This is a genomic window from Microbacterium ureisolvens (genome assembly GCF_019511645.1).
Classification (GTDB): domain Bacteria; phylum Actinomycetota; class Actinomycetes; order Actinomycetales; family Microbacteriaceae; genus Microbacterium; species Microbacterium ureisolvens_A.
The window spans coordinates 170,770-227,141 of the sequence record NZ_JAEUAX010000006.1; the positions used below are offsets into that span (position 1 = coordinate 170,770).

General features: G+C 66.4%; 54 protein-coding genes and 2 tRNA genes (1 of these 56 running past the window's edge). 24 read left to right on the plus strand and 32 right to left on the minus strand.

The features are described from left to right. Positions 1-52: 52 nt before the first annotated feature. The 13 genes from JNB61_RS12650 to JNB61_RS12710 form a co-directional block, all read right to left on the minus strand. Positions 53-643 (minus strand): fasciclin domain-containing protein, encoded by a 591-nt coding sequence (locus tag JNB61_RS12650; protein ID WP_220339837.1) that lies wholly within the window; start codon positions 641-643, stop codon positions 53-55. Positions 644-811: 168 nt separating this feature from the next. Then, positions 812-1,555, minus strand: a complete 744-nt coding sequence (locus JNB61_RS12655; protein ID WP_220339838.1) for an anti-sigma factor — start codon at positions 1,553-1,555, stop codon at positions 812-814. Beyond that, positions 1,542-2,093: an RNA polymerase sigma factor gene (locus tag JNB61_RS12660; RefSeq protein WP_220288394.1), complete on the minus strand. Its 552-nt coding sequence runs from the start codon at positions 2,091-2,093 to the stop codon at positions 1,542-1,544. Before JNB61_RS12660 ends, JNB61_RS12655 begins: the two co-directional genes overlap by 14 nt. Positions 2,094-2,130: 37 nt before the next feature. Beyond that, positions 2,131-2,760, minus strand: coding sequence for a class F sortase (locus JNB61_RS12665; RefSeq protein ID WP_220288393.1), 630 nt, complete (start codon positions 2,758-2,760; stop codon positions 2,131-2,133). A gap of 11 nt (positions 2,761-2,771) precedes the next feature. Next, the gene (locus JNB61_RS12670) at positions 2,772-3,596 is read right to left on the minus strand and encodes a DUF4397 domain-containing protein (protein ID WP_220339839.1); all 825 of its coding nucleotides are present in this window, start codon (positions 3,594-3,596) and stop codon (positions 2,772-2,774) included. A 179-nt stretch (positions 3,597-3,775) separates the two neighbouring features. Then, complete coding sequence (locus JNB61_RS12675) at positions 3,776-5,269, minus strand: glycoside hydrolase family 32 protein (protein ID WP_223214812.1); 1,494 nt, start codon at positions 5,267-5,269, stop codon at positions 3,776-3,778. Beyond that, on the minus strand, positions 5,266-6,765 hold the full coding sequence (locus JNB61_RS12680; protein WP_220339840.1) for a glycoside hydrolase family 32 protein: 1,500 nt from the start codon (positions 6,763-6,765) through the stop codon (positions 5,266-5,268). The genes JNB61_RS12675 and JNB61_RS12680 overlap by 4 nt, the downstream gene beginning before the upstream one ends. Beyond that, positions 6,762-7,796: an ATP-binding cassette domain-containing protein gene (locus tag JNB61_RS12685; protein ID WP_220339841.1), complete on the minus strand. Its 1,035-nt coding sequence runs from the start codon at positions 7,794-7,796 to the stop codon at positions 6,762-6,764. The genes JNB61_RS12680 and JNB61_RS12685 overlap by 4 nt, the downstream gene beginning before the upstream one ends. Further along, the gene (locus JNB61_RS12690) at positions 7,793-8,710 is read right to left on the minus strand and encodes an ABC transporter ATP-binding protein (RefSeq protein ID WP_220339842.1); all 918 of its coding nucleotides are present in this window, start codon (positions 8,708-8,710) and stop codon (positions 7,793-7,795) included. The genes JNB61_RS12685 and JNB61_RS12690 overlap by 4 nt, the downstream gene beginning before the upstream one ends. Beyond that, positions 8,707-9,690, minus strand: coding sequence for an ABC transporter permease (locus JNB61_RS12695; protein ID WP_220339843.1), 984 nt, complete (start codon positions 9,688-9,690; stop codon positions 8,707-8,709). The genes JNB61_RS12690 and JNB61_RS12695 overlap by 4 nt, the downstream gene beginning before the upstream one ends. A gap of 41 nt (positions 9,691-9,731) precedes the next feature. Then, on the minus strand, positions 9,732-10,709 hold the full coding sequence (locus JNB61_RS12700; RefSeq protein WP_220339844.1) for an ABC transporter permease: 978 nt from the start codon (positions 10,707-10,709) through the stop codon (positions 9,732-9,734). Positions 10,710-10,771: 62 nt separating this feature from the next. Then, a complete protein-coding gene (locus JNB61_RS12705) occupies positions 10,772-12,442 on the minus strand; it encodes an ABC transporter substrate-binding protein (RefSeq protein ID WP_220288387.1) in 1,671 nt (556 codons plus the stop codon). Positions 12,443-12,507: 65 nt separating this feature from the next. Next, positions 12,508-13,524 carry a LacI family DNA-binding transcriptional regulator gene (locus JNB61_RS12710; protein WP_220288386.1) on the minus strand — a complete coding sequence of 339 codons (1,017 nt, stop codon included), beginning with the start codon at positions 13,522-13,524 and terminating at the stop codon, positions 12,508-12,510. Positions 13,525-13,696: 172 nt separating this feature from the next. On the opposite strand from JNB61_RS12710, the gene JNB61_RS12715 reads away from it, so the two are divergent. Further along, positions 13,697-14,002: a hypothetical protein gene (locus JNB61_RS12715; RefSeq protein WP_308291261.1), complete on the plus strand. Its 306-nt coding sequence runs from the start codon at positions 13,697-13,699 to the stop codon at positions 14,000-14,002. Between the two features lie 71 nt (positions 14,003-14,073). On the opposite strand, the gene JNB61_RS12720 is transcribed toward JNB61_RS12715, so the two are convergent. After that, positions 14,074-15,063 (minus strand): NADP-dependent oxidoreductase, encoded by a 990-nt coding sequence (locus tag JNB61_RS12720; protein WP_220339845.1) that lies wholly within the window; start codon positions 15,061-15,063, stop codon positions 14,074-14,076. A gap of 227 nt (positions 15,064-15,290) precedes the next feature. On the opposite strand from JNB61_RS12720, the gene JNB61_RS12725 reads away from it, so the two are divergent. The 6 genes from JNB61_RS12725 (at position 15,291) to JNB61_RS12750 (ending at position 19,598) form a co-directional block, all read left to right on the plus strand. Continuing rightward, positions 15,291-16,295, plus strand: coding sequence for a methyltransferase domain-containing protein (locus tag JNB61_RS12725; RefSeq protein WP_220339846.1), 1,005 nt, complete (start codon positions 15,291-15,293; stop codon positions 16,293-16,295). Positions 16,296-16,498: 203 nt separating this feature from the next. Beyond that, on the plus strand, positions 16,499-16,906 hold the full coding sequence (locus JNB61_RS12730) for a DUF4383 domain-containing protein (RefSeq protein ID WP_220288383.1): 408 nt from the start codon (positions 16,499-16,501) through the stop codon (positions 16,904-16,906). Further along, positions 16,903-17,433, plus strand: coding sequence for a hypothetical protein (locus JNB61_RS12735; protein WP_220288382.1), 531 nt, complete (start codon positions 16,903-16,905; stop codon positions 17,431-17,433). The genes JNB61_RS12730 and JNB61_RS12735 overlap by 4 nt, the downstream gene beginning before the upstream one ends. Before the next feature lie 113 nt (positions 17,434-17,546). Beyond that, positions 17,547-17,619 (plus strand) — tRNA-Met (locus tag JNB61_RS12740). Positions 17,620-17,803: 184 nt separating this feature from the next. Continuing rightward, complete coding sequence (locus tag JNB61_RS12745; protein ID WP_220339847.1) at positions 17,804-18,763, plus strand: hypothetical protein; 960 nt, start codon at positions 17,804-17,806, stop codon at positions 18,761-18,763. After that, positions 18,756-19,598: a zeta toxin family protein gene (locus JNB61_RS12750; RefSeq protein WP_220339848.1), complete on the plus strand. Its 843-nt coding sequence runs from the start codon at positions 18,756-18,758 to the stop codon at positions 19,596-19,598. Before JNB61_RS12745 ends, JNB61_RS12750 begins: the two co-directional genes overlap by 8 nt. An 82-nt stretch (positions 19,599-19,680) precedes the next feature. Here the strand turns inward: JNB61_RS12750 and JNB61_RS12755 are convergent, their stop codons facing one another. The 3 genes from JNB61_RS12755 to JNB61_RS20500 form a co-directional block, all read right to left on the minus strand. Continuing rightward, positions 19,681-20,967 carry a hypothetical protein gene (locus JNB61_RS12755; protein ID WP_220339849.1) on the minus strand — a complete coding sequence of 429 codons (1,287 nt, stop codon included), beginning with the start codon at positions 20,965-20,967 and terminating at the stop codon, positions 19,681-19,683. Between the two features lie 484 nt (positions 20,968-21,451). Next, a complete protein-coding gene (locus JNB61_RS12760) occupies positions 21,452-22,600 on the minus strand; it encodes a tyrosine-type recombinase/integrase (protein WP_220339850.1) in 1,149 nt (382 codons plus the stop codon). Beyond that, a complete protein-coding gene (locus JNB61_RS20500; protein ID WP_220339851.1) occupies positions 22,587-23,294 on the minus strand; it encodes a DUF6214 family protein in 708 nt (235 codons plus the stop codon). Before JNB61_RS20500 ends, JNB61_RS12760 begins: the two co-directional genes overlap by 14 nt. Positions 23,295-23,657: 363 nt before the next feature. Between JNB61_RS20500 and JNB61_RS12770 the strand changes: the two genes are divergently transcribed. Next, complete coding sequence (locus JNB61_RS12770) at positions 23,658-24,665, plus strand: nuclease-related domain-containing protein (RefSeq protein ID WP_223214813.1); 1,008 nt, start codon at positions 23,658-23,660, stop codon at positions 24,663-24,665. A 47-nt stretch (positions 24,666-24,712) separates the two neighbouring features. Here the strand turns inward: JNB61_RS12770 and JNB61_RS12775 are convergent, their stop codons facing one another. Beyond that, complete coding sequence (locus JNB61_RS12775) at positions 24,713-25,237, minus strand: DUF1643 domain-containing protein (protein ID WP_220339852.1); 525 nt, start codon at positions 25,235-25,237, stop codon at positions 24,713-24,715. 36 nt (positions 25,238-25,273) lie between these two features. Next, complete coding sequence (locus JNB61_RS20505) at positions 25,274-26,005, minus strand: NYN domain-containing protein (protein ID WP_220339853.1); 732 nt, start codon at positions 26,003-26,005, stop codon at positions 25,274-25,276. 79 nt (positions 26,006-26,084) lie between these two features. On the opposite strand from JNB61_RS20505, the gene JNB61_RS12785 reads away from it, so the two are divergent. Beyond that, on the plus strand, positions 26,085-26,621 hold the full coding sequence (locus JNB61_RS12785; protein WP_220339854.1) for a DUF6998 domain-containing protein: 537 nt from the start codon (positions 26,085-26,087) through the stop codon (positions 26,619-26,621). Here the strand turns inward: JNB61_RS12785 and JNB61_RS12790 are convergent. After that, the gene (locus tag JNB61_RS12790; RefSeq protein WP_220339855.1) at positions 26,614-29,367 is read right to left on the minus strand and encodes an AAA family ATPase; all 2,754 of its coding nucleotides are present in this window, start codon (positions 29,365-29,367) and stop codon (positions 26,614-26,616) included. The two genes, JNB61_RS12785 and JNB61_RS12790, sit on opposite strands and share 8 nt — an antisense overlap. Before the next feature lie 622 nt (positions 29,368-29,989). Between JNB61_RS12790 and JNB61_RS12795 the strand changes: the two genes are divergently transcribed. The 4 genes from JNB61_RS12795 to JNB61_RS12810 all read left to right on the plus strand — a co-directional run bounded on the left by JNB61_RS12795 (position 29,990) and on the right by JNB61_RS12810 (position 31,970). Beyond that, on the plus strand, positions 29,990-30,370 hold the full coding sequence (locus JNB61_RS12795; protein ID WP_220339856.1) for a helix-turn-helix domain-containing protein: 381 nt from the start codon (positions 29,990-29,992) through the stop codon (positions 30,368-30,370). Positions 30,371-30,383: 13 nt separating this feature from the next. After that, a tRNA-Arg gene (locus tag JNB61_RS12800) sits at positions 30,384-30,458 on the plus strand. 167 nt (positions 30,459-30,625) lie between these two features. Next, a complete protein-coding gene (locus tag JNB61_RS12805; RefSeq protein WP_220339857.1) occupies positions 30,626-31,426 on the plus strand; it encodes a hypothetical protein in 801 nt (266 codons plus the stop codon). Between the two features lie 145 nt (positions 31,427-31,571). After that, entirely contained in the window at positions 31,572-31,970 is a 399-nt protein-coding gene (locus JNB61_RS12810) for a hypothetical protein (protein ID WP_220339858.1), read from the plus strand. A gap of 101 nt (positions 31,971-32,071) precedes the next feature. On the opposite strand, the gene JNB61_RS12815 is transcribed toward JNB61_RS12810, so the two are convergent. From JNB61_RS12815 to JNB61_RS12825, 3 genes are all read right to left on the minus strand, one after another. After that, the gene (locus tag JNB61_RS12815) at positions 32,072-32,590 is read right to left on the minus strand and encodes a hypothetical protein (RefSeq protein WP_220339859.1); all 519 of its coding nucleotides are present in this window, start codon (positions 32,588-32,590) and stop codon (positions 32,072-32,074) included. Positions 32,591-32,833: 243 nt separating this feature from the next. After that, complete coding sequence (locus JNB61_RS12820) at positions 32,834-35,365, minus strand: DEAD/DEAH box helicase (protein WP_220339860.1); 2,532 nt, start codon at positions 35,363-35,365, stop codon at positions 32,834-32,836. Continuing rightward, positions 35,362-36,984, minus strand: a complete 1,623-nt coding sequence (locus tag JNB61_RS12825) for a site-specific DNA-methyltransferase (protein ID WP_220339861.1) — start codon at positions 36,982-36,984, stop codon at positions 35,362-35,364. The genes JNB61_RS12820 and JNB61_RS12825 overlap by 4 nt, the downstream gene beginning before the upstream one ends. A 141-nt stretch (positions 36,985-37,125) precedes the next feature. Between JNB61_RS12825 and JNB61_RS12830 the strand changes: the two genes are divergently transcribed. Both JNB61_RS12830 and JNB61_RS12835 read left to right on the plus strand, forming a co-directional pair. Next, a complete protein-coding gene (locus JNB61_RS12830) occupies positions 37,126-38,277 on the plus strand; it encodes a DUF262 domain-containing protein (protein WP_220339862.1) in 1,152 nt (383 codons plus the stop codon). After that, positions 38,277-38,777: a HEPN domain-containing protein gene (locus JNB61_RS12835; RefSeq protein ID WP_220339863.1), complete on the plus strand. Its 501-nt coding sequence runs from the start codon at positions 38,277-38,279 to the stop codon at positions 38,775-38,777. The genes JNB61_RS12830 and JNB61_RS12835 overlap by 1 nt, the downstream gene beginning before the upstream one ends. A gap of 246 nt (positions 38,778-39,023) precedes the next feature. Here the strand turns inward: JNB61_RS12835 and JNB61_RS20510 are convergent, their stop codons facing one another. Continuing rightward, a complete protein-coding gene (locus JNB61_RS20510; protein WP_220339864.1) occupies positions 39,024-40,022 on the minus strand; it encodes an HNH endonuclease in 999 nt (332 codons plus the stop codon). 188 nt (positions 40,023-40,210) lie between these two features. Here JNB61_RS20510 and JNB61_RS12845 point away from each other — a divergent pair, with 188 nt between their 5' ends. Continuing rightward, entirely contained in the window at positions 40,211-40,423 is a 213-nt protein-coding gene (locus tag JNB61_RS12845; RefSeq protein WP_308291262.1) for a hypothetical protein, read from the plus strand. Between the two features lie 87 nt (positions 40,424-40,510). Here the strand turns inward: JNB61_RS12845 and JNB61_RS12850 are convergent, their stop codons facing one another. Beyond that, entirely contained in the window at positions 40,511-41,494 is a 984-nt protein-coding gene (locus JNB61_RS12850; protein ID WP_220339865.1) for an exonuclease domain-containing protein, read from the minus strand. Positions 41,495-41,717: 223 nt separating this feature from the next. Between JNB61_RS12850 and JNB61_RS20515 the strand changes: the two genes are divergently transcribed. From JNB61_RS20515 to JNB61_RS12890, 8 genes are all read left to right on the plus strand, one after another. Then, positions 41,718-42,377: an HNH endonuclease gene (locus JNB61_RS20515; RefSeq protein ID WP_220339866.1), complete on the plus strand. Its 660-nt coding sequence runs from the start codon at positions 41,718-41,720 to the stop codon at positions 42,375-42,377. A 212-nt stretch (positions 42,378-42,589) separates the two neighbouring features. After that, the gene (locus tag JNB61_RS12860) at positions 42,590-43,294 is read left to right on the plus strand and encodes a GNAT family N-acetyltransferase (RefSeq protein WP_220339867.1); all 705 of its coding nucleotides are present in this window, start codon (positions 42,590-42,592) and stop codon (positions 43,292-43,294) included. Positions 43,295-43,661: 367 nt separating this feature from the next. Continuing rightward, entirely contained in the window at positions 43,662-44,630 is a 969-nt protein-coding gene (locus JNB61_RS12865; protein ID WP_220339868.1) for a hypothetical protein, read from the plus strand. A gap of 14 nt (positions 44,631-44,644) precedes the next feature. Continuing rightward, a complete protein-coding gene (locus JNB61_RS12870) occupies positions 44,645-45,028 on the plus strand; it encodes a (deoxy)nucleoside triphosphate pyrophosphohydrolase (protein ID WP_308291263.1) in 384 nt (127 codons plus the stop codon). A gap of 427 nt (positions 45,029-45,455) precedes the next feature. Continuing rightward, positions 45,456-46,565: an IS110 family transposase gene (locus JNB61_RS12875; protein ID WP_220339870.1), complete on the plus strand. Its 1,110-nt coding sequence runs from the start codon at positions 45,456-45,458 to the stop codon at positions 46,563-46,565. 1,036 nt (positions 46,566-47,601) lie between these two features. After that, a complete protein-coding gene (locus JNB61_RS12880) occupies positions 47,602-48,228 on the plus strand; it encodes a GNAT family N-acetyltransferase (protein WP_220339871.1) in 627 nt (208 codons plus the stop codon). Positions 48,229-48,610: 382 nt separating this feature from the next. Next, positions 48,611-49,084 carry a nuclear transport factor 2 family protein gene (locus JNB61_RS12885; protein WP_220339872.1) on the plus strand — a complete coding sequence of 158 codons (474 nt, stop codon included), beginning with the start codon at positions 48,611-48,613 and terminating at the stop codon, positions 49,082-49,084. A 96-nt stretch (positions 49,085-49,180) separates the two neighbouring features. After that, positions 49,181-49,828 (plus strand): TetR-like C-terminal domain-containing protein, encoded by a 648-nt coding sequence (locus JNB61_RS12890; protein WP_220339873.1) that lies wholly within the window; start codon positions 49,181-49,183, stop codon positions 49,826-49,828. Here the strand turns inward: JNB61_RS12890 and JNB61_RS12895 are convergent. The 7 genes from JNB61_RS12895 to JNB61_RS12925 all read right to left on the minus strand — a co-directional run. Beyond that, the gene (locus tag JNB61_RS12895) at positions 49,778-50,398 is read right to left on the minus strand and encodes a YitT family protein (RefSeq protein WP_220339874.1); all 621 of its coding nucleotides are present in this window, start codon (positions 50,396-50,398) and stop codon (positions 49,778-49,780) included. The genes JNB61_RS12890 and JNB61_RS12895 overlap by 51 nt on opposite strands. Beyond that, positions 50,395-51,465, minus strand: a complete 1,071-nt coding sequence (locus JNB61_RS12900) for a histidinol-phosphate transaminase (RefSeq protein WP_220339875.1) — start codon at positions 51,463-51,465, stop codon at positions 50,395-50,397. Before JNB61_RS12900 ends, JNB61_RS12895 begins: the two co-directional genes overlap by 4 nt. Continuing rightward, positions 51,462-52,502, minus strand: coding sequence for a Glu/Leu/Phe/Val dehydrogenase dimerization domain-containing protein (locus JNB61_RS12905; protein WP_220339876.1), 1,041 nt, complete (start codon positions 52,500-52,502; stop codon positions 51,462-51,464). The genes JNB61_RS12900 and JNB61_RS12905 overlap by 4 nt, the downstream gene beginning before the upstream one ends. Before the next feature lie 117 nt (positions 52,503-52,619). Further along, a complete protein-coding gene (locus JNB61_RS12910) occupies positions 52,620-54,062 on the minus strand; it encodes an APC family permease (RefSeq protein WP_220339877.1) in 1,443 nt (480 codons plus the stop codon). Then, the gene (locus JNB61_RS12915) at positions 54,059-54,469 is read right to left on the minus strand and encodes a hypothetical protein (protein WP_220339878.1); all 411 of its coding nucleotides are present in this window, start codon (positions 54,467-54,469) and stop codon (positions 54,059-54,061) included. Before JNB61_RS12915 ends, JNB61_RS12910 begins: the two co-directional genes overlap by 4 nt. Positions 54,470-54,582: 113 nt before the next feature. Then, the gene (locus tag JNB61_RS12920) at positions 54,583-55,278 is read right to left on the minus strand and encodes a GntR family transcriptional regulator (protein ID WP_220339879.1); all 696 of its coding nucleotides are present in this window, start codon (positions 55,276-55,278) and stop codon (positions 54,583-54,585) included. Between the two features lie 82 nt (positions 55,279-55,360). Next, positions 55,361-56,372, minus strand: the 3' portion of a protein-coding gene (locus tag JNB61_RS12925; RefSeq protein WP_220339880.1) for a gamma-glutamyltransferase family protein. Its footprint extends 785 nt past the window's final position; 1,012 of the gene's 1,797 nt are visible here — the last part of the coding sequence; its start codon lies beyond the right edge, outside the window; the stop codon is at positions 55,361-55,363.

Genomic DNA, 56,372 nt, shown 5'->3' on the forward strand with positions numbered 1-56,372 from the left:
GTGGTGGGCCACGCCCGGTCAGCGAGGCCCACCACGGCGCGGCCGCCGTTCGTCAGGGCGCCGGAACCAGCACGCGGTCGATCGTGTGGATCACGCCGTTGGTGGCGGGGATGTTGATCGCCCAGACCACCAGCCTCGGGTCGGCGAGGGCGGGCGTCTCGTCGCGCAGCTTGATTCCGCGCGGCTCGACCACGCCTGCGTTGGCCATCGTCAGCGAGCCCGCGGTGATGATCTGCACGAAGCCGAGCTTCTGCCCCGCGACGACGTGGTACAGCAGGACGTTCGCGATCTGCTCGCCGGTGAACGTCGAGGTGATGGCCGCCAGCGCGTCAGCCTCGCTGGCCGGCGCTGTGCCGGTGAGGTCGGTCACGAGCCGCAGGAACGCGCGGTCGTTCGGCGCGAACAGCGTGTAGGTCTTGCTCGTATCGGCGAGCGGGCCATTCAGGCCGGTGGCGAGCACCGCCTGGACGAGGATGTCGTAGTCCCACGGGTTGTCATCGGGGGTTCCGCCGCCGGAGGCGGCGACCGCGACGTCGACGACCGTGCCCGTGGGGGTGGAGCCGCCGTGGGCTTGTGCGGGCGTGGCCGTGAGGACGAGCGCCAGCGCGGCGACGGCCGCGACGGCCAGGCGAGACTTCTTCATGGTTCCGATCTCCTTCGATGCGATGCCCGGCACGGTCCGAACGGAGGGTGCCATAGGGGTATTCGCCCGGAGACGAGGAGTTGGATGCGGCGGCCGAGAGTTCGTGCTCAACTCCGACATGGCGAGCTCAGGACGGAGCACGCCCGCGCGCCCGAGCCGCGCAGGAGGTCAGCTGAAGTCGAGCTGCCCGCGGACGATGGAGTCGCCGGAGTGGGCGGGGTTGCCGTCGAGCGGCTCCTGCGAGACGTCGACGAGCACGTAGTCGCGCAGGTCGACGTCTTCCGGCACCACGAACGTCCCCTTCTTCCCGTCGAGCTCGCCGAGGCTCACCAGGTCGGAGGCATCCGCGGTGATGAGCCAGACCTCGCGGAACCCGTCGCTCTCGTCGACGTCGTCGAGGCTCACCGTGAGCGTGCGCTCGCCGTCCGAGAGTTCGGTGACCCGGGCGGTGCCGGCCGCGCCGGGGTGAGCCGGGAAGGCATCGAGGGTCGCCGACGCGATCTCGACCGGCTGCGTCGTTCGAACGAGGTTCCACACGCCGGCGATCGCCAGCACCACGGCGATGCTCGCGGCCAGGGCGAACAGCATCCGTCCCCTCCGCGGCTTGCGGCGCGGTTCCGGCTGATTCTCCGGGGCAGCCGGCGGAGAGACCACGGGAGCATCGGGAGGGATCCGGGATGCCGCGACCTCCGGCTGCGACCGGACCTCGTCGAGGATGCGATCCCAGACCCGCTCCGGCGGCGTCTCGAGCTCACCCAGGCTCACGGTGGAGCGGCCGACCGCGACCGTGTGCTCGAACTCTGCCAGCTCGAGCGAGCAGACGTCGCACGTCGCGAGATGGGCGGTCTCCGCATCCGTCGGTGCCTCTCCGACGGCGACCAGCGCCAGGCGCTCGGGGTCAAGATGCGACATGGGGCACCTCCAATCGGTCGCGCAGGCGGGTGAGACTTCGGCGGATGTGACTCTTCACGGTACCCAGCGGCATGTCGAGACGCGTCGCGATCTGCTGATGGGTGAGGTCGTCGTAGAACGCGAGGCGCACCACGCGCTGCGCGTCGGGCTCGAGGCGGTCGATCTCGTCGGCGAGCAGCAGCCGGTCGCCGAGGTCGATATCGGACGACACCGGCTCATCGGTGACGGCGAAGCGCTGCAGCTTCTCCTGCAGCTCGCGCACACGCCGGCGCGCGTCGAGGGTGTCGGCGATGCGACGGCGGGTGATCGTGACGAGCCAGGTCGACAGCCGGCCCTTGGCCGGGTCGTATGAGGCGCGCGAGGTCCAGGCCGAGACGAACGTCTTCTGCGTCACGTCCTCGGCATCCCCTCTGTCGCCGAGCACCCGCAGGGCGAGGGTGAACACGATCGGCGACCAGCGGCGGTAGATCTGCTCGAGGGCGCGCTCGTCGCCGGCGGCGAACCGGCCGCACAGCTCGCGCTCTTCCTCGTCGTCCACGCTGATTCCCCTCTGTTCGTCCGGCACCGTTGCCGGCTCACGTGGTCGGGGTCGCGATCGCGACCACGTTATCGGCGTAGCGGCCTGTGCGGGAGTCGAACTCCCCGCCGCACGTGATCAACACGAGATTGCGCGCCCCCGATCGGGCGAACAAGTCGTTGACCGGCAGGTCGGCCTTCGGGTAGTAGGTGACGCTCTGCACCGCGTAGCGGCGCGTATCCCCCGCGGCATCCGTCACTTCCACCACCTCCCCGACTGCGAGATCGCGCAGCCGGCTGAACGGGCCGATCGGGTACTCGGGCGAGTCGACATGGGCCGAGATCACGACATTGCCGTCGGATGCGGCGGGGTCGGCGCCGAAGCGGTACCACCCTCCGATCGCAGGGTCGGCCGGCAGCTCCATGAAGCCGCCGGTCTCCACGCCGACGGGCACCACGGGCATGTCGACGTCGATGGGGGCGGCGACCACCCTGACAGGCGGCACCGGCCGCCGTGCGGGAGACGGGGTGGCCGCCGCGATCGGCACCTCGACGGCGGGCGTGGGGAGCGCCGTCGCCGTCGCAGAAGGTGCCGGCGCCGACGGGGCGGCCCCTGGGGGCGAGCCGCACGCCGTCAGCGCGAGGGCGATCGCAAGGGAAGCTCCGACCCCTGCGACCGCCCTGGCCATCTTGCAGCCCTTCAGCGCTGTGCCCGGCTGCGCGCCACGACGAGACCGGATGCTGCCACCGCTGCGGCGACCGCGATCCCGCCGAGCACCCACATCGACTGCAGGAGCTGGTCGCGCTCCGCGAGCTGGCCGCCGGTGCCGGAGTTCACGCCGTCGGGAGCGGAGTGCAGGCCGGTGACCGTCTGCACGGCGAGCTTCAGGTTCTTCTTGTCGAGGCTCCCCCACGCGTAGACGACGGTGAGCGCGCCCTCCTGCACGTCGACGGGTGCGGGTCCGATGAGGGGCTCGGTCGTCCCCGCTGCGGCTACTGACGCCTCGATGGTTCCCGGGGCGAGGTTCAGCGTCGCCTCGTCGGGATTGGCGAGGCCTTGGATCACGGCCGTTCCGCCCGCGAGCACGTCGACCGGGGGCGCCGCTGCGTCGTGCCGAACCGTGAGTCGCCCCTGCCCCGCCGCGGTCGGCGACGTGTCGTTGACATACGGGGTGACCGTCGGCGAGCCCGACGCGTTGAGGTGTGCGACGGCCGTGTAGTTCTTGCCTGCTTCGAGCGTCAGCGTCACCGGGCCGAGCACCGGCGCGCTGGCGTCCGTGGCGTCGGTCGCCGTGAGTGCGACCTCGTAGGCGCCCGCGGGCAGATCAAGGGGCCCCGCCAGGTCGCCCGGCTGGAAGTCGTCGATGGTGAGCTCGCCGTTGACGTAGACGTCGACAGGAGTGTCGGGGATGCCGTGCAGCACCGAGAGCACGGCGTTGCCGGACGTGGCTGCCGTTGCGGGGGCGCCCAGGCTGAGGGCGGCGACGATGCCGGCGGCGAGTCCCGCGAGAACCTTCTTTCGCATGGTGTTCCTCCTTCTGCGGGCGGCTCTGTCGCCGCCGTGTGAAGAGTGATTCCGGCGGGAATGGGAGTTCGGATGCAGAGCGAGGAGATTTCTCGACCGCCGCGGTCATCGCCGTGGTGGGCGTCGGTCGCGAGTCTCGGGCGTGTGCCTCGCCGCTCACGAGCACGCCATCGCCCGCGTCAGGCTCGCGGTGTCGGTGGAACGGAGAGTTCGCTGATCGTCACATCACGGAAGACCGCAGTCGCGCCGCGCGCGAAGAGTCGGATCCCGTCATCTCCGGGGGCCGGAAAGACGCGGTGCGACTGCACGCTCCGGCCGTTGTCCACGAACAGCTCGACGCTCGTCCGATCGACCAGGAGACGGATCCCCACGCGCCCGGTTGACGGGTCGAACGCCGCTTGTGTGCGGCCCCGCGTGGGGTTGACGGTCAGCGTTCGGTCCAGATAGGCGTGCGGACCGGACAGGTTGAGCCCGGCGGCGACGAAGCGCGACCCGCCGACGGCGCGACACACCTCGAAGCCGATGTCGCCGGTGTGGTCTGCGGCCTCGGTATTCCACTGGATCTCGCAGCTCAGGTCGTACGCGGACGCGCGGATGCCGAGATCGAGGTCGCCGTCGACCTCCACATCACCGAGGCGGTGCGTGCGAGTGGCGTATCCCGTCAGCGCAGCGGTGGGAGTGGCGGCGAGGGCGTATCCGTCGTACTCGCGCACCAGCCGGAGGTCTCGGACGATCATGTCGTCGCCGTTGTAGCCGTCGGTCACGAGGGTAGGGGTGTTGTGAGGGTAGTCCCAGAAGTTCGCCCAGCCGATGACGTGGCGAAGGGAGGCGTCTTCCTCGCCGGAAGCGTCGTGGTGGGGGTAGGTGACGGCGCCGTAGAAATCGAAGCCCCAGTCGAGCCAACGGGGCTCATGCGCATCGGGAAGGAATCGACTGCCGTCGAAGGCGCCCGTCCAGTAGGCGTAGGTGGCGGGAAGGCCGCGGTGTTTCGCGTTGGCGCTGACCCCCAGAACCCAGCGCGACGATCCGTCGTCGGCGGTCATCTCGAAGATGTCCGGGCACTCGAGCAGTCCCAGGTCGCCGCGGGCGTACTCGCCGACCCGCGTCCACGTGGCGAGATCGGGCGACGCGTAGAAGCCGAGGCGGTCGCCCTCGGCAAGGGCCATGAACCACCGGTCGCGGCTGCTGTCCCAGATCACCTTCGGGTCGCGGAACTCGGTGCGCTCCGGGTCGGCCAGCACGGGGTCGTTCGCGCCGGGCCGGAAGGATCGGCCGCCGTCGGTGGAGTACCAGATGTACTGCGCCTGGCCTCCCTCCGGCACCTGGTCGACCCGGGCCTGCGTGACCACGGCGACCACGGCTCCGCGTCCGAAGCCGGCGGTGTCCTCGGTGTCGATGACGAGCGATCCCGACCAGCAGTCACCGTTGCCGTTGGTGAACTTCTCGACGGCGACGCCGTGATCGACGAAGCTCACGTGGTCCCGGGTGGTGGCCCGGCGCCATGAGGTGCCGATGCCGCCGGCGAGGTAGTCCGCGTTGTACAGGTAGTAGTAGTGATATTCACCGTCGACGAAGATCGGCCGCTGCGGGTCGTTCTTCCAGTTGTCGGGCACGCTGAAATGAAACTCGGGCCGCATGGTGCGCACCGCCGGCTGCCCTGGGCCGATGCTCATGCGCCGGCCGCCGCCGCCGCGTCCCGTGCGACCGTGTGCATGGACCAGACGCGCAGCTGCGCCGGGACGCCATCCCCGGACAGGCGGATGCCGAGGGCGTCCGGGCGGGTCGGGTACACGCGCGTCGTCAGCGGGACTCCGCCTGCGAAGACTTCGAGCGCCGAATGATCCACGAGGATCCGCACGTCCAGGCGGCCGTCGGCTTGGACGGGCACCTCCCCCGCGCGCGGGCTCGCGTCGACCGCGGGGTCCAGGCTCGACCGCGTGCGGTCGAGCGTCAGCTCGGCGCGATCGCCGTGTCGCTGCAGGTGCAGGTGCGTTCGCTCGGCGTCGTCGTCGGTGGCCCGCAGGGCGATCGTGACGGCACCGCCGTGGGGAAGCGTCAGCCGCAGCTCGAGATCGAGCTCGTCCCCACGGACGACTTCCACCGATTCCGCGCTCAGCACCGACGAGAAGGACACCAGCTGCTCGTCGCGCAGTGCGTCGACCTCGGGAGCCGGCGCCTGGCGGAGGGACCCATCGGGAGCGGCCGTCACCACGCGCGGCAGCGACATGACCCCCGACCACCCCGCCGCGACGGCGGCACTGTCGGGTCGCCCTTCCTGCAACCACCCGAACATGAGGCGCCGGCCCGACTCGTCGCGCATCGACTGGGGCGCGTAGAAATAGCGTCCGCCCAGATCGAGGCGATGCAGCGCCGCGGGGACGAAGCGGTCGCCCTCGTACCGGCCGGACCAGTAGAGCGGGTGGTGGGTGACACCGTCGTCCCACGCCGAGAACACGAGGATGTCGCGGTGCGCGCCGTCCTCCCCGCCCACCCGGAACAGGTCGACGCACTCCCACATGGTGCCGGTCCAGTCGGGAGCGCCCGCCTCGCCCGCCGCGCTGTCGCCGACCAGCAACGGCCCGACGTACGCCCATTCGCGCAGGTCGGTGGACTCGTACAGGAACGCCGTTCCCCCCTGGCCGCGGATGCCGGAGCCGATCAGCTGGCGCCAGGCGTCGCCTTCGCGCCACACGCAGTGGTCACGGAAGGCCGTGACCTCGACGTCTGCGGGCGGCGCCGCGATCACCGGGTTCTCGGCAATCTTGGTCCACTCGACGAGATCCGGCGAACCTGTCGCCACGCACGGCAGCTCCCTCTCACCGTGCCGACCGGAGTACACGATCGTGGGGGTGTCGCCGTCGTACACGAGCACGCCGGACCAGCACCCGTCGACGTCGGGGCCGTCGCTCGGGGTCAGCGCGATGGGCAGGTCGCGCCAGTGCACCAGGTCGGTGCTGACGGCGTGCCCCCAGTGGATGCGGTGGTGGAGGGGCTCGTATGGGTTGAACTGGTAGAAGAGGTGGTACTCGCCGTCACGCTGGGTGAGGCCGTTGGGGTCGTTGAGCCATCCCGCCGGCGCGGTGAAGTGGTAGACGGGACGGTGCGGGTCGGCGGCGGCGCGCGCGATCAGCTCGGCCGGGACGAGCGTGGACGTGGATGTCGCGGTCATGCGGCAGGGCTCTCTTCGAGGTCGTCGGACGGTTCCAGGGCGGTGCCGGGCGCATCGGAGGGTGGAGCGTAGAGCCCGCACCGCACCCAGTGCTCGGGCCGCTCACTGACGTGATGGAAGACCGGCTTCGCGTCGGAGCACGACTCGGCGGCGGTATGGGCCAGCGCGCAGGAAGACGGCGCCAGCACCTGCCGGCGGAGGCGAGCGCGTTCGACCGGGTCGAACGGCCGCGTGCGATGGGGGTCGGGCACGGCGGAGATCAGCAGCCGCGTGTACGGGTGCTGCGGGTTCGCGAGCAGCTCCATCGCGTCGCCGCCCTCGACGAACTCGCCCGCGAACATGACGACGATGCGGTCGGCGAGGTAGCGCGCCGAGGCGAGATCGTGCGTGATGTAGAGCATCGAGATGCCCTGCTCCTCGCAGAGCGTTCTCATGAGGTTCAGCACCCCGATGCGCACCGACACGTCGAGCATCGACGTGGGCTCATCAGCCAGGATCAGCCGCGGGTTCACGGCGAGCGCGCGGGCGATGGCGATGCGCTGGCGCTGTCCGCCGGAGAGCTCGTGGGGGTAGCGCTCCAGCATCTCGGCGGGAAGACCCACCTTCTGCATCAGTCGCTGCTTGGCCTGCTCCATGGCGGCGCGTCCGGACGCGGCGCCGTGGATGCGCAGCGGACGCTCGAGGAAGTGGCCCACACGGTGCACCGGGTTCAGTGAGCCGAAGGGGTCTTGGAAGATCATCTGCACGGCCGAGCGGTACTCCCGGGTCGCTCGTCGCTTCGAGGTCGCCATGACGTCTTCGCCCTCGAAGAGGAAGGTGCCCGCCGACGGCTGCTCCAGTCGCGCGAGGCACCGGGCGAGGGTGGACTTGCCGCTCCCGGACTCGCCGACCAGCGCGACGATCTCACCGTGCGCGATGTCGAGGTCGACGCCGCCGAGGGCGCGCACCCGCTTGCGGGAGAGCGTCCCCCCGATGGTGAAGGTCTTCTCGAGTCCGCGTGTCGAGAGCACGGGGGTGTCGTGTGGGGTCATGAGATCGTCTCCGTCATGAGGGATGCGCCGTCGCTCGGCGCGACCCAGTGCGTGGGGCCGACCTGTTGCAGGTCGGGGATTTCGCGGAATCGCACGCCCTCGCCGAGTCCTTGCAGGCGTGCCCGCGGACCCGACATGGGTGGGAACGCGTTCATCAGAGCGCGCGTGTACGGATGCTGCGGCGCGGCGAAGATCTCTCCGGCTCGCGCGGTCTCGACGAACCGCCCCGCGTGCATCACGGCCATGCGATCCGACAGCTCCACCATGAGCGACATGTCGTGGGTGATGAAGAGGATCGCGAACCCGAGTTCGTGCTGCAGGTCTTTGATCTGCGCCATGATCTCCTGCTGCACCACCACGTCGAGCGCCGTGGTCGGCTCGTCCATGATGAGCAGCGGAGGTCTGAGCGCCGTCGCCATCGCGATGACGACGCGCTGCCGCATCCCGCCCGACAGCTGGTGCGGGTAGGAACGAAGCCGCTCGCGGGGAATGCCGACGAGGTCGAGCAACTCTCCGGCGCGGGCGAGCGCGGTCTTGCGGGAGGCGCCTTCGTGCGTGGTGAAGATGTCGGCGATCTGGTCCCCGATGGTCATCACCGGATTGAGCGAGTTCATCGCGCTCTGGAACACCATCGCCACCTGGCGCCAGCGGAACTCCCGCAGCTCTTCGGCGGTGAGCGCCAGCACGTCGGTGCCCGAGAAGCGGATCGAGCCGCCGGAGATGAGTGCCGGGTCGCGCAGCAGCCGGAGGATCGCATTGGCGATCGTGGACTTGCCGCAGCCGGACTCGCCGGCCAGTCCGAACACCTCGCGCTCGGCGATCGAGAACGACACGCGATCGACGGCGCGCACCGTCCTCGCTTCGGTGACGTACTCGACCGAGAGGTCGTCGACTTCGAGGAGAGGTGCGGTCATCGTGCCGCCTCCTTCCCCGTGCGGGCGGCGACGCGCGTCGGTGCGTCGGGGGTGGTGCGGCGGCGCGGCCGGCGCAGGCGCGGGTTCGTCGTCTCGTCGACGCCGTAGTTGACCAGCGCCAGGGCGAAGGCTACGAGCGCGATGCACACCCCGGGCGGGACGAAGACCCACCAGGCGCCCGTCAAGAGGGCGCCGTCGTTGCTTGCCCAGTACAGGTTCGTCCCCCAGCTGACGGTGCTGATGTCGCCGAGTCCGAGGAACTCCAGACCCGCCTGGGCGCCGATGCCGAAGATGACGCACGCGAGGAACGTGCTCATGACGATCGACGCCATGTTGGGCAGCATCTCGCGGAACATGATGCGCAGCCCGCCCTCCCCGGTGACCTGCGCGGCCGAGACGAAGTCCTTGCCGCGGATCGACATCGCCTGCGAGCGCAGCACGCGGGCGGAGCCGGCCCAGCCCGTGATGACGAGCACCAGGATGACGGTGCCGAGGCCCTGCGGCAGGAACGCGGCGAGGATGACGAGCAGCGGCAGCCCGGGAAGCAACAGGAACACGTTGGTCACGAGCGACAGCAGGTTGTCGATCGTGCGGCCGAGGTATGCCGACGCCAATCCGACGAGGAGGCCGACGAAGGTGGCGGCGATGCCGACCGTGAATCCGACGAACAGCGATGAGCGGGCGCCCCAGACGTTGAGGGCGAAGACGTCCTGCCCCTTCGCAGTGGTGCCGAGCCAGTGCTCGGCGGACGGGGGCTGGGAGCCGATGCCCTGGATCAGGGTGGGGTCGCCCGGAGCGATGACCGGGGCGAAGATCGCCATGAGCGCGAAGAGCACCAGGATGACGACGCCCGAGAGGGACTTCCCGTTGCCGAGGAGGCCCCGGAGGAGCCCTCCCCCGCCGCGTCGGCGGCGGGGAGGCGGGGCGGCGACGACCTCACCGTCGGGACCGGGAGGCGAGCCGAGATCGAGTTCGGCCATGACGCGAGGATCTTGCGCGAGTGACATGTCGCACCCTCCGTTCAGCTCACGCGTACGCGCGGATCGAGGCGCACGTACACGATGTCGACGAGGAAGTTGGCGATCAGCACGGCCGTGGTGATCGTGAGGAAGAGTCCCTGCATGAGGGGGTAATCGAGGTTCTGCACCGCGGCGAGCAGCGTGTAGCCGACGCCCGGGTAGGCGAAGACGACCTCGGTGAGCAGCGCGCCGCCGACCACGAAGCCGAGCGACATGCCGAACGCGGTGACGGACGGCAGCAGCGCGTTGCGGGCCGCGTACTGCATCATGACGCGGTTCGGGCGCAGGCCCTTCGCCTCGGCCATGACGATGTAGTCCTCGGCGTTCGTGGCGATCATCGTGTTGCGCATGCCGAGCATCCAGCCGCCGATCGAGACGAGCACGATCGACGTCGCGGGCAGGATCAGGTGATACGCGACGTCGCCGACGAAGGCCAGCGAGAACTCGGGCACGGTGCCCACCTCGTACGCGTGCCTCAGCGGGAACGCCTGGAGCGTGACCCCGAAGAGGTACAGCAGCCCCATCGCGAGCCAGAAGTAGGGGAACGAGCCGATGAAGATCAGCACCGGAGGCACGACGGAGTCGAGGATGCCGCCACGGCGCCAGGCCGCCAGGATGCCGAGCACGTTGCCGATGACGACAGCGACGATCAGCGACACGAAGCCGAGCAGCAGCGTCCAGCCGAGCACGCTCGAGATCACGTCGATCACCGGTGTCGGGAACCGCGAGATCGAGAATCCCAGGTTTCCGGAGAAGATCTGGCCGAGGTAGCGCAGGTACTGCTCCCACAGCGGGGCGTCGCTCAGGCCGAACGTCTCGCGCAGCGCCTCGATCTGCTCGGGGCGGATCTGCCCCTGCAGCCGCGCGACCATACGCGAGACGGGGTCTCCGGGCATGAACCGCGGAAGGAAGAAGTTGAGGGTGATCGATACCCAGAACGCGACGAGGTAGAAACCGAGCCGTCGCAGTATGTAGCCCATGATGAGTCTCCACGGTCGTCCTGCTGCACCGCACGGGCGGCGCAGCAGGACGACACGATGTGTCAGTCGGCGACGACCGGTTCGAGGCTGGTCAGGATCAGCACGGCGGTGCGCGAGCGCACGCCACCCAGGGGTGCGTACGGGTCGTCCTCCGTCGGCCAGCCCGTGAAGCGCAGGGTGCTGGCGGCGCCGAACTCCGGTCCGGGGAACAGCGTCGCCACCGGGGCCACCTCGGCGAACAGAGCCTGAAGATCGTTCATGATCGACTGCTGCTCGGCCTCGTCGGAGCTCGCGGCGAACTGCGCGAGCAGCGCGTCGGCCTCCGGGTTGCCGTAGCGGTGATAGTTGTCGAACGACTGCTCACCGACCGGCTTGACCGTCTCGGTCGACATCACACCGCGGTAGAACTGGTACGGCGTGGGGGCATTGGCGCTCCACACGATGCCCGAGTCGAAGGTGCCGTTCTCATACGAGGCGACGACATCGCCCCAGTCCTTCGCCGCGACCGTGACAGTCACGCCCAGCTCGGCGAGGTTCTGCGAGATGACGTTGCCGACCGACACCCAGTCGCTCGAGGTCGAGCCGACAGAGAAGTCGAAGGCGAACGGCGTCCCATCGGGGAGCACGCGCGTGCCGTCGGCGGCGAGCGTGATGCCCGCGGCATCCAACAGCTCACCGGCACCCTCGAGGTCGCGCTCGGTCCACGTGCACGAATCGACGACGGCCTCGTCACGCCATGCATCGTATGAACCCGAGAGACCGGTGCAGTCGGCGGGGTGCGTGTAGCCCTGCATGCCGATCTCGGTGACCTGCTCGCGGTCGACCGCCATCGACAGCGCCTTGCGCACGTTCGCGTCGTCGAACGGGGCCTTGGTGGTGTTGAACTGCCAGTTGATCATCGACCCGGTCGTCGGGAACCAGTAGAACCGGTGCTCCGGGTCCTTCGCGACGTACGCCTCGTCGATGTTGGGGATGAACTGCGGAGCCCAGTCGACGTCGCCGTTGGCGGCGGCGAGGTTCGCGCCGTCGTTGCCGGCGAACGCCAGCATGCGGATGCCTTCGATCCGCTGCTTCTCGGGCTGCCAGTAGTTCGGGTTCTTGCCCAGGTCGAAGGACTGCGCCTGGAAGTTGGTGATCTCGGTGTACGGGCCGGTGCCCACGGGCTCTTCGTTTGCGAACTTGGTCGGGTCGTCGACGTCGTTCCAGATGTGCGCGGGAGCGATGACCTGCTGACCGATGTCGAGCAGCGCGGGCGAGAACGGCTCGGTGAAGTCGAACTGCACCGTGAGCGGGTCGACCGCCGTCACCGACTCGATGTAGTCGAACCCGCCGCGCACCTCGCGCTGCAGGTCGAACGAGACCACGACGTCGTCGGCGACGAGAGGCTCGCCGTCGGACCACTTCACGCCCTCGCGCAGGTGGTACGTGATGCCCATGCTGTCTGGCGCGACCTCCCACTCGGTCGCCAGCCACGGGGTGGTCGAGCCGTCGGCGGGGTTGTAGACGAGCATCGACTCGTAGATGGCCACGTGGGTCATCGGGAAGTCGGGGTTGGCGAACGGGTTGAAGTTGCGGTCGAACGTCCCCATGTCCTCACGGGGGATGGTCAACAGCTGCGAGCCGTCGAGCGAGTCGGCGGGTTCGCCTCCGCCGGCGCTGCAGCCGGAGAGAGCGAGTGCTGCCGCGGCCGCCAGGGCGGCGGCGATCAGCACCGCTTTGCGGTGAACTGTCATGATGAGGGTGTTCCTTTCTTCTTCGTTGAAGCCGAAGGGGGCTGCGCGTCGGACGAGATGTCCAGTCACACCGATGCGCGTTCGAGGAGCGGGCAGTCGACCGTCACGGTTCCCGTGCCGGTCGACTGACCCGCGATCATGCCGGCGAGGAGTTCCACGCCGAGGGCGCCCATCGTCTCGAAGGGCAGTGCAACCGTCGTGAGACCCGGCCTGAGGTAGCCCGCGATGAGCTCCTGGTTGTCGAATCCGATGACGGCGACGTCGTGGGGGATGCGCAGACCGCGTTCCTTGATCGCGTCGTACGCTCCCATCGCCATGCGGTCGTTCGCGCAGAAGATGGCGGTGGGCGGGTCGGTGAGATCGAGAAGAGCGGATGCTGCGTCATAGCCACCGTGAGCGGTTGCGTGTCCCGAGATCTCGAGGTGGGCGTCGGCGGCGATGCCCGCCTCCTGCAGCACCTCGTGATAGCCGCTGAGCCGGCCGACGGCGGCGGGGATCTCAGGATCGAGGTTGATGAACCCGATGCGGCGGTGCCCTGCGGCGAGCAGGCGCTCCGTCGCGCGGCGCCCGCCGGTGCGCTCGTCGGGAACCACGGCGGGATAGCGGCCTTCGGCGTCGAAGCAGTTGACGAGAACGGTCGGAACTTCGCGCGCGATCTCGGGCAGTTCGACCGCGCGGTGCCAGGTGGCGGCGTAGATGAGCCCCTCGACCCGCTGCTCGAGCAGCCGCTCGATCGCCGCCGTCTCGACGGCTGGGTCGGACTCGGTCGACGCGATGAGCAGGTACTTGTCATCGATCAGGGCACGGTCCTGGGCACCCTTGATGATCTCGACGGCGAACGGCGCGGTGACGATCTCGGTCACGAGTCCGTACCAGTCGCTCTGGTTCTTCGCGAGCGCACGTGCACCCGCGTTGGGGCGGTAACCCAGCTCGGCCGCGGCGGCGAGCACCCGATCACGTGTCTCTTCGGCGATGCTCACCGAGCGCCGGTCGTTGAGCACGAACGAGACGGCAGACCGCGAGACGCCGGCGTGACGGGCGACGTCCGCCATGGTCACCGCGCGCCTGGTCGTCTCTGACATGTCGTGTCCTTCGTTGGATGCGCACCGACTAACGCGCGTGAGTTGAATCTGGACACGATGCTAACGCGCGTTAACAAGCAAGCGCAAGCCCGCGCCTTCCTGCTTCGCGCACCAAGCCCGAACTTCTGTCAACCGCTTCTTCTGCAGCCCTCCTCTGGCGCACACTCGCTGTGTGGGCACGTTGCACGTCGTGACGCTGGTGATCGACCTCCCGATCACCAAGCTCGATGCGCTCGACACGGTCGCCTTCGTGGCAGACGGCGAGGTGGAGGGCGCCGGCTCCGTGAGTCCGCGCGTCTGGCTCAGTACCGACGCGTGGGCGCAGGTCGAGATCCCCAAGTTCGCGGACCCACCCCCGCTCGCGATCGACGTCTTCTCCGAGACCTCGCGCGAGGTGGCTCTTTCCCACGCCCGACGTCTGGCCGCCGCGCTCGAAGAAGTCGGGTGGACGATCCGTCCCGAGCGGCCGGTGCGTTGATGCGCCCGTACGACCGCCCGTGACCTCACTCTCTCGGCTCGTGGCGCCGTCGCCGTCGCGTGAGCCTGCGGTCACAGCGACCGATCGAGCACCTCGCGGAAGCGCAGCGTGCGCACTCGCGTGACCGGACGAGTGGCGAGGACGATCTTGCCGCGCGCGTGCAGCCTGGCCAGGTCTTCGAAGGCGTCCACGATGTCGTCGATCGGATACAGCCCCGAGACGAGCAGCCGGAACGCGCCTGCGGCGGCCAGGTCGACCACCGTCTGCAGCACCTGCGTCGCGTGCGCGGTGGAGTCTGGATCGTCTTGCAGCAGCCGAAGCTCGACGTCGCGCCGGTCGGCGCTGGAGCGGAAGCGGCCGGGCGTGACCCCGAGCGCTTCGGCGACCTCGCGGCCGTCCTTGCCGTAGTTGTCGATGTAGGCGGTGACCGATCTGCCCGCGGCGCGCTGGATCCGCTCCGCGATCCCCTCGCCGTACTTCACGGGCGTGATGCCGAGCTGCCGCAGATAGTCGAAGTTGCGCTCGCCGCACGTGCCGATCACGCGCGCGCCGCGGTATTTCGCCACCTGCGCCTCGATGCTGCCCACGCCGCCGGCGGCCGCGGAGATGACGACGGTGTCGGATGCCGCGATCCGCAGGTCGTCGAGGGTCTCGAGCGCCGTGCCTCCGGCGAGGAAGAGACCGCCCGCGACCTCCCAGGTGACGGCCGGTGGCTTGAGCACGAGCTGATGCGCCGGCACGACGACGTGGCTGGCATGGGCACCGGTTCTCGTGTGCCCGACGACGTCGGCACCGATCCGGTACGCGGTGACGCCCGGGCCGCAGCGACGGACGATCCCCGCGAAGTCGCTGCCCGACGACCGCGGCCACGGGTCGTCGTGCCAGGTGTCTTCCTTGCCGTTGCGCAGGAAGGCATCCATGTGGTTGATCGCCGTCGAGATCACCTCGACCAGCACCTCACCCGGACCGGGACTCGGCAGCGGGTATTGATGGCGTCTGAGCACGTCGGCGTCACCGTAGTGGGTGTAGCGGTAGGCGAATGCTTCCGTGGGTGCGCGCATGGCAATCCCCTCCTGCGGTCTCCGCGAGGCTCGTCATCGGGCCCCGAAGATGTATTCCGGCTGATAGGCCGTGGCGGATGCGGTGCCCGACCCGCGAGCCGACATCCACCTCTCCGGTCAACCCCTTCTCTCCCGCGCTTGCGTGCCGCAGACTCGCCGTGTGAGCACGGGCGCCTGGCCGCCGGGCTCAGCGGGTCTAGTCTGAGGCGCATGTCGGAGGGGGCCGCATGGAGCAGGAGGTCGAGTTCTTCACTGCGATGAGGGCTGTGGTGACTCCGCTGGTCACCGCGAGTGCTCTTCTGCAGGTCATCGATCGGGCCGAGCGCGCCGGTATGCTCCGAGAACTGCGCGAAGGTTCGGACACCACCCGCCTCGCAGCGGCGACGGGCTTACCGCTCGATACTGTCGTGGCATTGTGCGGCGCGCTCGTCGCCAACGGCATCGCGGAACCGGTCGCAGACGGCTTCCGGCTGACACCCGACTGGCGTGCCATCACCGGCGGCGGGGCGTTCGTCAGCCTCGCCGACATGATCGCCCAGAGCCGTGTCATCGACGCGATGCTCTCGGGACGCGAGTCCGCGTACGCGAGCCTCTCGCCCGAGGACCGCTCGACGTTCGCGCATGCGGTGTCACCCAACCCCTACTCGCCCGAGCTCGTGGAGCGCATCCGTGCCGAGATCGCCGCGTCGCCGTGGTGGTCGGGGATGACCGAAGGGGGCCGGCACCTCGAGCTCGGCTGCGGAGTCGCCGGCCGCATGCTCACCGTTCTCCAAGCGATGCCTCGTCTGCGCGCCGTCGGCGTCGAACTCGACCCTGCTCTCGCAGAGGAGGCGCGACGGCGAGCCTCGGATCTCGGCATCCGGGATCGCATCGAAATCGTCACCGGCGACGCGACGACCTACCGCACTGACGAGCCGTTCGACTTCGGGTTCTGGAGTCAGTGGTTCTTCCCGACCCCGTCCCGACAGGCGGCGCTCGCCTCACTGTTCGCCAATGTGCGCAGCGGCGGCGTCGTGCGCTCGCCGGTCTTCGGCGATCACGGCCGCATGGCCGACGACCCTCACGGCGACGAGGCCCGCCAATACAGCCTCAACCGCGTGATGCTCGATGGCTGGGGCGTGCCCGAGCGGACTCCCGAGCAGCTGAAGGCCGAGTTCGAGGATGCCGGCTTCATCGACGTCACGATCGTGTACCACGACATCAACGACGGGATCTACGCGCGCCGCCCGTAGGCGGCCGCCGGGAAGGTCAGTCCTCGATCGGCCGCCCTCACCAGACCACCCGATGAGGCAGCCACTTAGGAGTCGCCGGGCATCACGGTGAAGAACTGATGCATTCCGCTGAAGATGGCATCGCAGCATCCCATCCGAATCCGCCACCGCGCCGAAGACCTTTCACAGCACGGCAGATCGCCGCTGGGAAAGAGAGGTCTCTCATGGGCTCGTCACCGAATCGCATCGTCGCCACGGTCTTCGGCGCCGTCTACCTGCTCGTCGGTCTTCTGGGCTTCTTCGTCACCGGGCCTGTCAGCTTCATCGCGACCGAGGGCGGGCTGCTCCTGGGCATCTTCGAGGTCAATCCGCTGCACAATGTCGCGCACCTGCTGATCGGAGCGGCACTGCTCATCGCCGGCATCGCCGGCGCGCGTCCAGCCAAGATCGTGAACATCACGGTCGGCGCCGCGTACCTGCTGCTGGGTGTCGTGGGCTTCTTCCTCGTCGGCACGCCGGCGAACATCCTCGCCCTCAACGCGCCCGACCACTTCCTGCACCTCGCCAGCGCCATCGTGCTGCTCGGCGTCGGCCTGGCCGCCGAGCGGTCGCCGCGGGTCGCGACGGCGTGACCACGGTTCGGGAGTCCACGACGGGGCGCGTCAGCCGCGCCCCGTCGTGGGTGCCGGTCGCCGCGTGGGGCTTCGGGCTCGTCGCCGTCGGGTTGGGGGCGGCGGCGATCGTCGCTGTGCAGGCCGACCCGCTCTCGCGAGTGCTCGGTGCGCTTTCGGCGGCCGTAGGGCTGGGCGCTCTGCTGTGGGGCGCCACGAGTCTCTCCCTCAACCGGACGCCGACCCCGCGGGCTGCCATCGGCACCCTCTTCGTCGGGATGGGATTCGCGGTGGCGCTGCTCGCGACCGCGCCCGGACGCGCGAGCATCCTCGCGGTTGCGCTGCTGCTGGCTCTCGGTGTCACCGTTGCCTGCGGGATCGTGCAAGGGACGCGGCATCCGTCCCCGCGGTCGAGCCTGTGGGGTCTGGTCGGCGCAGCGACGCTTGTCACGATCGTCGTGGTGCCCGCGCTCGGGGTCTGCCAGGGCGCCGCGCTCCTCGACGCCGACGGCACAGTGCTCCCCGTGCTCACCCACGACGGACATTGACGGATGCCTCGAACGCAGGTTGCTGGGCTCGGGTCGCGTCACATCCCGTCATCGCCCGACACGCTCCGACACTCACATGCGATCCATGCTTGCGGCGTCTAGCGTGGGGGCATCGCGGCGATCCGGGCGGTCCCGGGCACCGGCTCATACCCGGCAGCGTTGCGGGTTCGACTCCCGCCGTCGCGTCTAACTTCTTGTTCCATTAATCCCTAATCAGGGTATAAAAATGTCTGCTACGAGAGGGCCGTCAGGCCCACTTTGCCCACACTTTGCCCACATCCGAGCTTCGTCCACCGCAACGGCGCGGAGGGTAGTCACCACCACATCCTTCGGTGTATGATTCAAAATGAATCACCAGAGGAAGGCAGTGATGTCCATCGTGATCGATGTTCAAGAACTCGCCTCCCAAGCGCTGAGCTTGCTCGACGCCGGAGACGTGCCAGCCGCGCGGGCGCTGCTCGCGGCCGCAGCGGAGTCGGCGCCGCATCACGATCACTCGCCCTCGACCGTCGCCCTGGCGCAGAGCGAGCGCCTCGCACGATCGGCGGCGACGTGCGCCATGGGGGCAGACCTCTCGATGACCTTTGTTGTCGGAGTTGACTTCGCGAACGGGGTTTGGCCCTCGGGGGCGATCATCCCGGCGCATAGCCGACTCGGCGACCAAGCCCTGCTCCGCGCCGAGTCTTGGAGCGCGTTCCTAAAAGCAGGACCTCTCGCCGAGCTTAAGTCGGTCTTCGTGAGGCATCCCGAGAATCTTCGTCCCGCGCGCAGGTGCCTGACACTCATCGCGGGAATGCCGGAGCAGATCGAGACCTGCCCGTCCGACGCGATCGGGCCGCTCTTCCGCACGGCGGATGACGTCTGGGGCGTCGACGACGGGTCGCACACCACGCGCGACTGGCTGTCGCGACTGCTATCGGTCCAGATGGCCCGCCGGGAGGGAGGAGAGCGTGCAACCCGGCGCCTTATGTACTGGGCGGCGAAAGCGGGCGTGCCACAGCGGGAGGTCGCGGACTGGATGGGCAAGCCGCAGACCTACGTCTTCCGGCAGCTGAAGGCGATAGAGCTGGACCCCTCACTTATGACGTTGACACCGCGCGAAATCTACGAGCACCATGTTGCCCGCGAAATCGACCGGCCGAGCCTCTTGGCACTCCTCGCGGCATATCCTTACGAGCCCGGCTCCATCCCCGATGAGGAGCCCTATTGGGGCTACGTCCCCGGAAGCCTAGACGAGCTCACCCAGCTGGCATCCGAAGGGCGAATCTCCCCAGAGGAGCTGGAGGTCGTTCTGGCTGGCATCGAGGCGATGGCGGGTCAGCATGAATAGGGACCCGATCGCGCAGGACGTGGCGCGGGAACTGGAGGCCCTCGCGAAGGGCGGGGCGCACGACGCCGGAGGACCGCGTGCCACCTTTCACCTGTACTCATTGACGGAGCAGGTTCGCCGCGCGGCCGAGGTCGTCCCCGCGTACCTCGAGCGGGACCCCGACGTTGGACGCGACGGCCAGGCGGCGATCGTCACAGCAGGGCCGCCGGGTGCAGGTAAGACCACGGCGCTCGAGAGCGCCGGGCTGCTGTCTGGATCATTCCGGAACATCGATGCGGATGTCGTCAAGGACATGCTGATCGAACGCGCCCTCCACGACGGGATCTTCAACGATCTCCTCTCGCGCCGCCTCGCGGACGGACGTCCCGTGCGGCCGAGAGAACTCGCGGGTCTCGTGCACCACGAGTCGACCGCGATCACCCACAATCTCACGCAACTATGCGCGCGACGAGGCGAGAACATCCTGGTGCAGGGCACCCTGGCCTGGGATCAGCAGCCGCGCGTTCTGCTCAATATGCTCGAGGAGAGCGAATACGCCAGCCTCACCATCGTCGATGTCGAGGTGAATCTCGCGCTGGCGCTTGAGCGAGCCCTCGACCGCTGGTGGCTTGGGCGCGTGGATGCGAGCGACCCGATGGGCGGACGGTTCACGCCGTCGCACGTGATAGAGGGGCTATACCTGCCCGACGGAAGCACCAAGTGTCGCACCAATGCGGAGTTCATGCTAGCGATGTCGGGACAGATCCCCGCAACGCTCCGCGTTCTCTCCACAGACGGCGACATCTCGACCGAAGTTGTCAAGATGAGGGCGGGCGGGCTCGACGCCACAGGGTAATCGAGCTACTTACTCCCTGACGCACTCCCCGCTGATCCGACGCGGCGGAAGCGCCGTAGTCCTCGCTCGCTTCTCAAGAGCATCAAGCCCGCGCTGCGCGCGCGATGAGGACTCTCTGCGCGACGAACTGCAGCACATCGATGTCGGGGTGCAGGGCATCAGCCTCACGCGTTCCCGGAAGCAGAACCTCCTCATACCCGCCACCATCCTGCTTCGAGTGCACAATCCGACATCGGATCGTATAGATGCGATCGGATAGCTGATCCCTGAGCTCCTCGCCGACCTCGTCCATCCGAACCGCCTTGACCCCGCGGATAGGCTGCTTCTTTGCGGTGAGCGCCGATAGCCGTTCCTGATCACTCTCAAGGAACTCTCGAAGGTCCGCGGGAGCCAAGCAACTTCGGATGGTAGTGCGCAGTTGATCCCGCTCCGTCTGAACCCCGCGCACTTGACCGGTGAGGTTGATCAGACGCCCAACTTGCCTATCGTCGTTCGGATCGAAGGCCGGATTCTTGAGGGTTGCCCGCACGTCATTCATCATCTGCTCGCGCGCGAAGAACGGAAAAAAGTACTCGACTGCTTGGTAGTAGGCGAGAAACTCCAGCAGAGGAAGTCCGTCCGCCTCTCGGCCATAGTGGTAAAGCTGTAAGGGCTCCATCGCGTAGGCATTACGCGGGAACCTCACTGCCGCTTGGGATGCATCTTCGCGATTATTGCGACGCGCACGCCGGCGCCGCGGGATACGAAAGCTCGCGCCGAAGACAACGTCCAGGTCGAATGACAAGCGGTTCGCGTATGTTTCAAGGTTCTCCAACGCCTCGTCGTGACTACTTGGCGGGAGCCCCTTGACTCGCAGGGATGTACTCGTCGGCAGTAGTGCGCCACCGAGGGCCGACACACTTCCCAACTCAAGCGCCACAGAGGAGTTCGGGTCCGGGATTTCCAGCTGCCATGTGATCCGGCGAAGGAAGGAGAACTCGTCGTTCTCTTCCTCGGAATCACCCACGGAAACGACGACGCCGGGGAGATTCCGAAGCCTGAAAGCTGGCCGCCCTTGCGGGGGTAGCGCTGCCTCGATCGTTCCTGACTTGTCCGTAAATGCGGCGTAGTCACCGAGAAATCGGACGCTCTCGAAGTCGCTGTCTAGCAGTACTTCGAACTCGTCATCCTCGATCGTCACGCGGCGCGTGGACCGGCCTTCCGGGAACTCCACGACCGCCACCAGCTGCTCCCAGTCCTCCCCTCGATCCATCACGCGGAACAAGACCTTAAGCCCAGCCGCATCGCAACGATCTTTGAGCTTCTGTGCGGTTTCAGTGAGCTCTGGTGCATCACCGACCGAAGCGCCCGAATGCGCCTTGTCTGCCATGAGCCGACCATACCGGCCTCCCGTCGGTTGGGCATGTTCGGAGTTCAAGCCGCGCCTCCAAGAAGCCGAAGCGAGCCGACGCTCACATGCATTCGATTTAGTCGAAGCCCGTACGGCGGCGTCAGTCAGATCGGTGGCGTTGAAGCACCGCCGGTCCGCCAAACCCACGCGCAACTCCCGATGAGGCGGAGGGTTTCAGTCGACTCACGGGCGAGCGGGCTGACGGTCCTGCCGCGGACGACCTTGACCGTGTGGTTGACCAGCGTTGCTTCCCATTGGCGGGTCGCTGAGCGAACGGGTCAGCCGCTGTCATACAGCCGCGACTGTGCAGTCGCACCTCTGCTCGCAACAGCTGCGTGTCGGGAGACCAAAATGATGACCTCATGCGGTCGCACGGCACCGCCACGCAAAACATCACATGTCAACCCGCCAAGGGGACGAGTCAGAGGCACTACCTCGTGCTCAACCTCGCGGTTCGTGCGCGTCAACTCGCTATGGCCGCGCTCCGAGCCCGATTCAATGAGGCCGACACCGTGTCGAGATCATCGTCGAAAAGGTCGGCATAAACGTCCAACGTCATTGCGGCCGACGCGTGCCCGAGCATCCGCTGCACCGCCTTCACGTTCGCACCTGAGCTGATGGCGAGCGAGGCTGCGGTGTGCCGCAGGTCGTGGATCGTCATGCGCTCCAGCCCTGCCTCCTCCAGCGCAGTCTTGAACCACGAGCGCGAGTACTCCGACGAGCGCGGCCGGCCAAAGTAGTCGTCGCCATCGCCGAACAGCAGTTGGTTGCGGGTCTTCCCATCGCACAGCCGCGCGATCGCCTCGTCGAGGAACTCCAAGTAAGGAACTGACCGCCGCTCGTGCGTCTTGGGCGTACCAACGTGAATGTCGGCGCCGACCCGCACGGCGTTCTCGTTCACCGCGAGGCGCCGGCGAACAGCATCCACATCCCGGACCCGGAGGGCGGTGAGCTCGCCCCACCGCAGGCCGGTGTACGCGGCGACATAGACGAGCGTGGCGTGCTCGCCGCACGCGGTGGCGAGGCGCTCGACCTCCTGGTGGCTGAGGTAGCGGTGCGCTTTGCGGACCTTGCGGGGCAGGTTGTCGACTCCGCGCGCGGGGTTGTTCGGGATGCGGCGATCCTTGACCGCGATGTCGAGGACGGAGGCCAGCACGCTGTAGGCGCGGATGACAGTGGTCGCCTCTTTCGGGCGAGCGCCTTGCGCTCGGGTGCGGATGTTGTCGCGGCGGTCGGTCTTTGCTGTCCCTGCCGCGAGCTGCGACACCCAGGTGCGCACGTCGCTGTGCGTGATCGCAGATACCGGGGTCTTACCCCAGCGAGGGTTCACGTAGACGCGCCAGGAATCGTCGAGCGCTTGGTAGCTCGACGGCTTCAGGCGCGATCGCTTGGCCTCCAGCCAGATCGGTCCGAGCTCGGCGACCGTGATGCGCGCCCGCGACGGGTCGATGTACTCCCCCGTCGCCTTCGACACCTCGACGCTCGCGAGGAAGAGGTCGGCGTCGCGCTTCGTGCGGAAGCCCCGCTTGTCGGTCTGCCGGTGGTCCGGCGTGCGGTAGCGCACGCGGTATCGCTTGCCGCGTGCGGTCTCGTACGCCTCAATCGTGCCCATCGGCCCCTCGCCTCCAGCTCGCTTGGTGGTCCCGCCAGCTCTTGACGGCCTCGATCTCGATAGCTCGACTGGCCGTGTACTCCTCATCGGTGCGGGGAGGAATGAACGGCATCCGCTCCCAGAGCTCTTGTGACAGGCGGCGTGCTTCCGATTCGTGATCGACGCTCGTCAGATAGCCAGCATCTCGCGCACGGGCGATCCAGTTGGTCGCTGTCCGCTGCTTGAGTTCGAGCAGCTCGGCGACTGCGAGTGCCGGATTCTCGCCCGTGATCTCGGCGACTCGATACGTGAGCGCTGCAAGGAGCAACCCGTCCGGATCCGACGGCTTGTACTCGTGTGGAAGAGCCAGCTTGCCATCACGGCGACGGAACCTTGCCTGCGAGAACGCAGCTACCCATGCCGGCAGGGCGAGTTCGATCACTGTGCGGACGATCGCATGGACGCGGACCGTGCGCCACAGGGCGCCTGTGATCTCCGCGCTGCCGTCGAAGCGGTCGAGACCGAAGAAGGCGATCTCATATCGCCCCGCGTCGCGAGAGTACTCGAGACGGCAGCGAGCCGTGACGATCTCAGCTCCGGCCAGAGCACCCACGTCGTGACTGTCGACGGGAAGTGATCCCTCGATCGTTTCAGGGATGGCGAGTCCTGGCGGGACCACCACACTCGTCCCAGAGACCTTCACGATGTCGCTCACATCCGCATCATCTCACAAGATGCGCCCCATTGACACAACTAAGCAACTCTGCGAGATTGTGCGTATCGGTGACATGTTGACGCAGGGAGGTTTGAAGATGGATGCCGCAGACGAATGGATCGCAATCCCCCAGGCCGCAGACCTCATGCATATGACGAAGCCGGCGCTCGCTCAGCTCCGGTACCGCGGCGTCGGCCCAAGATTTTACCGGCTGTCGCGCACGACGATCCTGTACAAGCGGTCTGAGGTACTCGCGTGGATGGAGAGCCGCGCTTGCATACGTACGGATGACGCACTCACGCCGAGTTAGTCATCGTCTCGACCGCGGTATGGGCGCAATTGAGTCGCTCGTGCGACCAACGCATGACGTTCAACGCCGCGCGCGACCGCAGTGGCACGAAGCTCTCTTGCCGCTTGCTGAGCGTGTGCGGCTTCGGCACTCCCCAATGGGATCGCGTCGTAGTGACTCTTGTTCCGCGCGCGGCGCAGCGATCGAACCGCCTGGCCGCAGATCGCCGGGCCCTGACCGACATACCCACCAGTACTGGTAGCTTCAGCCTCGTGACGCTGGAGCTGGGGCCCGACGACAAGCGCATGCGGCTGCGGTACGCCGGTATGTGCCGCCTCTGCGGTCAGGTGATCGCGGCCGGCGTGGAGGCGATCTACGAGCGTGGAACGAAGACCGTGCGCTGCCTCGACTGCGTGCCGATCACGACCGCTCCCGAGCCGGGCACCGCAGGCGGTTCCGCCCGCCGTGAGTACGAACGCCGACGGGACAATCGGGAGCAGCGGATCCGCACGGACCATCCCAAGCTCGGCGGACTGATTCTCGCGTTGTCAGACGCCCCGCAGAGCACGAAGGCGTGGGAAAGCGGTGCGGTGGGCGAAGAGCTCATGGCCTTGCGTCTGGCCGATCTGCCTGACACCTTCCGTGTGCTGCACGACCGCCGCATCCCCGGCACTCGCGCGAACATCGACCACATCGCGGTCGGCCCATCCGGCGTTTGGGTGATCGACGCCAAGCGTTACGTGGGCAAGCGCCCCACACTGCAGGTCGAGGGTGGCCTGTTCCGGCCTCGTGTCGAATCGCTCCGTATCGGGGGCCGAGACGGATCGAAACTGGTGCACGGCGTGCAGTCCCAGGTCGAGCGAGTCGCGGCGGCTCTCGCCGAGGAACCGCCACATATCACCGGTGTCCTCTGCTTTCTCGAAGCCGATTGGCCCCTCATCGGCGGCTCGTTCGCGGTCGAGGATGTGCAGGTCTTGTGGCCCCGCCTGCTCGTCAAGCGGATGGTTGAGGCGCCACCTCGGGTCCTCGATATCGACAGTGTCCACGAGCACATCGCGCGATCGTTCCCGAGTGCCGCTTGACGAGCGTGACATGCGGGTCTCACACGGCGGACGAACGCCCGCGACGCTCAGCTCCTGACCATGCGCAGATAATTCGCGACGTCGAAGGCCTGAAGCGGCCACTCATAACCGGCCCGTGATGGGTGGCGCGGGTGACCGCTCTTGAGCGGATCGCCAATCGACACCCACGTACTTCCAGATTTCTCGGTGACGGTGGCGATGCCAGCCAGCATGCGAGGCAGGTACGGTCGGGTCTCGATCAACGCGCCCCACGCCGCAAGCACAGTGAGCGGCCGGCCGTCGACGAACTCGGCGATGCGGCGTTCGTTCTCGGCCTGCAGTTCCGGATCATGTGCGCGATGCATCCCCTTGGGATCGGTCGAGCGTTGTGGGTAGAGGTTCAGCATCACCCAACTGTCGAACCCAGTGCGTGAGGCAAACCCCATGACCTTGCTGACCGTGAGGTCGGGGTCACCGGGCGCCGCGGTACTCGGATTGACTCCCACGCAGACGAGCGGGTTCTCGCCCGCGGTGCCCAGCACGAAGCGCGCTGAGTTGTCGGCACTGCGCTCGTAGATCCATGTCTCTGCCACTGAGTACTTTCCTTCGGTCTGAGCAAGTTCGGTCAGCTACTTCCTGCCGTTCTTCACGCGCAGCCCGCCGGTCGGGTTCGGCAAGACGGTGAACAGCCCGATCTCACGGGCGAGGTCGGATAGCTTCGCATAGCCCCAATTGCGGGAGTCGCAGTCAGGCTGGTTCTTGCGCATGAGTGAGCCCACCCCACCCAGATGCGCCCAGCCGTCTTCGTCCGAGGCGGCGGCAATGCTCGCGCGAAGATTGAATACGAGCTTCGTGTCTCCGCGAAGTTCTTTCGAAGGCACGCGCTTCCTCGGCAGCGCCGTGGTCGCGGCATCCGATTCTGGTTGATCGATGACGTCGAGATAGGTGAACCGATCACACGCGTTGCGGAAGGCTTCGGGCGTCTTCACTTCGCCAAATCCGTACACGGTGACGCCGTCCTCACGGATGCGTGAAGCAAGTCGCGTGAAGTCGCTGTCCGACGAGACGATGCAGAATGCCTGGAATCGTCCGGTGTACAACAGGTCCATCGCGTCGATGATGAGCGCACTGTCGGTCGCGTTCTTGCCGGTCGTGTTATCGAACTGCTGCATAGGCTGGATGACATGCTCGCTCGCGGCGTCCTTCCACCCACGTAGGTTCGGCTTCGTCCAGTCGCCATACACGCGCTTGACGGATGCCGTCCCATACTTCGCGATCTCGGTCAGCACGGCACCGATCCGAGCGGGCGAGACGTTGTCGGCATCGATGAGCACGGCGAGGAGGTCAGTCGGTTGCGGCACGTGATCAGCATGCCAGCCGGGAGCCGCGCTGTTCGTCCGCCACGGTCGCCGGCAAGCAGCGCCTCATAGGCTGGTCGCCATGGACGCGCCGGAGCCTCAGACACCCTTCGAGCCGGCCTACATGTCCGTGCGGGAGCTTCTCGCCTCATACGTCGCGATCCTCGATGAGCTCACGCGGCGCGGTGTCATCCGCACACGCAACTCACCGCTCGGCGATCTCGCGGAGACTCTGGCAGTGAGAGCTTATGGAGGCACGCTGGCGCCCAACTCCCAGAAGAGCTACGACGTCCTCACACGCGACAACCGCCGCATCCAGGTGAAAGCCCGGCTGGTAACCCGATTGGACAAGCGCTCGCAGAACTTCTCGGCGTTCAGATCCTGGGACTTCGACAGCGCCCTTTTCCTTCTCTTCGATACCAACACCTACGACCTCATCTGGGCCCGCGAGCTCACGCTCGAAGAGGTGCAACGCATCGGTCGGCGCGTGGAGCACACCAATTCCTCCGCGATCCTCGTTCGCGACGTCGCCGCGGTGGGCAAGGAAGTCACGTCTGTGTTCTCGTACGCATTTGACGCGATCGACGAGCCGCCGAACACCCATAGCCCGATCAGCTGAGTCCGAAACCGCCACGCATTGCCGCCGCGGTCACCGGCGCCGTCGCATCCGGGGCAGGTTCGACAGCCCGCCGCGCCGCGCGGCCGAGGTCGATCTGCGCGGCGCGGCGCGAGTCCTCGATGGTCGGCTCGGGAACGCCGCGCCGCATCGAATCGGCGAACTCGTCGCGGGCAGTCTTCGCGCTCCCCGCGACGACGAGCGCCTCGTTCCAGACCCGCCCGCGGGTGAGGCCGACGTAGAGTCCCGCGGCGTCGACGCCTGGGCCGACGATCGATGCGTCGACCGTCTCACCCTGGATCCCATGCACGGTCGACGCGTACGCGAGGTGCGCGTGCTCAGCCGCGTACGAGGCCAGGATCGACCGGCACTCGGTCGAGTCGGCGACGTTGACCAGCGAGATGCGGTCGTCGTCGATGCCGGTGATGATCCAAGTCGCACGGTTCTGCACGCCGGCGTCGCGGTCGTTGCGACGCGTCTGGATGACGTCGCCGACCAGCATCCGTTGGCCGCCGCGACCGAAGGCGACAGCATCCGCTCGCATGTCGCCCGCCTCGAGCCGTCGCTCCTGGATCGCCCCGCTGATCGCGTCGGCGTCGTCGTTCGTTGCGACGACCAACGCGACTCGCTGTCCCCGCCCCGCTCGGTCGAGCCAGGCGCCGACCATGGCATCGTGTGCGGCATCCGTGCTGGTGACTCGCGTGACGTGTCCTCGTTCGTCGAGCTCGGTCGCCACCGCCGCAGTCTCGGTCTCGCCCGAGGCGCTTCGCAGGCGCAGGGTGAGCTCGCCGTACTCGGGATCGGCGAAGCGGTGCACTGCACGCAGCTCGACGACGTGGTCGGCATGGCGGGTGAGCAGCGCCATCGCGCCGACGTGGCCGACCGGCGCGGCCTGGCGCGGGTCGCCGATCATCGCGACGCCCGCGCCGGTCTGCGCGAGCACCCGGGCGAGCGCGTCGGCGCTCTGCAGGTCGACCATTCCGGCCTCGTCGACCACGACCCGGTCTCCGGGCCGCAGGACGAACCGCTGCGGTCCGAGGTAGCGCAGCCCGGTCGCTTCGTCGATGTCGCCCGGCTCCAGGTGCGTCCAGCGTTGGCTGCCCGCCGCGTCCTCGGTCCAGCGCCATCCGTAGTCGGCGAGCAGCGCGTGCAGGCTTGAGGCCGCGACGCCCACCTCGCGCTCGGCGACGACAGCGGCCTTCTTCGTCGGCGCGACCAGCAGTACGGCCCGCCGCTGCAACGCGAGCGCGTCGCGCGCGACCCGCAGCAGCGTCGTCTTGCCAGAACCCGCAGGACCGGTCACCGACACGAGACGGCTGGTTCCTGCGATGGCGGATGCCGCAGCCAACTGCGCCTCGTCGAGCCCGCTACGCTCCCCCGCGCTGCGGCCGGCGATCGCGCGCATCTGGTCGGGATTCGGCAGCGCGCCGGGCGCCGCCAGTCCGGCGAACCAGTTGTCGACGCGGATCTTGAGCCGCGCGGTCTCGATGGCCATGAGCGCCTTAATGTGCGCTGGTTTGTCAGCGTCTTGCGGCACCAGGTCGATCGTGTGGACGAGGGCCCGCGCAACGACGTCGTCGATCAGCTCATCGAGCATCGAGCGGTCGGCTGAGACACCGCTGCGCGAGACGGATCGGATGGCGCCGGCTCGAACATCCCAGGGCGAGAACCGGCCGCTGGACGAGACCGATCGGGCGTCAGCATCCGCTATCGCCATCTGCGCGAGCAGATCCCGGTCGAGTTGTCCGATCGGCCGCGTTTCGAGCCGCGCCGGGCGGCGATGCCACAGCAGCAACGGGTCGATTTCAGCCAGCTCGGCGCGGACGCGCTGCTCCCACTTCGCCTCGTCGAGGCCGACGGGTTTGCCGGGGCGCCCCTGAGCCCACGCGAGCGCGTCGATGTGCCGCAGATCGTCGGCGCCGGGCTCGCGGCCGGGGTGGTCTGCGCGCCAGGCTTCGATGAGCCGCATCCGGTTGGCGTCGATCTTGTTGGAGCGCCGCGACAGCGGACGCACCAGATGCGCGAGCTGCGCGATCTCGCCGTCGTCGTCGAGGGTGTACCCGTGCTCGGCAAGCGCCGCGATCCAGCGCGGGTCGGTGCGCGCCGCGAGCTCGCCCTCGGCGTTGATGACAGTGTGCAGCTTCATCGCCACCCGCGAGTCGAGGCTCGACCACTTGCCGTCGACGGCCTGCACCTTCATGTTCAGCCACAGGTGGCGATGAATGTGCGGGTCGAGCGCACGCGAGCGCCGGTGCTGCAGCTCTACGACTTCGACCCGCGAGATATCTTCGCGGATGCTGCCACCATGCCCGCGACGCGCATTCAGCTCGCGCTGCCAGAGCGTGATGGTGCGGTCGCGCATGCAGTCTTGCAGGGCTTCGAACTCGGCGGCCAGTTTGGGGTCGAGCAGGGCGGCGATGCTGTACGACTTCGGGAAGTTGATCGTGCCGTCGAGGAGCAGGTCGCTGTTCTCGGAGCGAAGTACAAGCCCGCGCGGTTCGCCGGTTGCGGGGTTCTCGCCCTGGATCCAGCGACGCAGCGCGACTCCGTCGAGTTCGTCGCGCGCGATCACGCCGTCGACCACGATGTGGCGGGTGACGGTCGCAGTGTCGGCGTAGCGTGCCGCGTTCGAGGCGCCGAGCGGTTCGCGACGGTGCGCGTCGCAGGTTCCGTCGAACGCGTAGGAGATGGCGTTGCGGATGCCGCGGGAGTCAGCTCCCCTCTTCCAGCTCCGCAGTCCGCCGCGCATGCGAGCAGAATACATGCGCAGGCGTGTCACCACCAGGCATGGTGCCTACGTGCATTGCCTCTTAGTTCTCGTTGGTCGCCTCGTCTTCGTCGTCTTCGTCGTCTTAGTTGTCTTAGTTGTCTTAGTTGTCTTAGTGGTCTTCGTCGTCTTAGTCGTCTTCGTCGTCTTGGTCGTCTTCGTCTCTTTCGTCGGCTTCGTCTACGTCTTCTCGTCCCTCGTCGCTAGCGCGATCGGCGCCGTCCTAACTCGTCGAATGAGGCACCTGATCGTCTGAGACGATCGCGCCGGCTTAGCGGACATATTCGGCTACCAGACGATGCGGACCCGATCCGGTCGCCCGTGCATGCACGGAAAGGGACCGACCACCGCGCCGGACACGAGCAGGCGCGACTACGTCGGTGGTGGAGAGCCGCAGAGAAATCTCCATTCGGCAGCGCTGGAGCGCCCACGCGACGAACGGCCACGGCGGAAACGTCGAGCTTCGCGCGCTCGACCCCGGAACCTACCGCCCCAGCACGACGCTTTTCCACAGAGTGATACCCCGGGCGTACGATGTCCTCAGGACGGAGCTGCTCGGGCCTCGGGGGCGACCTCGGGGCCCTCATCCGTTTCAGGAGGCCAAATGCGTTACAAGGTCGTAGTGACCAAGGTCGAGGTGGCCGAACTCTGGGTGAGGGCAACCGATGAGGAAGCCGCCGCACAGAAAGTTAGAGACGAACTGACCACATCGTGGGCCTACGCCGGTCACTGGGAAACGAAAGCCACCCAGGTCGACGTGGTCGCATCAGACCCGGAGCCGATGGCGCCCGGGCCGCAACCGGTAGCGCCGTCGGGTCCGATGCTTCTCAAGCTCAAAGATGCAGCGACCGAGCTCGGTATCTCCTACGGAACCCTGCACGCGCTGATGAAGGACGGCGGCATCGAGTACACCAAGGTGGGGTCGGGCAAGTACATCTCGCGGGCGTCGCTTGCGGCTTTCATCGAGGCGAACACCCAGCGGTAAGATCAAACAGCTGGCCTCCGTAGCTCAGTGGAAGAGCCACTCCGTCCTAAGGAGCGGGTCGGGGGTTCGAATCCCTCCGGGGGCACCAAACTTCACAGCGATGCGCGCTGAGGGACCGCCTTTCGTCCGGAACGTTCGCTTCGCGACGCGCGTGAGCTTGCCGACATGACGGGGAGCTGTGGCCTATCCGTGCAGCGGTCCTCCCGGCGCCGGCCGATGGTGGGAGGAACGTGTGCACGCTGTACGGTCGGGGGTGTGGAATTGGTCGACGACAAGCTGCACATGGCGCTGACCTATGTCGACACGATCGAGCGCACCGGAACGCCGCTAACGATTGAGGCGTTCGATGGCTTCGCGGTCCACCCCACGCCAGTCCCAGGGCGAGAGCGGTCCTCTTACCTGGCGGCGATACGCGACGAGATGCTCAGCGAGTACTACTACGAGCCAGGGGAGAGTCCGAGCGCGTTTCTGTTGCGATCACAATGGATCCGACTTGTTGGTGGCTCCGTCCGACTCACCAATCTTGGGAAGGCCGTTCTGCGCCACGCGCAAAGACCGCAACTGCAGAGGGGTATTGAAGGGCCGCTCACCGTCACAATTGATCCTGACGACCCCCTTGCATACCTCCGCGTGTTCGACCTGCTAGGAGGTGCTGGTGCCGGTCTGCTCGTCGACCCATACATTCGCTTCGAGGAACTCTTCGATCTGGCGGAACTCACACGCGTGGACCGAGTTCTGACATCCAACCGAGTGGATCGAACAGGGCTACGACTGAAGCAACTCTCTCGCACACTTGCCCAAGCCGAGATGACAGTCGAACTGCGCGTGCTCGCTCCGGAGCACCTCCATGATCGCTTCTACATACCCGACACAGGAGACATCTATCTGTTGGGCTCAAGTCTCAACAGCATCACCGCTCGTCCTGGTGTCATCGCTCCGATCGCGGATCACACTGGATCGGAAGCTCTACGCGATGCCTACGCGAAGCTGTGGCGGTCGGCTGACGTGCTTCCGCCGAGCAGCCGAGACACCGCGGCGGGGAGTACGCCGGCGTAGGCGTCACGGGCGCTTGTTTCACTCGGAGCGAGCCTTCGTGCGCGTGGCAGCACCGCGTATGGGCGAGTCCCACCACATCGACGTAACAGCGAGACCGAGCCCGGTGGACGCAAGACCGCGGTCGATCGCGGATCGATCGGCTCGCATGACCACTCGCAGCAGCTTGCCCATGCGGCAGAGTTGCCGCATGAATGCGTTGCAATGGTTGAGCACCGTGGTGATGTCGAAGGACACGTGTGCGGTGCTGACCGCGATCTTCCCGCTCGCACTGTTAACGGTGGTCCTCGAGCGGCGAGCCATCCACCTGAACATCCGGCGGCAGCCATGGTTCCGATGGGCGACCCAGTTCATTCTTGCGGCGAGTGCGGTCGGTCTGGTGCTAACAGTCCTCGGCGTTCAGCTCAGCGGCCTCAAGGTGCTCTTCGGCATCGTCGCATGGATGACGTGCGCGATCGTCGTAATCGGGCTCCCACTCACACTCCTCGCCGCGTTGGCGACCGCCGAAATGGACGAGGACCGCGAGAGTTCAGCGGGCAACGGCTAACCGAACCGCTGGCTCCACGCTCGCCCGGCGATTCGGGTGCCTCGATGACCGATCGGCCTTCGAACGTCGAGGAAATCAGGGAGCGTTCCTCGCCGGCGGCGTTAACCAGCCTCGAACAAGAGCTTGATGTCACGACTGAACGATTCCCCGCCCTGGTGCCATACAACGCGAGAGTCGGTCCCCTTACCAAAGGGGACGAATGCCGTGAACGTGCCCGCTTCGCCAACCGCGAGCGTCGGCCAATGCGGAGCCGTCTCCGCCTGCAGCTCCGGGGAGACGAACTCGACGCGGACTTCCTCGGCAGCTACCGGCCCGAGGTTGGTGACAGTCCAGCTCGTTCGTCCGCCCGCGAGCCGCCCTGTCATGTACTCGCCAAACTTCTCGCGCGGGCTGTGAGACGTCTCGAAGCGGACCGCGATAGTCGTAGCAACGGCAGACGGAGTTGCGGCGTACCGACGGCGCAGCCACCGGTCAATCCGCCCTGGCACCGCACGCACCCAGTGGAAGATTCGCCGTCCCCAGAATGATGCCGTGACCACACCCGCTACGAGGATCAAAAGGCTGATCCATCCGGCAGGGTCCTCATCGAACTTCTCCACGAACCATGACCAGGGATCCACGCGGCGAGCCTAGCTGTTCCCGCCGACACGGCAGCGGTCGCGAGGGTGCAGGGCGTCACTCACGACGACGGCCCGACGAGGGAACCCGGATCGCGCTCGGCGCCAGCACGCTTGAAATTGCCGTTGAGTGACGACCTCGCGACCTACCTCACGTTCGTGGGGCTTCCGCGGTCCAGGGCGCGAGCGCAGGGAAAACTGCCGCACGCTGGTCGACTGGCTTGCGCGCGACGGTCGGGATCGCCGCTATGCGAAGGTCTGTGCTCCGCGGCGGAGCGCCGACCACGACGACGCAGCGTCCACGACGGACTCTGACGCCAACATGTAGCCCCAGCGGTCGGATACACCCGAGTCCTCGTTGACAGTCTGAACCCACGCGCGCGCCGCGTCCCGCTTGGCTTCGACGACAGGGCTTCCCATCTCGGAGTCGCGCTTTCCCTCGAGTATCCAGTGGATGCGATCTTCGTCGATCACGATGAAGTCCGGCTCGTATCGACGCCCGAATGCTCCCATCGAGTAGTCGATAGTGAGCGGCACAGTCTGGTCGACTCGAAGCCACGAATCGACCCCTGAGGTTGAGTCGAAGAGCTCGGCGAGGCGAAACTCAGTTGAATAGGCATCGAATCGCGCGACGTTGTAGTAGGAGCGTTGCCATCCCGAGTACGGGTAGTTGCGCACAAACGACGTTGAGGAAGTCACCAGGTGCCGATCGGCGGGCGGGACGACCTCCAAGCGCTGTATTGGTTCTGGCCATTTGAGCAAGGTCACGTTGGTCTCGACCCACGTCTGACCGGCGGCCTGACGCTGGCGTATCCACTCGGTTAGCCTTGCAGTCGCCAATCGTCCGTGCTCGGGTCGCCAGGGCGTGTGCTCGGTGACACGCGCGCCGGCGAGGAAGGCCTGCGCAACTCCCTGTGCAGCGTTCATCTCGATGACCGAAGCCTCGATGCCATCGGTGCGGAGCAGTCGCGCGACGAGGTCGGTTTCGATGGAGTCGAACGCAATAAGCTGCGCGCTCGCGGCCACGCGATCAAGTTGTTCTGAAAGCACGACGCGAGTGCCGCCGACAAGATCGTGTTGCGCGTTTAGCGCCGTTCGGCGCAATGTATCCCCGTCGTCATTCGCGAACTGGCGGCCGAGTGCCTCGACTTGTGTGAGGTCCAACTCACGAAGTGAGAACCGCGCGCGACGCGTCGACTTCGTGATCTTGGGTAGAAACAACGGGAGGGTACCCGCTCTCGCCGACGTCGGTTCGAGAACCCGAGAGAGCGTGTCTGTCGATTCCCGTGCTGCCGAGGCTCGCGCCTCCACGGTCGAGAAGAGGAGTCCGGGGTGAGTTTCGGTGGGTGAGTCGTTAGCTCCCGACCGCGAAGGATCGCGGAAGGAACTGACGGCACCCGTCGGCCCAGGCAGACGGAACTCGACGGCGGACGCGCTGTCAGCAGTGGTCGCTACTCCTCCGTCTGCCCCGACCGACACACCGGTACGCGCAACGCCTCCCACAGGGTTCGTCACCATGGTCACTTCGTCAGTCCGCTCGCCGAGCGTTTCCTCGAGCAGAACCCGGGCCTGTTTCAGCAGCGCGGAGAACGACCGATGCGAAAGAACCTCGACGGTATCCAACATCGGATTGCCAGTCCTGGAGCCGAACGGTAACCGCAGCCCGCGGCCCAGGATTTGCTCGGTAAGCAGTTGCGACTCGAGCGATCTAACGGAGGCGATGACGTAGACGTTCTTTACGTCCCAGCCTTCCTTGAGCATCCCCACGCTGACTACGGCGCGGATGACCGAATCGGGATCTTCAAGCGTGTCCAGGAGAGCCAGAGTCTTATCCGGCTCTTCCGACGTCACGAGCAGTAGCTGTTCGCTCGCTCCAAGCATGTCGGGACCGGCCAGAAGATCCCGAATCTGGTTTGCTTCCTCGATGGTCGAGGCGACGACGAAGAGTATCGGTTCGACATACGGTTTCCGGGTGAGCTCGCAGTACGCGCGCATTGATTGCGCCTTCGCGTCGAGGAGCGTCAGCCCGTCGGCCAATTGCGTGCGGAGGTCGGAGATCCCGTCGCGACGTGACACGAGAACCGGAATCTTCACGTACCCGTCAGCGATCGCTGATGACAACGGATAGCGATACACGACTTGCGGTTCACTCGCTTCGTGCGGCGTTGCGGTTAGCCCGATGAGGGCGAGCGGGTGGAGTTCGTCAATTGCGGACTGGAATCGCTTCGCGTTTCCCGAGTAATACACGTGGTGCTCATCCGCAATCACGACCAAATCGTCGGCAGCCTGAAGGTAGTCATAGAGCGCGACGCCGATGGATTCGTGTTCGCGATGCGCCCGCCTGGCGTCGTTGCTGTTTGGTCGCAGGAGAGATTGCACGGTCATGACGAATACCTTGAACCGATCCGCGTCCTCGAGCGCCGATCCCACCTCGCCTCGTTCCAGAGTGTCGAGGGTCACTACGAGCGGGTTGGACTGAAGCCCGCGCAAATACTTGCGGTGGCCGGGGGTGAGGTTGTCGACGGTCTTGCGCTGGATCGTCGAACCTGGGGTAACAACAAGGACGTTGGAAACGCCAGCCGCGTACAGGTAGTCGAGCAGGCCCCCGGCAACGAACGTCTTCCCCACCCCTGTCGCAAGATCCGCGACCAGCTCCGCCCCGACGGCCGAGGTTTCGAGGGCTCGGGCGATCGCGTCGAGGGCGTCTCGGTTGGGATCGCGGAGATCAAGCGTATGGGCCACTTCGTCGACGAGGTGCCCATCGTACGCAATGCTCATTGGTCGACCTCTCGCCTTGCTCGCCTACGTGCCCTGAGGGCTGAAGCGCTCAGAAGATCTCGGGGTGCCTTCGTCACTTTCGACCCTTTCGACAGTGCGCCGAGCAACTCGGCTGCTCCATCGAGAATCGCGCGACCGACAACCTCAACTCGCTCTCCATCGTCTAGCGCCTCGACTACGGCCTGAATTTCCTCGCTACCAATCGCGCCGTCGAACACAGCGAGACGCATGCGCCCTCGAGTCCCACACAGTGGGGTTGCCGCAGACTGGAACTCATAGCCCAGCTGGCCAGCGACGGCACGACTGAAGGCGCCATTGGTCGCGTGCTCGGAAAGCAGAACTCCGAACGGTGTGTCCACATACATGGACGGCCCGACCTCGATGAAGTTGAACCCGCCACCGCCTGACCAATGCAGTCGGTCGCTGATACCGCCGCTGTCCTCTCCCGCCACCACTGCTTCAAGCCGTGGTCGCGTGAAATCGTCGATCGTGTCAGACAAGATCTCGGTCGTGATCCAGCGCCGCCCCATCTTGTGGGCTACGGCGGCTGTGGTGCCAGACCCAGCAAAGCAATCGAGGACGATGTCTCCCACGTCGGAGCCGATGTGCAGCACTCGATGGATCAACCGCTCCGGCTTGGGCGTGGAGAAGGCGTCCTGCCGGAAGAGCTTGCTAATCTCCGCCTTAGCCTCGCGGTTGTTCCCAACGTCTTCGTGCAGCCAGACGGTGTTTGGCACCAGATCGCCGAGTTCGGACTTGAAGCGCTTCCGAAACGGGAAGGAACGGCCCGACTTGCCCCACCACACACGGTCATCCGCAACGAGTGCATCGAAACTCTCGCGTGAGGTGCTCCACGGCCGCCCCGGCCGCGGGGAGAACTTGTCTCCATGTGGGCCTACGACTTCGTAGTGGCCGTCGGCGTAGGGCTTCGATGCGGTGAGATCGCTCCTGCGCCATAGTCCTCGCGGGTCATCGTCCGGGTTCCAAAAATCTCCGTCGCTCTTGGCAGTCCTCTCGACACGATTAGGTCGCCACTTCGTCGCGTCCTTGGCAAACACCAACATGAAGTCGTGGTCGGCCGAGAAGTGCTGCGCACTGTTGTTGCGGGCGTGAATCTTTTGCCAGACGACTGTCGTGATGAAGTTTCGCGCACCGAAGATCTCGTCCATGAGCGATCGCATACGGTGCTGCTCTACGTCATCAAGATGTACCCAAACCGATCCGTCGGGCGAGAGCAAGTCTCGGATCAGCAGAAGACGTTCCCGCATGAAAGAGAGCCAGGTCGCATGCTCGAGCCAGTCGTCGTAGTGCGCGAATGCCTGCCCCGTGTTGAACGGCGGATCGATGTAGACCTGCTTGACCCTTCCTCGGTAAAGCCGTCGGTATTCGGGCACCTCGCTCAGGACCCGCAAGACATCGAGGCTGTCCCCCCTGAACAGCAGATTGTTATCCAGGGGGTCCTCGACGCAGACCTGTCCGAATGACGCGATCACGTCGGTGGTGCGGACCTCGAAAGCCGCGGGATGATCGCGCTCAACCCAGACGGGCTTACCGTCGTCGTCTTTGGGCACCAACAGGAACTGGTCCTTGCCTGGCCAGATCAGTTCAAGCCTCGTCACTCGGCGAGACTACCCAAGAACGAAGCGACACATGGTAACCGCACTCAACGTGCCTAGGCAATCGTTACGGTGATCCCCCGGGGCAGTGCGATGAACGGCCGGCTGGCGGAGACGCTAGCAGGCAACGATAGGCTCGGCGACATGACGGATGAGGCAACAGGCGCCTTCGTGCCGAGCCATGCTGAGGCTGACCGGCCAGGTGATGAAGATCTGATCCTCACCGACGAGGAGTTCGACGATCTCGAGACGGCGGAGGCCGTCGTTACTCCGATCAGTTATTCGGGACAGGACTTCGACGTCGATGGCCTGGTACGCCGCCTAAACAAGGGCGACATCGTCGTTCCGAGCTTCGGCCTGGAAGACGATGGGGTCGAGACCGCCGGCTTCCAGCGGGGTTTCGTTTGGACCCGCAAGCAGATGGACCGATTCATCGAGTCTCTCCTGTTGGGGTACCCCATTCCGGGACTCTTCCTTGTGCGCCAGCAGAGCGACAAGAGATACCTCGTGCTGGATGGGCAGCAGCGATTGAAGACGCTGCAGGCATTCCACAAGGGTGTGCACGACGGCAAGGTGTTCGCGCTCATCAACGTTGCCGATCAGTTCCGCAACCTCACCTATGAGAAGCTTCCCGAACCATTACGTCGCACGCTGGACGACGCATTCCTCCAGGCGACGGTTGTGAGCACCGACGGCTCTCGCGAGTCCCTCGAGGCGGTCTACCAGATCTTCGAACGACTCAACTCCGGCGGAACCCAGCTCACACCACACGAGATCCGAGTCGCACTCTTCGCCGGCCCCCTTATCGGAGAACTCGAACGGCTGAACAGCCTCCCGTCCTGGCGGTCGATGTACGGAGAGAAAAAGAACCCACGACTGCGCGATCAGGAGCTAATCCTTCGCGTATTGGCCCTATTCACGGATCTCGACCGATACTCACGCCCTCTCAAGGGGTTCCTCAACGACTACGCCGGCGAGCATCGAGAAATGGATGACGCGGTCGTAGGTGCTTCCACTGCCTTCGAGCATGCGTCAGATCTGCTAGCGCGCGGACCAGGTGCTTCAGCATTCCGTAAGGGGTCGGGCCAGGTTAATGCCGCGCAGAGCGAGGCGATAATGGTGGGGCTGATGAACAGGATCACGAAGGCGCCAATCACACCGGAGGCGGTCACCGACGCGGTGATCAAGCTCACCACCGATCCTGAGTTTGATGCCACGACAACCCGATCCACCGCCGATGAGCTCGTCGTCCAGACCAGAATCCGTATCGCGAGCGATACGTTCAGCGAGGCGTGATGGTATGGCCAGGCGCGTGGCCTTCGCATGAGCTAAGTAGCTCGCGTTCGCGACTCGAGGAGCTACGTGTCGAGGTTGAAGGCATCGACGCGGATGCGTCGAACGAGACTGAGCAGGGAATGACGCGGTTCCTGGTGGTGCGGGCATGCGGGCATATCGAATTCACGTTCGACGAAGCCTTCTGCGCGTTCGCTGAGAGCAAGTCAAGCCCGCACGTCGCCTCATTCGTCCGTACTCAGTTCTTTCGGGGCGCCAACCCCTCGCCCGACCGAATCGGTCAGACGCTGCGGCGGCTCGAAGCAGTGCGGGCCGATCGGTTCGATGCGCTCATCGACGCAGACGACCAGCGGCTACGCCGCGAGCTGTCGTTCCTCGTCGATCGAAGAAACAAGATTGCTCACGGGCAAAGCGAGACCGTAAGGCGACGAAAGGCACTCGATCTCGCAGACGTCGCGCTCGAGCTCGGCGATTGGATCGTTGCTGAGCTAGACCCTCGCTAGCCCTTCGATTCAGCTCATCAGCACTCACTGGCGAGATCTTCGGTCAGGCGGTTGGCCGCGGATGATGCGCCGAGCGCGCCAATCGCCGAGCGTTTGGAGATCTCACGGACGACTGTGATCAAGGCGATGACTCCGCTTCGCCGCCACGGTAGGGGCGGAAGGCGACGCCGAGGCGCAAACGCCTGAGTCAGCCCACTCCATCGGTCGGCCAGCGCACGCGCAGGGATGCCCTTTGCGTGGCTCGAACTACGCGGCGCGGAATCGGGTTTCGTGGTGCCACTCGAGCGCGTCGCGATCGGGCGCAAGATGTGGGTTCTCCGGCACGCGGATCTTGAAGCCGGCGGCCTCCTTCTCGTAGAACTCGACACCGTTCCAGCCGCGGGCTCGAAGCGCCGGACTCACCCGAAGCCGGAGGTCGGCGTCGATGCCGACGTAGCCACGGTCGTAGAGGGTGTGCACGTCGGACCTCAATAAGAGGGCGTTTGGCACTTCGTGTGTGCCTGCGGCGTGCGCGTAGTCGCGGATGTGCGCAGCTTCCAGGCTCGGGTACGTCTTGCTGCCCGTCACCGCGCAGCGGAAGTTGTACGCTTCGTCAACCGCCCGACGAAACCGGCCCTGCCCCATCCGCGGCTTGCTCAGGACAGGTTCGCCGTACTTGGGCCCGTCCCACTCGATCACCGTGCTGCGCAGGTCGGTGTCCCAGCGATAGTCGACGCGGGCATGACCCTGCATCAATTGAAAGGCCTGCAGCACGTACTCCGAGTCGGGCTTGCGGCGCGGGCCGAGCGTCTCGTAGCCCTCAATCGTCACGTTGTTGAGCGACCAGTTCGGCGGCTGCGGGAGTTCCTCTCCGCGGGGTGCGAAGAACGCGTTGCGCAGGATGATGCAGCCGATGTTGGGGTCGGGATCGTCCGCCCACTGCTTGCTCGCGCGGTATGCCCGCACGCGGTCGAGCAACTCCTGTTCGGTGGCAACGCCGTTCCCCTGCGCCCAGATCGCCCATGCCTCGCTGACGGGCATCTCGAAATAGTCCTCGAAGAAGCCACCGCCCACGAGTGAGTAGCCGGGTATGTTGACGTCGCGAAAGGCCGCGGGACGCTTCGTCTTGAATAGGAAAGGCCCGCCTTCGGGCAGCGCCTTGAATCCGTGCGGGGAGGGCTGCCAGAAGTTCACATCCGTGATCGCAGCGTGGTCCCGCAGGAACGCGGCCCAGCGGTTGTCTGTGACTCCCACAACGATCCGCACGCCAAGATGCTAGCGGCCAACGCGAGTTGCGCGTTCCCGCCACGACTCAGTCCCGCGCATACGGCTCCCACCAACGGGCGATGCGCGGATAGGGATCGGCGACGAACGAGTTTGGCGGTGGTCTATGCGAAGCTGCTGGTCATCGCCGTGGAGAAGAGTGACACCCACACCGCCGTTGGTTGATTTTCGTGAGCGCGGTGACCGCCGCGCTCAGCGTCATCGTGACCGTCGTGTACTTCTTCCAGCCGTGGCGTAGCTGCGACTACAAAGACACCTCAGCTGGGTGCGCGGTGCTCCCCGCCGACGCGAATGTCATGCTCATCGCCATTCTGGTCGCGCTCGCGGCAGCCCCCGTGCTCGTGATCTCGCTCCTCGCCAAGGAGAAAGCTCACTCCCGGTAAATGAGAGGACGCGCGGCCAAGACCTCGGACCATCGCCCGCAACACCCCATCAGCGTGCACTGCCCGGATACGGATCGAGTGATCGCGTCAGGCCGAGGGCTTCGATTCGGCGAGGAGTACTTCGGCTCCTTCCAGCGTGCTGCCGTCGAGACAGCGGAGGAAGTCGTCCTCCGTCATGACTTCGATCTCTTGCCCCTTGTCCTGCAACTCGAACGCCTTGCGGGCTTTGCCTGTGACGTTGGAGCCGGGTCGGAGTACGGCCGGATTGATGTCGCCCACGACGAGGACGTTGGTTCGCTTGGTGGTGGTTTGTTCCGGAATCGCGCCGACCTTGGCACACTCCTGGCGGGCAGTGTCTCGCGTCATCGACATGAGGGTGCCGGTGAACACGACGACTCGGCCATAGAGGTATCCGCTCGGGTCGGCGTCGGCGTTCACCTCAATCGGGGTGAAGTTGCGAGTACCGTGGCCGCCGCTCGAGACGGCGACGCTGCCCCGGTAGATCCCGGAGCCCATGCGTCCGATGCCGACGCCGAGAGAGCCCGCCAACTCGAGCAGATTGGCTGCTTGCTGCTGCTCGGCCAATCGCGTGGCAACGTCCACGACGACAGTCGCGTCAGCGAGCGCGTCGTGGTGGTCCTCGAATGGGATGCCCATCGTCTCGGCGAGGAACGGCAGGCGGTAGGTGGGGAGCGCCATCGCGCGGCGAGCCATGACGAGGGTGCAGAGGAATCTCATCTCGGGCCATTCGATGTTCTCCAGAGCGCAGGCGTACCGGATCACGCCGAGGTCGAAGCCTGCGTTGTGAGCGACGACCACGTCGTCGCCGATGAAGTCCACAATGGCCGCTAGGATGTCCCTCCACCGCGGGGCGTCCGTCACCATCTCGGCGGTGATCCCGTGGATAGCGATGTTCCAGCCATCGAACCAGTCAGCGCCCTCGGGCGGCCGGATCAGCCAATGCCGACGCCCGACGATCTGCCCGTTTCGCACACGGACCAAGCCCACAGAGCACGGGGAACCCCGATACGAGTTGGCGGTCTCAAAATCGATCGTTGTGAAGTCGAGCATCCTTCACGCCACCCGTGTCTCAGTCGTACGAGTCGTAGTCATTGCAACCCTTTCGCCCTCGCCCCCAGATCGGGCCGACGAGAGCTGAGTCTGCCGTACCGACGACGCTCATTCCGGCGAAGACACGTCGATTGTGGATGCGAACCCTTCCGGTGATGTCCCAGGTGGCACGCAGTCGTCCCTCATCTGGGCACCGCCCGCAGGGGATCGATACAGTGGCGCCGTGACCGCCGTCCTCACTATCGATCTTGCAGATGTCGACAGATACGCCGACGCACTCAGTGCGGCAGCCAAAGCGATCGCGACCGGCGACGTCGTAGAGGCGCGCGAGATCATCGGACCGATCGCCTTCGAACGCTGGGAGGGGCGGCTCCGCTACGCAGCAAATGCTGGCACAACCTCGGATCCGGTCGAGCGCCGCGCCCGCGACGTCACCGACCGAATGCGCGCGCAGGTCTTCCTTCGTGACGAGATGACCTGCACGTACTGCGGCGGGCGATGCATCCCGAGGAATGTCCTCGTCGCGTTCAGCGACCTGTTCCCTGACGAACTGCCATACCACCAGAACTACCGGCGCGGTGCGATCCACCCGATGTACTGGGCGCTTGCACCGGAAGCGGACCACACACTCGCTCACGCACGCGGCGGTACCGGCGACATCGCGAACCTCACGACCCTCCACACTATGTGCAACGCGCGCAAGTCGGACTCGCTCGTCACTGAACTGCCCACGGTCGACAGGCCGGCGCACGTGGTCGGATGGGACGGCCTCCTCGAGGCCTACCGGAGCATCGTCGCGCTTGGTAACTCTCACGGCCGGCGACACTCGGCCGCCGGCTATCACCGGCGATGGCTACGGCACTTCTCACTAGAACCCGTGTAGGCGTCGCCGCTCACTCCAGCCTCCCGATACGCGCTCGGCAACCTCAATCGAGAACGCTGTGGCCTGCCCGCGACCCACCCCTCTCGCGCATTGCCCGCTTGCGGATTGCCAGTAAGGACACCACTACGTGACATGTCGGTGGCGTGCGCGAAGATACGCACGTGTCGTTCAGTACTCGCCCGAGGCCGGCAGTCGCAGGTGATCTTCCCTCCGTGCTCGCGCTCGCGCGAGCGGAATTCGACGACACAAGCGTCGTCACCTCCCGTGACCTCGCCGGCTGGGTCGAGCACAAGACCCCCACGCTCGTCGTTCACGACGAGACCGGCGGGCTAATCGGATACGCTCGCGCAAAGCCCAATCAAGCGTTCGGCGTATCTCGGTCCGACGGCCAGACGGCCATACTCGCGCACATCGCGGTAGTTCCGGAGCATCGTGGTGTGGGGATCGGGCGATCGCTTCACGACCGAACTCTGCGGACGCTAGCGATGCTGGGTTTCAGTCGAGTGTTCGCGCAGGTGCCGGACGACTTGTCGTCGTGGTACAAAGAGCGGGGGTGGACGGTTCACCCACCTGGCGAGGTCGTCGCTTGGGTCGAGCCTCCCAACGTCCAAGACGACGAACTGATGCCGAGCGCGAGCTCGAGGACCTTCTCGCCCATTCTGTGCATGGAGTTCCTTCCGAGGTACCCCGTGCTCGCTGAGCGTTGGATTGGCGATGCACGACCTCTGCTGAACTGGACCCTGGACGGTCGCGCCAGTCCTGAGCTGCTCCAGCCGCGTGTCGGCGAAGCTCTGGCGGGATTGCTCACTCGCGAGCCCGACCTGGCCGCGCGATTGCCGCAGGCACTATGTGACGCGGTAGTCGGCACGGACGCCGAGAGCCCTCTCGCGAGAACTCTTCTGGCTCTCGGCCGGTAAGGGTTAGGCGCAGGCGCATCGCCCCGAGCCGGCTCGACGTTTCTTACGCGCCGCGGGGTTCGCATGAATGAACGGAATGCGCGCCGGGGGCGCCGCTAGCGTCCGTCGCGCGTTAGGGGATCACGTTGGATGCTGCGGGTTACCCAGGCGTCCAGATCGGACGGGACTGTGCGCGCTCCTTGAATTCAGTTCTCACTGCCCGGTTGCTGAGGAAGTAGGGGTGCGCTGAGTTGTGGTCGGTTCAACGCGGGCCAGGTGGCCGAGATAAGGCTGGGTTCAACCGTCCACGATGAGTCGTGCTCGAAGATGGCGACGCGAGCATGGCGGGTCCTCGCCGGCAACTCGATCTGATCGATAGGTTGATCACGTGTCGTCGCCCGCCTTCCGCCTGCGCGCTGGTGACGTCGTCACGCGCGCAGAACTCGTGGTGGAGTACGGCGGGAGTGTTCAGTCTGGCGGCATCGTTCCGAGCAACACGTCCAACTCCGTCTTCGTGTTCACTGACCCGGCCGAGGGCACACAGTTTGGCTACGTCTACGACGGCTTCTCCCCCGACGGGAGCGCGTTCCACTACACAGGTGCTGGGCGCGACGGGGACCAGAAGCTCAGTGGCAGCAACTCCCCGATCCTGACCCACGCCGCGAAGGGCCGCTCGCTCCATGCGTTCAGCGCGGCGGGCGTCGTGGCGGGATCGAGCACGAAGCTTCAGCGATACATCGGTGAGTTCATCCTCGACCCTGAGATGCCGTTTGAGCGCATGCCGGCACTCGATCGCGGCGGAGCTCTGCGCACAGTCCTCGTCTTCCGGCTACTCCCGGTGAGCGCGATCCCTGATGACATCGTCGAGTTGGTTGGTTACTCGGGAGTCGCGCGCGAGCCGCATGCCATCTCCGTTCCGGTCGAGATCAACTCCACCGAGTTCTTCGAGACGGCGGATCGCGCAGGTGGAATGGCGGTGCGGCGCGAGTCGCAACTTGTTGACGAGTTCATCGCGCATCAAGTCGGGCACACCTTCTCTCGCTGGGCGATCAACCTCCCCACCGAGCGCACCCGGCTTCTCACCGACATTTATGACGAGGCCGATCACACCCTGTACGAAGCGAAGGCGATCGCCGGCCGCTCAGACCTCCGCATGGCGGTTGGTCAGCTCTACGACTACCGCCGCCATGTACACGTCGAAGACTTGCGCTGTGCGGTCCTTCTTCCTGAACGTCCCACCGCTGACCTCCGGGATCTTCTCCACGATGCCGGACTTGGGCTTGCCTTCCGCGAGCAGAGAACCTTCGTGGTTGAGCCGCCCAACACCTCAGATCGAGGAGAGCGGCTGTACCAGTGACACGGCGTTTCAACGTGGTCGGCGCGGTCATCGTGAGCGACGAACGTGTGCTCGCAGCGAAGCGAGGGCCGAGCGGAAGCCTGCCCAACATGTGGGAGTTCCCCGGCGGAAAAGTCGAGGACGGCGAGTCGCCGCGAGAGGCGCTCGCTCGCGAAATTGGCGAGGAGTTGCTCGTCGACGTCAGAGTCGGCGAGGAGATAGTCTCGACGACTCACGACTACGAGTTCGGGGTCGTGACGCTGACCACGTACTACTGCGAACTCCGTTCCGGGACGCCGCAGCTCACCGAGCACGCGGCGCTTCGCTGGCTCACGCCGGACGAGCTCTCTTCGGTGGAGTGGGCGCCGGCTGACCTGCCAGCAGTCGAACGCGTCCGCTCGGATCTTCGAACCGGATAGGTAAGGTGGCTTTCCGCCCGTCTTGTCAGGCGCCGCGGCGGCCCCAGCCCACCCTCGCATCCGTCGCGCGGAGTGCGGTGACCGTGGAGTAACGAGACCCGGAGCGCCAGCGGAGGGCCGCGCTTACGCCGCTGTGAGTCTTGACGAGGCTGGTCTGGGACTGGCTGGCTGAGTGGTGTTGGTCGCCTTCGTCTGGTCGTGACTGACTATGCCGTTGGCCCTTCATGGGCCTTGCTTTCGACATGTCCGTCCGGGCGAGGGCGGCCGGCGCCTCCCGGTCCACCTCGATGGCCTGATTAGAAGCCTGCTCGACCCCCTTCCGGGGATTGTGGCCCGTCACAGTGATGCCTCGATGTGGCTCTCTCCCGGCCGGCGCCGGCCGTCGCGCGGCCGAGCCCGTATTCCATCGAGGAAGGACCGATCCGCAATGACGATCGTCGCGCACTCCCATCCATTCGTCATCGGCGTGGACACTCACGCGAAGACACACACCTATGCCGTCGTACAGACGACGTCCGGTCAGCTCCTGGGCACCGAGGAGTTCCCGACCACCCCGCAAGGCATCGCTCGTGCAATGAGCTGGTCCGGCCGTCTGACCGGAGGCGACGCCGCAACCCTGTGGGCGATCGAGGGCATCGCCACCTACGGGGCAAGACTGGCCCGGGCCGCAGCCGAGAGCGGCTACGCGGTGGTCGAAGCACCCCGGATGAACGCGAAGACCCGGCACGGGGTCGGCAAGTCCGATCCGTTGGACGCGCGCGCAATCGCCACAGCGGTCCTTCCGGTGGAGGAGGACCGGTTGTGTCGTCCCCGCGCCGACGACGGGACCCGTCAAGCGCTGCGTGTGCTGGTCGCCGCCCGCGATCAGATGGCGGCCGAGAAGACGATGAACATCAACGCGCTCATCGCACTGCTGCGAGCCAACGAGCTCGGCATCGATGCCCGCAAGCCGCTCATCATGGATCAAATCGGGCAAGTGTCGCGATGGCACCACCGGACCGAGCCGCTCGCTCTCGCCACTGCACGGCACGAGGCGATCCGCCTGGCCCACCGCATCCTTGATCTCCACCACGCTCTGGGAGAGAACTATGCGCGCCTGACCGAACTCATCACCGCAAGCCCCGCCGCGCCACTGCTCGAGGAAACCGGCGTCGGTGCTTACACCGCTGCGGTCATCCTCACCGCGTGGTCGCACCCCGGCAGAGTCCGAAACGAGGCCGCGTTCGCATCCCTCGCCGGCGTGAACCCCATCCCCGCTTCCAGCGGCAACACCACGAGGCACCGCCTCAACCGGGGCGGAGACCGGCGCTTGAACAGAGCGTTGCACTTTGTCGCGATAACCCGCATGAGCCGCGACCCTGCGACCAAGGCTTATGTCGCCAAGCGCGTCGGCGAAGGACGCACGCGATCTGAGATCCGCCGTTGCATCAAACGCTACGTCGCCCGACACCTTTACCGAACCCTCAACGTCCTCTACGACGATGCACTCGGAACCGCACACGCCTCGGACTCCGCCCTCGCTCCGACAATCGGCTGATCAAGCGGGGAGGGGGCGACGTAGTGCCCGAGCGAGCGATGCTAAGCGCCGCTCGCAGCGCAGCGGAGAGCGGAGTCTGCAAAAGCGAACGACAGGAACGGAGTCGTCAACGCCCCGCTACACTCTCGCCGTCTGAGGGAGATGAGCGGCTACCCCAACCCCGTCCAAACGAAGAAGGCGTACACACCGTTGGATAGCTCTGCCGCGGCGTAAGTCACGACTTGGCCATCAGGATCGGCGGCGAGGTAGACGTCTGCCGAGTGCCGCTGCTGAGGATACGAGGGATGTGCAACGGGTATCGCCCGCCGCGATCCAGACCACTTCTGCCGCCATGGATCGACGCCGCGAATGTCGATCGGCTCGCCCTCGCTCACCACGCCAGCAAGCTCCCAACCGGGAGGCGCTAACACCAGTATCCGCTCATGCTGACGAGCCTACGACCGGCGCGACATCGGATCAGCAGATCCGACGTATTGATGCACGCGGACGTGCTCAGCGTTGACAAACATAGAAGCGTCGAAAGCACTGCACGGAGCGTGGCGGATGTGCGACACTGACGAAGGAGCCGTGGTGCCCTTCGGTAACGACGGCGTCGACCAGCAGCATCCCTCATCGCTCCGACATCGGGCCCTCGCGGCAGCAGTTTTGCCCACACTTTGCCCACACTTTGGCGAGAACGACCCCGAATCAGCCGGATCGAGACGGGTCGACGAACCCCGAAAACCCACGGAATTCCGCGATTCTCGGATCGAAACGGATCGAGGCGGCGACCATGTGGCGTGATTCGACTCCCGCCGTCGCGTCCGATCTGGAAGGGCTGCTCGTGCTGCGGGCACGCGTGCGGGCAGCGAGCACGAGAGCGGGCAGCGAGCACGAGAGCGAACCCCCAGGCCGAGCGTGCGCGCGAGGATGCCCACCGCGCCCAGAAGGATCGCCACCTCCGCCATACTCTGCGCGCCCGCAGTACCGACGACAGCTCACAGCGACTGCGGCAGGACTCCGGCCGGCGATTCTCGGCGCAGGTATCGTTTGAATCATGGAGCCGGTCACGCTGGGCGATGATGAGGTGCTGCTCAGCAGACCGGTGGAGGACGACATCGCCGCCCTCGTCGAGCACTGCGCTGATCCGGAGATTGTCGCGTTCACCACCGTGCCCGTGCCCTACGACCGCGACTACGCCACGAGGTACGTTCAGGAACTGGTACCGCAACGCTGGGCCAGTGGCAAGAAGCTCGTATGGGGGATCCGGCGCCGCCAGCTACCGGGCCGCTTGCTCGGCGTCATCAATCTGTTCGACGTAGATACCGGTCGTGGTACTGCGGAGGTGGGCTATTGGCTGGCCAAAGAAGGCCGCGGTAAGGGAATCGCGACGAGGGCAGTGTCGATCGTCCTCGATTACGCGTTCCTGGCGGAGTCGGCTGGAGGGCTCGGCCTGTTCCGCGTGCAATGGACGGCCGCGGTGGAGAACGCGGCGTCGCGTCGCGTCGCGGAGCACGTCGGCCTCAGGTACGAAGGCTTGCTGAGAGGCGCGCTCGTCCTGCGCGGGCGCCGCACCGATGCTCTGCGTGCGGCGGTTCTCGCCTCCGATGAGAGGGTGCCGCAGGAATGGGTGATAGCCGACGAGGCGCTCCACACCCTCTCCCTTCCGGGACCGTACAACTGAGGTCACGGCGCCGCGTACGGCGCCCCGGCGCCGGGCGCACTCCCTCAAGCGACAACTCCACGAGGGACTGGCCCCCTGCACCTGCCAGAAGCGTGGCGCTTATGCGACGCGAGTCCATGCGCATCTCACGGCAAGCTCGCTCTCGCCGCGCGCAGCCGTCGACCCAGACACTGCCGCTGCCGCTGCCGCTGCGCGAACCCTCGGCCGCCAGGTGCCTGGCAATCGTCTGACTCGGCCAGAGAGCGAGCTGTGGGAACACCTGGCCTCGCGACCCACGCGAGCGGTCGAGTTTCGCTAATGCGAAGATATTTGCTTTAGCCTGATCCCTCCTGTACGCTGACACGTATCGCGAAATTCTTCGCATTAAGGGATAGGATGAGAAATGACCACAAGCACTGACACCACTGTCCGCGACGCCGCGCAGCAGGCGTTCCAGAGCCACCTCGATCTGCTGTCGGCTGGTCGAATCCCCGAGTGGGTCGAGCTGTTCACCGACGACGGGGTGCTGGAGTTCCCTTACGGGCCGGAGGGTTTTCCGAAGGCCGTCACCGGGAAGACCGAACTCTACGACTACATGCGGAACTTCCCCGAGCACTTCGCGGTCGAGTTCAGCGCGCCAGTGTTCCACCTCACGGTCGACCCGACTTTGGTCATCGCGGAGTTCTCCAGCACGGGGCACGCCATCACGACGGGGCGCCCCTACAACCAGCGCTACATCTCCGTCGTGGAGACCGTCGACGGGCGTATCCGCCGCTATGTCGACTTCTGGAACCCGCAGACGGCTGCTGATGCGGTGCGGGGTGGGGTCGATGGCGTGTTCGCGACGATTGAGGCGACTTCCACGGCCGATGCCTGAGCCGCGCACGGGGACGCTGCAGCGTGGATGCAGCGTCCCCGTGCTCACGCCCCCGATAGCCCGTCGACGCGACAGCACGGTCAATAGGATGGCCCGATGAACGACCTCGCAGCCCCCACAGGCGCACGACGTCCCGGAGGTCGAACCGCGCGCGTGCGCGCCGACGTCCACGCAGCTCTCGACGAGCTGCTGCAGGAAGACAGCGCTGCTGATATCACCATCGCCAAGGTCGCAACCCGCTCCGGCGTGCACATCGGCACGCTCTACCGCCGCTGGGGCACGCTCGACGGGATTCTCCTCGATGTCTTGTCCGAGCGCCTCGCAGACCGCTCGCCGATGCCCGATACCGGGACGCTCCGTGGCGATCTTCAGCGCTACGCGGAGCAGGTCTCCGCGGACTTGTCGGGCCCCGACGGTCTGTTGTTCCTGCGCGCGCTCATCACCGTCCGAATGAACGATGAAGAATCGCCCGCCCCGGCGATCGCGCAACGGTTCGAGGACCTGCAGTCCGTTCTCGACCGCGCCGCGCAGCGAGGGGAGCCGGTGCTCGACGCCCAGGCCGTGTTCGAGTTGCTCGTCGCTCCCCTGATCGCCGGACTTCTGTTCGGCGCCGAAGATCCCGACGTCTCTGCGTCGGTCTCCCGTCTGGTCGATCGCATCGAGACCCTGGCTGATTCAGAACGCGGAGCCGCATCATGGGCTCAGGACGGCGCTGTACCGCCCCGGCCGGTGGTTGAACGCTAGCACCGCGTTCAACACGACGGCCCCTGCCGCCGAAGCGAGCACGGTCAGTGGAGAGCTGACGAACAGGGATGCGAGGATCACCAGGGTGTCGATCGTCAGGAGCACCCAGCCGGCGCGAATGCCGAGACGGTCCTGGGCGAGGAGGGCGACGACGTTGAACCCGCCCAAGCTCGCGCCGTGCCGGAACAGGATGAGAATCCCCACGCCTGCGAGAAGGTTTCCGATCAGCAACGCAGCGAACAGGTTGGGCTTGAGCGGCCCGAGGAGCAGTGGTCCGAGCGAGGGCAACGACGCCACACCCACGATGCACACCGCCGACAGGACGGTGAAGCGAGGCCCGCGTGTGATCCACGCCAGGACGAAGAACGGCAGGTTGATGACGGCGAACGCGATCCCGAACGGCACGACGCCCGTGTAGCTGATCAGGAGGGCGACCCCCGCGGTTCCTCCGGTGACGAGCCCTCCCTGCGCCAGGATGTACACCCCGGTCGATGGAAGGACGACTCCGGCGATGAGCGCGAGGATGTCTTCATAGAGCGGATGCCGCGCCTCTGCGCCTCTGACTCTCATCGCCGATCCCACCCCGCCAGTGCCGACACGAAGCGCGCGTTGGCGACGTCGTCGCCGATCGTGACACGGACGCCCTCCGACGGGAACACACGCGCGATGACGCCCTCCCCCCGCAAGGCGGCGCCGAGCGCGCCGGCCCTCTCCGCGGCATCCAACCAGATGAAGTTCGCCCAAGAGCGAGGCAAGGCCCATCCAAGGTCGTCCACTCGCGACGACACGGCATCGCGCCTCTCGATCACGAATCGCACCCGCTCCGCCAGTTCTGTCTCGGCCCCAAGTGATGTCAGCGCCGCGGACTGCGCCACGGCGCTGACACCGAACGGCAGGAAAACTCGTCGCAGAGCATCGGCGACGGTCGGTGAAGTCACGGCGTAGCCGATGCGAAGCCCGGCAAGGCCGTACGCCTTGCTGAACGTGCGCAGCACGCAGACATTCCGGTGAACGCGCACGAGCGCCGCAGAATCGACCCGCAGCGACGGCGGAACGAATTCCGCGTACGCCTCATCGATCACCACCATCACCCGAGAAGGAACCGCCGCCACGAAAGCCGCGACCGCCGCCGCGACCGAGATCGCTCCCGTCGGGTTGTTGGGCAGGCAGAGGACGACGATCTTCGTACTCTCGTCGATGGCTGCCGCGAGCGCGGGAAGGTCCATCTCCCCGGCTGCAGTGAGAGGGATGCCGACACCCGTAGCGCCGCCGGCGCCCACCAGGATCGGGTACGCCTCGAACGATCTCCACGGGTAGACCACTGTGTCGCCGGGGCCGGCATAGGCCGCAACGATCTGCTGCAGGATGCCGACGCTGCCGGTTCCCACCACGACCTGATCCGGGTCAACCCCCCAGCGATCGCCGAGCTCTCCACGCAGCCGACTGGCGTGCATGTCGGGGTAGCGGTGGATGTTGGCTGCTTCCTCCGCGATCGCTGCCGCCACGCTCGGCAGCGGGCCGAAGGGCGATTCGTTGGATGCCAAGTACGCGGCGCCCGATGGAACCGCGGCCCGGGCGGTGGAGTACCGCGGCAAACGCAGCACCCGTGGAAGTGGCTGCGGGATAGTGGTGGTCATGCGGGCACGGCGCTTCGCCCGGCTGCGATGAAGCGGGCGGCGGCATCGGTGGGAATCCGCTCCCGATCGGCGAGATCGTAGGCAGCCTTGATGATCTTTCCCAGCCCGGCGGCACGAGCGTCCACCTCCTCCGCGCCCCACCCCAGCACCTCCCGTCCGACGAGATGAAGCGCGCCACCGGCGTTGGCCACGAAGTCCGGCGCGAACACCACGCCTCGATCGGCGAGCACCTGCGAAGCCGTCGCGTCGGCGAGGGGGTTGTTGGCGGCTCCGACCACCGCATGTGCGGGCAGCGTCGCCGCGACGGAGGAGTCGATGATGCCGCCCAGAGCGCAGGGGGCGAACACATCACACGGCGTGGTGAGGACGTCGGAGGTCGACACGACCGCGTAGCCGCGACGTTCCGCCTCGGCGAGGCGAGCGGGGCTCGGATCGGCGACGATGACTCGAGCGCCATCATCCGCGACGCGCGACGCGAGGTCGGCACCGACGGCGCCGACTCCCTGGATGAGCACGGTCCGGCCGTCGAGCGTCCCCCATCCGAGGTGGGCCGCGGTCGCGCGCATCGCCGAATGCACGCCGAGCGCGGTCGTCGGCGCGCTCGAGCCGACCCCGCCAGCCGCTTCCGAGCGGCCGAATACGTAGCGGGTCTTCCCAGCGAGAACATCCATGTCAGCCGAGGTGGTGTTCACGTCGGGGCCGGTCCAATAGTTGCCGCCGAGCATCTCGATGTTCTCGGCATGGATGGCAAGGATCCGCTCCCACTCACGAGACGTGAGCTGCTCGCGCGGAACGGGGAGCGAGATCACGGACTTGCCGCCGCCCATCGGCAGGCCGCACACCGCCATCTTGAGCGTCATCGCCCCCGCGAGTCGCTGCGCATCCTCGATGGCGGACGCGCGGTCTGCATAATGCGTCGCGCGCGTTCCACCCGCTGCAGGGCCGTTGAGGATGGAATCGAGGCAGATGACGAACTGCACTCCGGTCTCGGGGTCGAATCGACCCACCGTCGACGCTCCGGGCCACTCATCGATCATGATTCCTCCGAATCAGGTTTCATACGAAATCAAAGTATTGCATGCAATAACAGTGCGACTGCGTCTCCGGTAGACCGAGGGCGGCGCGGGGCACAGTCTGGCGCCGCCCCCGGCCGGTCATTCTTCCTCGAGGGCGCTCTCGATGTAGCCCTCGATGCCGGGGCTGGCCGGCAGCTGCCGCTGGCGGATCGCGCCATACACGCCCGCCACCGCGGGAATGAGCGGCATCAGCCAGAACACGGGCGAGTCACTGCCGGTGACCGCGGAATAGTTGACGACGATCAGCACGCCGATCGCCGTGAGGATGACAGCGGACACCAGCGGCGCGATCCGCGCGGTGAGCCATCCGCCGGCGATCTTGCCGCGAGCGCGTGCGACTACGACGCTGATGGAGGCGCCCACCATCATGGCAATGAGCGAGAGCGCGGTGATCCCCGAGATCGCCGGGAAGAGCGTGGAGAACACGTCGACCTGCATCAGCACGAATGGCAGCAGGAGGAGGAACGAGAATCCGACCTGAACAAGCGACGACACGTAAGGCGCGGCGTGCTGACCCCTTGTGCGCGTGAGCGCCTTCGGAAGGAGATGGGCGCGAGCCAGGGCGAATTGGTAGCGCGCCGCCATGTTGTGGAAGGCGATCGCAGCGCCGAAGAAGCTGATCATGATCAGAAGCAGGATGACTCCCCCCGACCAGTCGCCGATGTACTCACTCGCTGTCGCCACGACGATGGCACCGGGATCCGCCGCCGTCACGCCCACGACGTCGTCGTACGCCGCGACCAGGGTCCAGGTGGAGATGACGAAGACCACGGCCAGAAGTGCGAGTGCCACGTAGGTGGCGCGCGCCACGCTGCGGTGACCGCCGCGGGCTTCCTCGGAGTAGATCGTCGAGGTCTCGAAGCCGCCGAAGCTGAGCAGGATGAACACCAGGCTGAGCGCGAGGTTCCCGCTGAACACCGCCTCGGGCGCGAACGGCTGCAGCGTCCAACCACCGGGGTTCTGCACAGCGACGCAGACAGCCAGGATCCCCACGAAGACGAACTGCAGGAGGGACGAGCCGATCGTGATCTTCTCGGCGGGACCGAGCCCTCGCATACCGAGCGCGGCCAGCGCGGCGAGCGCGACTAGCGTGAAGACGTACCAGGGAATCTCGATCCCGGTGTACATTGCGAGCGCCATCGAGGCATAGAAGCCCGTGGCCGCGGACATGCCGGCAGCTGCGGCGTTATAGGCGATCGTGGCTACGAAGGCGACGGCTGTTCCAGCCGGCTTTCCCAGGCCGAAGCTGACGAAGGCGGCCTGACCGCCGGCGCTCTTCACATATCGCGCCAGCAACAGATAGCCGACCGCGAAGACTGCCAGCAGCACGCCGACCACGACGAACAGTCCCACAGTGCCGATCCCCACGCCGTAGGCGATGCTGACGGCGATGTTCGTGGCCAGCGCCGTCAGCGGCGCGGTGGCGGCAACGATCATGAAGATCATGCCGACGACGCCGATACTGTTGGGACGCAGCGCGACTGAGCTCGCCGGTGCGGCCAGTGTAGGTTCGGCGGTCATTTCGACTGCTCCGCAGGCAGGCCGAGGATCCGGCCGCGGTCATTCCACACCCACGGCTGCTCGCTCTCGTGCGGTGACGGATCCAGCAGTTCCACGATGTAGTGAGTCACAGCCTGGGGGCCGACATTGCGGATCCGGTGCGGTGTCATTGGGCCGCCGGAGCCGACAGTCTTGAAGAGCACGAACCCTGGCTCTGCCTGCTGCGTGAGCCCCCAGTCAGGGTCACCGAGTTGCTGCGCTTGCGCGTGACCGGGGTCGGGCCAGATCACGACGTGGTCGTGGAAGTGCTGGTGGTAGTCGAACATGCCCCCCTGGCCTTCGAGCGTCATCGCCCAGACACGGACGCGGTCGTTCTCGAAGATGAGGGTGTCGCCCGGCGTCGACGGTATGGCGGTGTCATCACTCATGACGAAGCCTCTCCTATTGCGTGGCAATCCCATTGATTGCATGCAATTAGTGTGCCGGACCCGCGTAGCGCCGGGATGTCCCGAATGTTGCGGCTATGTAAAAGCCGGAGCGCTCAGCTCAACTGATCGATCCGCGCCAGCATGATGTCGCGTGCCGTCTCTACATGGGAGGCGGCAAGGCGGCGCGCTCGATCGCCGTCACCTGCATCGATGGCAGCCGCGATGTCCGCGTGCTGTTTCGCATTCTGGGCCAGCAGCCGCGGGTCGCCATGCATCGCCATCCAGCTCGTGTTGCGCGGAAGCCGGTTGTGCAGCAGTTCTGACGATGCCTTCAACTGCCGGTTGCCGGCGGCATCGAAGATCGTGCTGTGGAACAGAGAGTTCGCGGTATGCCATTTCGTGCGCAGCAGGTCCTCGTCGACACTGCCTCGTTCGACCGTGTCAACCACCTCGCGGAAACCCGCCACGGCCGTCGCCAGCTGAGCGAGCTGCGCCGTGCTGATGCGCTGCGCCGCCAGTTGCGCTGCATACCCCTCCAGCAGCGCGCGCACCTCGATGACCTCGATGACGTCGCGGCTTGTCGGTAGCCTCACCCGGAATCCGCGATTCGCCAATCGCTCGACAAGCCCCAGAGTCTCGAGCCGGCTGAGCGCGAGTGCGACGGGAGTTCGGCTGACGTTGTACTCGTCCGCGAGCTTCGCCTGCCGGAACCACGTGCCGAGCTCGAATTCGCCTGCGCTGATCCGCTCCCCCAGCGACTCGGCGATGGCCTCGACCGTATAGGCGCGTTCTGCCTCGAGTGAATTCACCGCTCGCGATCCGACTGGACTCATCCGTCGCCTCCTCAGAACATTTGCCGACGGATTGCATACTATCCGGCAGGGCCGGCATTCATCGTCCCGCCGCGTACCCGAGCGCGCCGCGGGGGTTTGCCGCGGCGGTGAGCGCTCCCGTGCGTGGATCCCGGCCGACGGCAGAGAGGCGCCCGAGTGTCCACCCGCCGACGACGGTGACCTCGTGCCCCCGGGCGCGGAGATCGGCGATCACCGCCACTCCCAGCCGGTCCTCGGCGATGACACCCTTGGGCTCCCAGACCCGCGGCCAGAAAGAGCTCGGGGCATGCGTGGTGTGAAGGTTCGGGGCGTCGATCGCCTCTTGCGGCGAGTACTGCCCGATCACCCTGCGGAGGATGTAGGGCAGCTGCCACTGGTCCTGCTGGTCACCGCCCGGCGTGCCCAATGCCTCGCAGACCCGGCCCTCTATCGCGATCATGGTGGGAGACAGCGTGGTGCGGGGCCGGTGACCCGGGTTCAGCGCGGCGGGGGCGGAGGGGTCCAGCCAGGTCATCTGCAGGCGGGTTCCCATAGCGAAGCCGAGGTCGGGAATCGCGGGAGACGACTGCAGCCAGCCGCCAGATGGCGTGATGCTGACGAAGTTGCCCTCGTCGTCGACGACGTCCAGATGGCAGGTGTCGCCGCGAGTGTCACCGGTCGCCTTCACTGTTGGCTCCCCGACGCCGGCGTAGCCCTCGGAGGAGTGTGCGTGAAGCGGGGGGATGAAAGGCTCGAGACCATCGATGTGGCCCGGCCGCCACGATCCGTCAGCCGCCGCCGCGATCAGAGCGGCGCGCTCCCGGGCATAACCGTCGCTCAGAAGAACATCGGTCAGTAGGGCACGGGCATGCTCGCCGTAGTAGGCCTCCCTGTCGGCGAAGGCGAGCTTCAGCGCTTCGATCATCAGGTGGGCGCCGCGCGCCGTGGAAGGATCCAGATCCGCGTCGGGGAACTCGGCCAAGATCGCGAGTGCCTGCAGCAGCACCGGGCCTGACCCCCAGGCCGCGGGTTTGAAGACATCCACTCCGCGGAACCGGTAGGAGACCGCGTCTTCCCACGTCGCGTCGAAG

Excerpts from the sequence above, each read along its gene's own strand:
- JNB61_RS12650 (WP_220339837.1), bottom strand. The coding sequence starts at position 643 with ATGAAGAAGTCTCGCCTGGCCGTCGCGGCCGTCGCCGCGCTGGCGCTC.
- JNB61_RS12655 (WP_220339838.1), bottom strand. The coding sequence starts at position 1,555 with ATGTCGCATCTTGACCCCGAGCGCCTGGCGCTGGTCGCCGTCGGAGAG.
- JNB61_RS12665 (WP_220288393.1), bottom strand. The coding sequence starts at position 2,760 with ATGGCCAGGGCGGTCGCAGGGGTCGGAGCTTCCCTTGCGATCGCCCTC.
- JNB61_RS12670 (WP_220339839.1), bottom strand. The coding sequence starts at position 3,596 with ATGCGAAAGAAGGTTCTCGCGGGACTCGCCGCCGGCATCGTCGCCGCC.
- JNB61_RS12675 (WP_223214812.1), bottom strand. The coding sequence starts at position 5,269 with ATGAGCATCGGCCCAGGGCAGCCGGCGGTGCGCACCATGCGGCCCGAG.
- JNB61_RS12680 (WP_220339840.1), bottom strand. The coding sequence starts at position 6,765 with ATGACCGCGACATCCACGTCCACGCTCGTCCCGGCCGAGCTGATCGCG.
- JNB61_RS12685 (WP_220339841.1), bottom strand. The coding sequence starts at position 7,796 with ATGACCCCACACGACACCCCCGTGCTCTCGACACGCGGACTCGAGAAG.
- JNB61_RS12690 (WP_220339842.1), bottom strand. The coding sequence starts at position 8,710 with ATGACCGCACCTCTCCTCGAAGTCGACGACCTCTCGGTCGAGTACGTC.
- JNB61_RS12695 (WP_220339843.1), bottom strand. The coding sequence starts at position 9,690 with ATGGCCGAACTCGATCTCGGCTCGCCTCCCGGTCCCGACGGTGAGGTC.
- JNB61_RS12700 (WP_220339844.1), bottom strand. The coding sequence starts at position 10,709 with ATGGGCTACATACTGCGACGGCTCGGTTTCTACCTCGTCGCGTTCTGG.
- JNB61_RS12705 (WP_220288387.1), bottom strand. The coding sequence starts at position 12,442 with ATGACAGTTCACCGCAAAGCGGTGCTGATCGCCGCCGCCCTGGCGGCC.
- JNB61_RS12710 (WP_220288386.1), bottom strand. The coding sequence starts at position 13,524 with ATGTCAGAGACGACCAGGCGCGCGGTGACCATGGCGGACGTCGCCCGT.
- JNB61_RS12720 (WP_220339845.1), bottom strand. The coding sequence starts at position 15,063 with ATGCGCGCACCCACGGAAGCATTCGCCTACCGCTACACCCACTACGGT.
- JNB61_RS12725 (WP_220339846.1), top strand. The coding sequence starts at position 15,291 with ATGGAGCAGGAGGTCGAGTTCTTCACTGCGATGAGGGCTGTGGTGACT.
- JNB61_RS12730 (WP_220288383.1), top strand. The coding sequence starts at position 16,499 with ATGGGCTCGTCACCGAATCGCATCGTCGCCACGGTCTTCGGCGCCGTC.
- JNB61_RS12745 (WP_220339847.1), top strand. The coding sequence starts at position 17,804 with ATGTCCATCGTGATCGATGTTCAAGAACTCGCCTCCCAAGCGCTGAGC.
- JNB61_RS12750 (WP_220339848.1), top strand. The coding sequence starts at position 18,756 with ATGAATAGGGACCCGATCGCGCAGGACGTGGCGCGGGAACTGGAGGCC.
- JNB61_RS12755 (WP_220339849.1), bottom strand. The coding sequence starts at position 20,967 with ATGGCAGACAAGGCGCATTCGGGCGCTTCGGTCGGTGATGCACCAGAG.
- JNB61_RS12760 (WP_220339850.1), bottom strand. The coding sequence starts at position 22,600 with ATGGGCACGATTGAGGCGTACGAGACCGCACGCGGCAAGCGATACCGC.
- JNB61_RS12770 (WP_223214813.1), top strand. The coding sequence starts at position 23,658 with ATGACGTTCAACGCCGCGCGCGACCGCAGTGGCACGAAGCTCTCTTGC.
- JNB61_RS12785 (WP_220339854.1), top strand. The coding sequence starts at position 26,085 with ATGGACGCGCCGGAGCCTCAGACACCCTTCGAGCCGGCCTACATGTCC.
- JNB61_RS12790 (WP_220339855.1), bottom strand. The coding sequence starts at position 29,367 with ATGCGCGGCGGACTGCGGAGCTGGAAGAGGGGAGCTGACTCCCGCGGC.
- JNB61_RS12795 (WP_220339856.1), top strand. The coding sequence starts at position 29,990 with ATGCGTTACAAGGTCGTAGTGACCAAGGTCGAGGTGGCCGAACTCTGG.
- JNB61_RS12810 (WP_220339858.1), top strand. The coding sequence starts at position 31,572 with ATGACCACTCGCAGCAGCTTGCCCATGCGGCAGAGTTGCCGCATGAAT.
- JNB61_RS12820 (WP_220339860.1), bottom strand. The coding sequence starts at position 35,365 with ATGAGCATTGCGTACGATGGGCACCTCGTCGACGAAGTGGCCCATACG.
- JNB61_RS12830 (WP_220339862.1), top strand. The coding sequence starts at position 37,126 with ATGACGGATGAGGCAACAGGCGCCTTCGTGCCGAGCCATGCTGAGGCT.
- JNB61_RS12835 (WP_220339863.1), top strand. The coding sequence starts at position 38,277 with ATGGTATGGCCAGGCGCGTGGCCTTCGCATGAGCTAAGTAGCTCGCGT.
- JNB61_RS12850 (WP_220339865.1), bottom strand. The coding sequence starts at position 41,494 with ATGCTCGACTTCACAACGATCGATTTTGAGACCGCCAACTCGTATCGG.
- JNB61_RS12875 (WP_220339870.1), top strand. The coding sequence starts at position 45,456 with ATGACGATCGTCGCGCACTCCCATCCATTCGTCATCGGCGTGGACACT.
- JNB61_RS12880 (WP_220339871.1), top strand. The coding sequence starts at position 47,602 with ATGGAGCCGGTCACGCTGGGCGATGATGAGGTGCTGCTCAGCAGACCG.
- JNB61_RS12885 (WP_220339872.1), top strand. The coding sequence starts at position 48,611 with ATGACCACAAGCACTGACACCACTGTCCGCGACGCCGCGCAGCAGGCG.
- JNB61_RS12890 (WP_220339873.1), top strand. The coding sequence starts at position 49,181 with ATGAACGACCTCGCAGCCCCCACAGGCGCACGACGTCCCGGAGGTCGA.
- JNB61_RS12895 (WP_220339874.1), bottom strand. The coding sequence starts at position 50,398 with ATGAGAGTCAGAGGCGCAGAGGCGCGGCATCCGCTCTATGAAGACATC.
- JNB61_RS12900 (WP_220339875.1), bottom strand. The coding sequence starts at position 51,465 with ATGACCACCACTATCCCGCAGCCACTTCCACGGGTGCTGCGTTTGCCG.
- JNB61_RS12905 (WP_220339876.1), bottom strand. The coding sequence starts at position 52,502 with ATGATCGATGAGTGGCCCGGAGCGTCGACGGTGGGTCGATTCGACCCC.
- JNB61_RS12910 (WP_220339877.1), bottom strand. The coding sequence starts at position 54,062 with ATGACCGCCGAACCTACACTGGCCGCACCGGCGAGCTCAGTCGCGCTG.
- JNB61_RS12915 (WP_220339878.1), bottom strand. The coding sequence starts at position 54,469 with ATGAGTGATGACACCGCCATACCGTCGACGCCGGGCGACACCCTCATC.